This is a genomic window from Paracoccus beibuensis (assembly GCF_026162625.1).
Classification (GTDB): domain Bacteria; phylum Pseudomonadota; class Alphaproteobacteria; order Rhodobacterales; family Rhodobacteraceae; genus Paracoccus; species Paracoccus beibuensis.
Window position 1 is genome coordinate 1 of the sequence record NZ_JAOTBD010000006.1, and the last position, 56165, is coordinate 56165.

Consider the following 56165-nt stretch of genomic DNA (forward strand, 5'->3'; position numbering starts at 1 on the left):
GCTTGCGCTACCCGAGGGCTCCGCGCCCGGCGCGCTTGCCCTGAAACGATCCGCCGACTACCAATCTCAAACCGGCAGACTCTCGTTATGACCGAGGGACCAACGGGGGGCAGGTCACCTCAGCTAAGCAACGTGGGGCTCAGACGCCGCTTACGGTCTTCCTTCCGCAGTTGAGTTATCTCGACTACTCTCGCTCCTGTGAAGGCGCATAGCACGGGTAGCCAGCGCTTGGCGCGGATGACATGGTCGCTCTCCCGCTGCGCGGGGTTCGCAGCGTTAGCTGGAGTGTAGTTGGCAGAAGCGCGGAGCAAGGCTTTCGCCTCGTCCTCGGTGTATCCGCGTTCTCGCGTCCGAGTGGTCTTTCCAACAGGTTGATGCACAGTTGCAGCCACGTTCTCTGCCAGCCGATCATTTTCGAATGCCCATTTGAAGAGCGCGCGGATGCATGCCAGATACTTGTCGGCAATGGTCTTGGGCGACTTGCCCTCACGATGCAGGTGGTCGCGCCAGTCGAGTAGATTACGTTTCGTAACGCGGACTGCATTCGAGTGACCAAGGAAGCCTATCAGGTGGAGGACGATATTCTCCCAGCTCTTCCCCCCGTCGCTGTGCTTGCCCAAGGCTTGGCGGAACGAAATATAGTCTTCGAAGAGGCGCGTTATTGGAACCGCCACGACAGGTGCTTCGGCCGCGCCTCCCGCCGGAGGCTTGACAATGGGATCTGTTGCCATGCCTGAATAGTTGCCTTGGTCACGCTCTTGGGCGCGTGTCAGGGCTTCGACTTCGGCCCTCATCAGCTGTCGGGCGAGGACGGTGCGCTCAGCAGAACCGGGAAGCGCAGACAGCGCGTTGGCGTCAAGAAACGCGTCGATCTCATGTTCGACGAGGTGCGTTTCACCTCTGCTAAGACCCTTCTTGAGCTCAGCCAGCTTGGCTTCACGCGAGGTTCTGTCAAATTCCGCCGCTCCTGCTTTGACCAACAGATCAAGCATGACGGCCAGGCGCTCTATCCCATCTTCAGGAAGCCGTCCGTCTGGCAAAGAGGCTCTTAGGTCGGTGGTCGCTGCCTCGATATCCTTTTGGGTCGGCCAATTCTCCCGGGTTGTCTCATCGCGCTGTAGCATTTCCAAGTAGTGGTTCCACACAGCGTGACCGTAGTCTCGCGTCGTGAGGGGGGTGCTTAGACTCATGGCGTGGTGAGGGCTGATTTGCCGTTCCGCCGTGTCGAGCTTTTTGCGCAGTTCCGCCGCGGCGGCTGGTAGCGCCTTTAACAGGCTGCTGAAAAAGTCCGCCCTCACTACGCTCGGGCCAAAGATGATGGGTTTTCCGAGCGCTCTCGTCGAGCTGAGGAAAAGAGTTCGGGTCCGGCATCGATGAAGTCGACGAGAGATGCTCTTCTAAATTCTTTTTCAGCAGCCTGTTAAAGCGGCCCGCCGATCACCACCAAGAGGCTTCGTCAACTCGGTGCGACCGATTACTTCACGAAGATGCTCAGGCATAGCCACACGGGCGTAGAACCTGCCCCCTTTGCTCTTCAGATGACGCATTTCACCGGCCAAGCGCTTGCTCCATTCTGGCACCACTTCTGGCACAGAAACAGGAACCAGGCCCAACGAAGCAAGGCTATTCTTTAAGTTCAGTAGGATGAACTGGTGCTGTGAGAGAGGATTGAACTCTCGACCTCTCCCTTACCAAGGGAGTGCTCTACCACTGAGCTACCACAGCGCCGGTGGAGGGGCGTTTAGACCGTGAACGGGACCTGCGCAAGAGGGGCCGGACGATTTTTGCCTAAATCTTGCCTTGTGACGGCGCCGCGCGTGCGTTTGCTGGACGAGGTCGCGGCGCGACGCTAACAGATGTCCTTATGACCGACCGACCCAAGGACAAATCTCTATCCGGCAGCCGCGAGGAGCGCCTTCGCCAGGCGCTGCGCGCGAATCTGGCGCGGCGGAAGGCGCAGGCCCGGGCAAGGGCGGCGGGCGAGACCAATGACAAGACCATCCCGGACGCGGATGGCGAGACAGGCAAGGACAGCTGATGGACCAGATCATCGTCGAGGGGAACGGCCCGCTGAAGGGAGAGATCCCCATTGCCGGCGCGAAGAACGCCTGCCTGACGCTCATGCCGGCCACCCTGCTGACGGACCAGCCGCTGACGCTGACAAATGCGCCGCGGCTGTCCGACATCCGCACGATGACCGCGCTGCTGCAGTCGCTGGGGGCCGAGGTGGCTGGGCTTCAGGACGGGCAGGTGCTGGCGCTGTCCAGCCACGCGATGACCAGCCATCGGGCGGACTATGACATCGTGCGGAAGATGCGGGCCTCGATCCTGGTGCTGGGTCCGCTGCTGGCGCGTGACGGCGTGGCCGAGGTGTCGCTGCCGGGCGGCTGCGCCATTGGCGCACGGCCCGTCGACCTGCACCTGCGGGCGTTGGAAGCGATGGGGGCAAGCCTGGATCTGCGGGACGGTTATGTCCATGCAAAGGCGCCCTCGGGCGGCTTGCGGGGGGCCGAGTTCGAATTCCCCGTCGTCTCGGTCGGTGCGACCGAGAACGCGCTTATGGCGGCGACCCTAGCGCGGGGCACTACAGTCCTGAAGAACGCCGCCCGCGAGCCCGAGATCGTCGACCTGGCGCGCTGCCTGAGGGCGATGGGTGCGCAGATCGAGGGCGAGGGGACGGGCACGCTGACCATTGAGGGCATCCAGGCGCTGCATGGTGCAACGCATCCCGTGGTCACCGACCGGATCGAACTGGGCACCTACATGCTGGCGCCCGCGATGTGCGGCGGCGAAGTCGAGTGCCTTGGCGGGAAGATCGAACTGCTGGCCGCCTTCTGCGAAAAGCTGGACGAAGCCGGGATCAGCGTCGAGGAAACGCCGCGCGGCCTGAAGGTGTCCCGCAGGAACGGACGGGTGCGGGCCGTGAACGTCACGACCGCGCCGTTCCCCGGCTTCCCGACCGATCTTCAGGCGCAGTTCATGGCGCTGATGTGCATGGCCGAGGGAACCAGCGTGCTGGAGGAAACGATCTTCGAGAACCGCTTCATGCACGCGCCCGAGCTGACCCGGATGGGCGCCAGGATCGACGTGCAGGGCGGGCATGCCGCCGTGACGGGCGTCGAGAAGCTGCGCGGAGCGCCGGTCATGGCAACCGATCTCCGCGCGTCGGTCAGCCTGATCCTGGCCGGCATGGCCGCGGAAGGGACGACCACCGTCAGCCGCGTCTATCACTTGGATCGCGGCTATGAACATGTCGTGCGCAAGCTGCGCGCTGTCGGTGCGCATATCGAACGTGTGAAGGAGGACCAGGCATGACCGAGGATGCCAGCTTTGCCGATGCCGACCCCCGGCCCCTGTCCCTGAAGGCCGAGGACGAGGTCGACCTGCGCATCCTGTCGTCGCTGGTGCAGGACGCAGTGCTGACCGGTGCCGACATCAGCCACGATGTCAAGGCGCGGCGGCTGGCGTTGCTGCTCACCCGGTTCCGGTGGGAGGATGCAGATGCCGCCGAGGCCGAGGAACGCGAGTTCGAGCGCGTGCGTTCGATTTTGGTGATCGGCGACGTGATGCGCGTCGTCAGCGACGGCATTGCCCGGGACGGCGATACCGTGCTGGAGCTTCTTGCCATTCGCTGGCAGGCCGGAGAGGACGGAACGGGACGCCTCTCGCTGGACTTCGCGGGGGACGGGACGGTGCTGGTGGATGTGGAATGCATCAGCCTGGACCTGCGGGACGTGACGCGGCCGCATCGCGCCGTGTCCGGCAAGGCGCCGCACCATCCCGACTAGGTCGACGGGTAATCGAACAAAGAAGAAGCCGTTCCGCGCGACGGGCGGAACCGGGGCAGGGGAAGCGACATGCCGGTCTTTCTGAACACGAGCGACGGCGACTTCGAAGCCGGTTTCCTGCGGATGCTGTCCGCGAAGCGCGAGGATTCGTCGGACGTGAACGACGCGGTGATGGCGATTATCGCGGATGTCCGCAGCCGGGGCGACGACGCGATCTGCGAACTGACGTCGCGGTTCGACCGCCTGGACCTGACACCCGCGACGCTGCGATTCTCGCCAGAGGAGATCGCCGCCGAGGTGGCGAAGGTCAGCGCTGAGGACCGCGCGGCGCTGGCGCTGGCCGCCGAACGCATCCGCGCGTATCACGCCCGCCAGATGCCCGAGGACGCGAGCTGGACCGACCCCGAGGGCGCGACGCTCGGCTGGCGGTGGAGCGCGGTTTCGGCGGCGGGGCTTTACGTTCCGGGCGGGCAGGCGGCCTATCCGTCCAGCGTGCTGATGAACGCGATCCCGGCCCGCGTGGCCGGAGTCGAGCGGCTGGTGATCTGCGTGCCGACACCGGGTGGCGTGATCAATCCGCTGGTCCTGCTGGCGGCGCAGCTGTCCGGCGTCGACGAGATCTATCGCATCGGCGGTGCGCAGGCGGTGGCGGCAATGGCCTATGGCACGGCGACAATCGCGCCGGTCGACAAAATCACCGGACCCGGCAACGCCTATGTCGCGGCGGCCAAGCGGCAGGTGTTCGGCCGCGTCGGCATCGACATGATCGCCGGTCCGTCCGAGGTGCTGGTGATCGCGGACGCCGAGCAGAACCCGGAATGGCTGGCCTGGGACCTGCTGGCGCAGGCCGAACATGACGCTGATGCGCAGTCGATCCTGATCACCACCGAGCCGGGCCTGGCCCGCGCCGTCGCAGCCGAAATCGAGCGGATCATCCCGACGCTGGACCGGGCCGACATCGCGGGTGCCAGCTGGCGCGACTATGGCACCGTGATCGTCGTGTCCGACCTGGCGGAGGCTGCGCGGCTGTCCAACCGAATCGCGCCCGAGCATCTGGAGTTGTGCGTCGCCGACGCCGAGGCACTGGCCGCGACGTGCATCCACGCCGGTGCGATCTTTCTTGGCGCGCACACGCCCGAAGCGGTCGGAGACTATGTCAGCGGGCCAAATCACGTGCTGCCTACGGCGCGGTCGGCACGCTTTTCGTCGGGGCTGTCGGTGATGGACTTCCTCAAGCGAACCACGATTGCACGGCTGACGCCCCGCGCGCTGGCGGCCATCGGCCCCGCGGCCGAGCGCCTGGCGGCATCCGAGGGCTTGCAGGCGCACGGATCTTCGGTTCAGGCTCGGCTTGGGACCTTGAATGAAAGACCTCAGGAATGAGCCGCATCACCCGGATCGAGATCGACGACAGCGCCATTGCCCCCGCCACGCCCGAGATGGAGCAGGAGCGGCGCGTCGCGATCTTCGACCTGATCGAGGACAACAGCTTCGACATTCCGGGTCGCGAGGGCGAACCCGTCCCCGACGGCCCCTACGTGCTGGAGCTGTGTATCCGAGAGGGGCGGCTGGTCTTCGACGTGACGACCGAAGCCGCCGACAAGGTGGCCGAGTTCCACCTGTCGTTGGGCCCCTTCCGGCAGGTGGTCAAGGACTACTTCCAGATCTGCCAAAGCTATTTCGATGCGGTCAAGCGCCTGCCGCCCGCGCAGATCGAGGCGATCGACATGGCCCGCCGGGGCATCCACAACGAGGGCGCCCGGACCCTGCAGGAGCGGCTGGAGGGCAAGGCGAGGCTGGACATCGACACGGCGCGGCGATTGTTCACGCTGATCTGCGCGCTGATCCCGCAGGCGTGATGCGGATGACGCAGGACAGGTTCCCCTCATCGGTGCTGTTCTGCTGCGACCACAATGCCATCCGTTCTCCCATGGCCGAGGGGATGATGAAGAAGTTCTATGGCCGCGCGGCCTATGTCCAGTCCGCGGGTGTCAAGAACGACACCGAAGTCGACGGCTTTGCCATCGCCGTCTGCGACGAGATCGGCGTGCCCCTGGTCAACCACCGAAGCCGCAGCTTCGAGGAAATGCAGGACTGGGGCGACGACCTGGGCCAGTTCGACCTGATCGTCGCCCTGTCGCCCGCCAGCCAGCGCATGGCGCTGGAAATGACGCGGCACGCCCATCTGGAGATCGAGTACTGGCCGATCATGGACCCGACGGGGCTGGCCGAGGGGCGCGAGGCGCGGCTGGCCGCGTATCGCCAGACACGCGACCAGATCCGCGCGCGCATGTGCGACCGCTTTGGCCCTCCGCGCAAGGTCGAGGTCTAGCAGCGGACGTCGCGCGTCTGGCGCCAGTGGTTCGGCACGTCCCATATCGGGCGGGCAATCTCGGCCTCGACCTCGTCGCGGGTCAGGCCGATGTCGCGCAACTGCGCGTCCGACAGGCGCGACAGGTCGATGCGGGTGCGGCGGACGTCGAACATGGTCATCAGACGCTCTACCCAGTTGGGGCGGGGCAGGATGCCGTGACCGGTCACGACGCGAAGCAGGGCGGTTTTGGTCATCGTTCAGCTCCTTTGATGAAATCCATCATGAGGGAAGATGCTTTACGGTGGTATCATCTTCCTGATTGATGAATATACCCCGCCGGTGTATTTGTGAAACGAATGGTTTTGATGTCTTTCATCAACAGTGGTGGCGAATGCGCAATCTGGATATCGCGACGCTGAGGTCGCTTCAGGCGGTGGCGGAATACGGTGCCGTCACCCGCGCGGCCGAGGCGCTGAACATGACGCAAAGCGCGCTCTCGATGCAGATGAAGCGGCTGGAGGACCTCTTCGGCCGCCCGATGCTGCAGAAGGCGGGGCGCGGCGTGATCCTCAGCGACTTTGCGCAGGACCTGCTGGGCGAAAGCCGAAAGCTGGTGGCGCTGAACGACGCCATCCTGTCGCGCTTCACGGGCGCCCGCCCCGAGATGCGGCTGCGCGTCGGGCTGACCAGCGACTGGCTGTTCACAAAGGTCGCCCAAGCGGTGCGGGCGTTCCGGCTGGACCACACGGGGGTGGAACTGATCATCAACGATGGGCGCAGCAAGGATCTGCGCGCGCAGATGGCGCGGGGCGGCCATGACGTCATCCTGACAACGGAATTCGCCGCGCCGCCCGGTGCGATGCACCTGGCGAAGGTCGACTTGGCCTGGTTCGGGGCGACCGGAGGGCGGGCCTGGCAGGAACGCCCGCTGCCGATCGCGAATTCACCGCACTGCGCCTACTACCCGGTCGGGATGGCGGCGCTGGAGAAGGCGGGGATCGAGTGGATGCAGGTCGTCGGCGACGGCGGCAGCGACACCTGGCGGGTGCTGGCCGCGGCCGATCTTGGTGTGACGCTGCTGCCGCGCGGCATTCAGCAGCCGGGGCTGGAGGTCGTCGACCACGGCGGCGCCTTGCCGCCGCTGCCGCCGACCTGGCTGAATATCTATGTCGCCGACGGGCCCGCGCGGCAGGTCGCGTCGGATTTCGCAGGCTATCTTCGCCGCGTCGTCTGCGAAGTGGCGGCGGCCGCTTAACAGGCCGCTGAAACAGTCGGCTCTCGAGGCGGTTTGCAGAACATGATCCGTTGCCTGGAGGAAGACGGCGGGGGTCATCATGCGCGGAGCGGACGGAAAGAGCCGGTCGCTGTTCAGCTATGTCGATCTTGAGCGCCGCATTTCCGCGCGGCACCCGTTGCGGAAGATCCGGCAGGTCGTGAATGACGCGCCGGCCAGCCTGGATGCCGGGTTCGAAGGGCTTTGCACCGACTTCGGTCGCCCTCGATCGCGCCGGAGCGGCTGATCCGGGCCGGCCTGCTCCAGATCCTGTCTCCGGTTCGCTTCGAGCGGCAGCTGATGGAGCAGATGCAGTATAACCTGCTGTTCCGCTGGTCCGTGGGGCTTCATCGATGACCCCGTCTGGGGTGAAGGGCGTCAGCCCTGAACGGGCGAGGCCCGGGCCGAAGGCCGTGTCCACCAGGAACCGCGACCGGCTGCCGACGACCGGGATGTCGCGCAAGGTGATGGCGGCGAGCACCACCAGGTCGCGCCGTTCCTGCCGGACGATCATTTCCCGGTCGATGGCACGTTCAAGGCCTGGGCGTCGAAGGGCTTCAAGCTGAAGGCAGAGGGCACGCCGCCCACCGAGGGTGATACCCCTGCTGTGAACCCCCGACACGCCAACCGCCGAGACCAGCTCCGAGACTGCTCCGATCCCCGCCCCAACCATCGCAGCCGAAACGCCGAGGTCGACTTCAAGGGCGGGAAGCGCTCCGACGCAACCCATGCCTCCACGACCGACCCGGAGGCACGGCTTTACAGGAAACCGCCTGGCGCGGGCGCAATGCCCTGTTTCATGGGGCATGCGCTGGAGAACCGCCAGGGGCTGGTTGTCCAGGGTGACCTGACCCAGGCCGACGGTCATGCCGAACGGAAGGCCGCGCTTGATATGGCGCATCGTCACCCTCCTGGCTCAACCCGGAAGCTGACAAGGCCCATGATGCCGCCGGCGTCGTGGCCGATCTGCGCCGGGCCTGCGTCACCCCGCATGTCGCCCAGAAAGCGCGGCATCCGGCAGTCGACGGACGCACCACCCGACACCAAGGCTATGCCTTGTCCATCAGGCACCGGAAGCGGAGAGGAGCCCTTCGGCCGGGCCAAGACCGTCGGCGGCATGGCCCAGACCGTTTGCCGGGGTGTCGAGCGGCTGAGGTCCCGCTTCATCCTGACAATGGCGGCCAACAACCTGGCCCGGCGGCCTCGGTTGCTGGGGGTGCAATCACCGGACCGGGCACCAGGCACCCATGAGGCACCCATGCCCTCCAGTGCCGAAGGCCCCGACCATGATCCTCATCGATCGCCAAGACGGGAAACACGTCCCGTTCGGCGAATATGTGAGCGGCCTGTTAGACAACAACGCCCGCACCTTCGGTCGCGGGACCGGCGACGGCGCGAAAGGCGGCGAACAGTTCTCGGCCCAGCCCTTCACTGCTGTGGGATCCGTCGAATGGCACCGGCGCGCGGTTTTCAAACCCCGGCGCCAGGCATTCCAGCGTTCCCGCGGCCGCGTCCAGCCGAACGAGGTCGCCATCCTGGATGCGCGCCAGCGGCCCGCCCATTGCCGCCTCGGGCGAGACGTGGATCGCGGCGGGCACCTTGCCCGACGCCCCCGACATCCGTCCGTCCGTCACCAGCGCGACCTTGAGGCCGCGATCCTGCAGCACGGCCAGCGTCGGCGTCAGCGAATGCAGTTCCGGCATGCCATTGGCGCGCGGACCCTGGAAGCGGACGACGACCACTGTGTCCTCGGTGAACTCTCCGTTGCGAAACGCTGTCTTCACGGCCTCCTGGTCTTGGAAGACGCGGGCCTTCGCCTCGATCAGGTGACGCTCGGGCGCGACGGCGCTGATCTTGATCACGCCCCGGCCCAGGTTCCCCTGCAGCTGCTTCAGCCCGCCGGTTCTGGCAAAGGCGTCGCTTGCGGGGCGGAGGATCTTGTCGTTCAGGCTGGTGCGCGACCCGGCTTCCCACCGGATGCGGTCGCCGTCCAGCTTGGGTTCGCGCGAATAGCCGTCAAGTCCGCTGCCGTTGATGGTCTTGACGTCCGCGTGCAACAGCCCCGCTTCGAGCAGCTGGTCGATCATGTAGCCAAGACCGCCGGCGGCGTGGAAATGATTCACGTCGGCCAGCCCGTTCGGATAGACCCGCGCCATCAGCGGCACGTTCTCGGACAGGTCGTGGAAATCCTCGATGTCCAGCAGGACCCCGGCCGCCCGCGCCATGGCGGGCAGGTGCAGGACCAGGTTCGTGGACCCGCCCGTGGCCATCAGCCCGACGATGCCGTTGACGAAGGCGCGTTCGTCCAGAACCTCGCCCGCGGGAATGTACTCGTTGCCCAGGTTCGTGATCGCGGCGGCCCGCTGGACGGCCGCGACGGTCAGTGCGTCCCGCAGGGGCGTGTTCGGGTTCACGAAGCTGGACCCCGGCAGGTGCAGGCCCATGAACTCCATCAGCATTTGGTTGGTGTTGGCAGTGCCATAGAAGGTGCAGGTGCCGGGACCGTGATAGCTGGCCATCTCGGCCGCCATCAGCGCGTCGCGGTCGACCTCTCCAGTGGCGAACTGCTGGCGGACCTTCGATTTCTCATCATTGGGCAGGCCCGAGGGCATCGGCCCGGCCGGCACGAAAACCGCAGGAATATGCCCGAAGGTCGCCGCCGCGATGACCAGTCCCGGCACGATCTTGTCGCAAACGCCCAGGTACATCGCGGAATCGAAGCAATCATGCGACAGCCCCACGCCCGCCGCCAGCGCGATCACGTCGCGGGAAAACAGTGACAGCTCCATCCCGGCGCGGCCTTGGGTAACGCCGTCGCACATCGCCGGAACGCCGCCCGCGACCTGCACCGTGGCGCCCGCTGCGCGCCCGGCGGCGCGGATCACGTTCGGGAAGCGCTCATACGGCTGATGGGCCGACAGCATGTCATTGTAGGCCGTGATGATCCCGATATTGGGCTTGCGGGTCGTCGCCATGTCCTGCTTGTCGTCCATGGAAGCGTAGGCATGGGCCTGGTTCCCGCAGGACAGGTGCGCGCGCGCTGGACCCTCCTGCGCAGCGCGGGCGATCTTTCGCAGATAGGCGCTGCGGCTGTCGGCCGAGCGTTCGCGGATCCGGTCGGTCACGCGGTCGATCATGGCGTGAAGGGTCATGGCGGCCTCCTCTGGCTTTGGCCGGAATATATGCCGTTAGCGTTAACGGTTCAACCGGCTGTCATGTGTTGCGTGTTAATCTGGTGCTGCGGCTTGTGCGTAACGGGGCGTCATGTCAGATCGGCAACGAAAGGATACCTCATGACCGATCTGCCCGTCATCCGACTGCGTCCGAAGGCCAAGCCGCAGGCGATCCGCCACGGCTTCCCTTGGGTCTTTGCCGACGAGGCCGTGCTGGACCGCCGCACCCGCGCCCTGCCGCCCGGCGGGATGGCGCTTCTGGAGGATGCCGAGAGGCAGCCGCTGGGCGTGGTGACGGTGAACCCGAATTCCAAGATCATCGGGCGGATGATGGACCGCGATGCGGACGCCGTCGTGGACCGGGCCTGGATCGCGGAACGGCTGGCCCGCGCGCAAGAGATGCGCGCCCGCCTCTATGACGCGCCGTTCTATCGGATGGTGCATGCCGAAGCCGACGGCCTGCCGGGGCTGGTGATTGACCGCTTCGGCGATGCCGCCGTAATGCAGCCGAACGCGGCCTGGGCCGACAGCATGGCCGAAGATATCGCCAATGCGCTGGTTGAGGTCACAGGAGTTTCCTCGGTGATCCTGAACGGCCAAGGCCGCGCCCGCGGCCTAGAGGGCCTGTCCGAGCGGATGGAGGTCCTGCGCGGCGAAGCGCCCACGGCGCCGGTGCAGGTTGGCATGAACGGGGCCATCTATCTTGCCGATTTGATGGGCGGGCAGAAGACCGGGCTGTTCTTCGACCAGCGCCCGAACCATGCCTTTGCGCAGCGGCTGGTCAAGGGCGGCACGGTTCTGGACGTCTTCAGCCATGTCGGCGGCTTCGGGCTGGCCGCCCTTGCGGCAGGCGCGACGCAGGCGACCTGCATCGACGGCAGCGCCGCCGCGCTGAAGCTGGCGCAGGGCGGTGCCGAGGCCATGGGCGCCGCGGATCGGCTGGAAGTCGTCCAGTCTGATGCTTTCAAGGCGCTGGAGCAGCTGGCCGAACAGGGCCGCGGCTTCGACGTCGTCATTTGCGACCCGCCCGCCTTCGCGCCTGCCAAGCCGGCGCTGGAGGCCGGGCTGCGGGCCTATGAACGTGTGGCAAAGACCGCAGCGCCGCTGGTGGCGCCCGGTGGCTACCTGGTTCTGTGCAGTTGCAGCCATGCCGCCGATCTGACCGCGTTCCGCAATGTCAGCGCCCGCGGCATTGGCCGCGGCGGGCGGCGCGGCGTGCTGATCCACACTGGCCAGGCCGGGCCCGACCATCCGATGTTGCCGCAGCTGGCCGAGACGGGCTATCTGAAGGCGCTGTTCTTCCGGCTGGACTGATGCGGGCGGTCCTGGATGCCAATGTGCTGTTTCCGACGATCCTGCGAGAGATCCTGACCGATCTTGCGGCGGCCGGGCTTTACGAAGCCCGGTGGTCCGACCGGATCATCGAGGAGTGGCGCCGCGCCGCCGCCCGCTTGGGCCCCGAGCAGGAGGTCGTGGCGGGGGCAGAGATCACGATGCTGCGCCTGCGGTTTCCGCAGGCGCCTGTTCCCTGCGACGGGCAGGCGGTCATCGACCTGGACCTTCCGGATCCCGCTGACCGCCACGTGGTCGAAGCCGCACTGGCGGCAGGCGCCGGCCTGATCGTGACGGCGAACCTGCGCGACTTTCCCCAGCGGCTGATGGCCGGGCTGGGCCTGCGGGCGGTTCATCCCGACGCGTTCCTGGTCGACCTGTGGCAGCGGGACGCCGCGGCGATCGAACGTGCGTTGGGCGACGCGCAGCAAAAGGCTGCCGCGTCGGGCGGGGACATGTCGATGCAGCAGATGATGAAGCGATGCCGTCTTCCCCGGCTGGCCAAGGCGCTGAGAGGTTGAAGCACGTTGCTGTTATCGCTAACAAGAGGTATGGCGGACGCCAACCACAAGGAGGACAGCATGGTCTCGCGTGTCATTCCGGTCGATGATTTCGACCTCGTGATCTTCGGCGCGACGGGCGATCTGGCCCATCGCAAGATCCTGCCGGGCCTCTTCCGGCGGTTTGAGGCGGGGCAGATCCCGCCGACCAGCCGTATCATCGGCGCCGCCCGTACCGAACAGGGCGACGACGAGTTTCGCGAGGAAATCGCCCGCGCGATCTGCGAACATACCCGCGTCAGCAAGGAGAACCCGCGACTGGCAGAGTTCCTGGACCTGCTGGGTTACGTGTCCATCGACGCGCGGGGCGAGGGCGGCTGGCAGGCGCTAAAGGACCGGATGCGGCCGGGGGCGGTTCACGCCTTCTACTTCTCGGTCGCGCCTGCGCTGTTCGGGGAAATCGCCGAACGTCTCGCCGGTCACGGCATCGCCGACGACGACAGCCGCATCGTGGTGGAAAAGCCGTTCGGCCGCGACCGGGCCAGCGCACGCGCGCTGAACGCCACGCTGGCGCAGCATTTCGATGAGCACCAGATCTATCGGATAGACCACTATCTGGGCAAGGAAACCGTCCAGAACCTGATGGCGGTCCGTTTCGCGAACGTGCTGTTCGAGCCGCTGTGGAATGCGCAGTTCATCGACCACGTCCAGATCACCGTGGCGGAAACCGTGGGCGTGGCGGGGCGCGGCAGCTATTACGACAAGTCGGGCGCGATCCGGGACATGGTCCAGAACCACATGATGCAGCTGCTCTGCCTCATCGCGATGGAGCCGCCCTACCACTTCGATCCCGACGCCGTCCGGGACGAGAAGCTGAAGGTCATTCGCGCGCTTGAACCCGTGGCAACCTCGGACATCGTGCGCGGCCAGTACCAGGCCGACGGCACCGACAGCGGCTATCTGGAAGATGCCGAGAACCCCGATTCGCGCACCGAGAGCTATGTCGCGATGAAGGTCCGCATCTCGAACTGGCGCTGGCAGGGGACGCCCTTCTACCTGCGCACCGGCAAGAAGCTGCGGGCGCGCACAAGCGAAATCGCGATCACCTTCAAGGAACCGCCGCACTCCATCTTCGACGACAGTGGTGTGCCAAAGGCGAACGAGCTGGTGATCCGCCTTCAGCCGAACGAGGGCATGAACATGAAGGTCATGATCAAGGAGCCCGGTCCCGGCGGTATGCGCCTGGTTCAGGTGCCGCTGGACATGTCGTTCGCCGACGCCCTGGGGCCGGACGGCGCGGACATGCCCGATGCCTATGAACGGCTGATCATGGACGTGATCCGCGGCAACCAGACGCTGTTCATGCGCGGCGACGAGGTCGAGGCGGCCTGGGCCTGGACCGACCCGATCATCGAGGCGTGGGAGGACGGCAAACGTCGCCCGGAACCTTATGACCCCGGATCCTCGGGACCGGACGAGGCGTTGCGGCTGATGCATCGCGACAACCGTCGCTGGAGGGAAATCAGGGCATGACCATGGAGCTGAAGGAATATCCCGACCGGGAAATGCTGGCCCTGTCGCTGGCCGACCGCATCGCCTCGCAACTGGCGCAGCACCTGCGGGGCAATGACCGCGCAACGCTGTGCGTGCCGGGGGGCACCTCTCCCGCGCCCGTCTTCGAGACCCTGAGCGGGACCGACATCGACTGGGGTCGCGTGACGGTCGTGCTGGGCGACGAACGCTGGGTGGACGGCGATCACAAGCGGTCGAACAGCCGCCTGCTGCGGCGGCACCTGCTGAAGGAAAAGGCGGCGGCGGCCGGCTATATCGACCTCTACACCGGGGATGCCACGCCCGACCTGGCGGTGGACGGTTTGGCCGAGCGTCTGGCCCCGCACCTGCCGCTGACGGTGGTCCTGCTGGGCATGGGCAACGACATGCACACCGCCAGCCTGTTCCCCGGCGCCGATCACCTGCAAGCCGCGATGGCCCCTGACGCGCCCCCGATCATGGCGATCAGGGCTGCGGGCGCCGAGGAGCCGCGCATCACCTTGACCAGGCCGGTGCTCTGCGATGCGATCAACCTTCATGTCCTGATCACGGGCCCCGAGAAACGCGACGCGCTGGAGCGTGCGCAGAAGTTGGACCCGATGCAGGCGCCGATCCGCGCCTTTCTTGACGAAGCCACCGTTCACTGGGCCGAATAAGGGACCACGACCGCATGTCCGACATCTGGAACCGCCTGAAGTCGCATCGCACCCGGCAGGGTGAGACGCGCATCGAATCGCTTTTCGCCGCTGACACCGACCGGGTGGCGGGGTTCTCGACCCGCACCGACGGGCTGTTCTTCGACTGGTCGAAGACCATGATCGACGCCGAGGCGCGCGACCTGCTGCTGGACCTGGCCCGAACTGCCGGCGTCGAGGCGCGGCGCGACGCGATGTTTGCGGGCGAAAAGATCAATGAGACCGAGGGGCGGGCCGTCCTGCACACCGCGCTGCGCAACCTGTCGGGCAGCGTGACCGTCGACGGCCAGGACGTGATGCCCGAGGTTCGCCGCACCCATGACCGCATGGCCGCCTTTGCGCAGCAGGTCCGCGACGGAAGCTTCACGGGGCAGGGCGGCAAGATCACCGACGTGGTGAACATCGGCATCGGCGGGTCGGACCTGGGGCCCTACATGGCGGTGCTGGCGCTGGCGCCTTATCACGACGGGCCCCGGACGCATTTCGTCAGCAACGTCGACGGCGCCGACATCGCCGACACGCTGAAGGGCCTCGACCCGACGAAGACGCTGGTGATCGTGGCGTCGAAGACCTTCACCACCATCGAGACGATGACGAACGCCCGGACCGCCCGTGACTGGATGGCGAAGACGGTGACCGACCCGGCGGCACAGTTCGTGGCGCTGTCCTCGGCCGTCCAGAAGACCGGGGACTTCGGCATCGACGAATCACGCGTCTTCGGCTTCGAGGACTGGGTCGGCGGCCGCTACTCGGTCTGGGGACCGATCGGCATGTCGCTGATGCTGGCTGTCGGGCCCCAGCGGTTCGACGAGTTCGTGGCAGGCGGCGCGGCGATGGACGACCATTTCCGCAACGCCCCTCTGGAGGGCAACCTGCCGGTCCTGCTGGCGCTGGTCGGCATCTGGCATCACCAGGTCTGCGGCTATCCCACCCGCGCCGTGCTGCCCTATGACAACCGCCTGCTGCGTCTGCCCGCCTATCTGCAGCAACTCGAGATGGAATCGAACGGCAAGCGCGTGGCCATGGACGGCAGCGACCTGACCGTCGTCTCGGGTCCCGTGGTCTGGGGAGAGCCGGGGACGAACGGCCAGCACGCGTTCTATCAGCTGATCCACCAGGGCACGACGCCGGTTCCTTGCGAATTCATCCTGGCTGCCCGCGGGCACGAGCCGGAACTGGCGCATCACCACATCCTGCTGGCCGCGAACTGCCTGGCGCAGTCCGAGGCGCTGATGCGCGGACGCAGCCTTGATGAAGCGCGCGAGCTGATGGCGGCGAAGGAGCTCGACGGCGCCGAGCAGGAGCGTCAGGCGCGGCACCGCGTGTTCCCGGGCAACCGCCCCTCTACAACGCTGCTGCTGGAGCAGCTGACGCCTCATGCGCTTGGCCAGATCGTCGCGCTCTACGAGCATCGCGTCTTTGTCGAGGGTGTGATCCTCGGGATCAACAGCTTCGACCAGTGGGGGGTCGAGCTTGGCAAGGAACTGGCCCTGAAGGTCGAGCCGTTGCTGAAGGGCGAAGCGTCGCCGGGCCACGATGCCTCGACCGACTGCCTGGCGGCCGAAATCCGCAAGATGCGCGCCTGACGCAGGCGGGGCCGGTTCCCGTCCGGGCACCTCGCGATACCGCAGCGAAACAATGGGGCCGCGGCGCAGCTTGCCGCGGCTTTTCCTTGCTACGCCGAGCCTGTAGGGTCGCCGTCAACTTGGAAAGGGCTGATCATGGCGTTCTTCTCGAAACTGCGCGAGCGGCTGACAAGGTCATCGACGAAAATCGGGGCCGGGCTGGACGACATCGTCGGGGACGCCCCCGAAGCACCGCCCGCGCCAGCGGGCGAACTGCCGGCACCCGTCGCGACACCGCATCCGCAGCCGGTCCAGCCGGGCATCGTCGGGCGGCTGTTCGGACGCGGCGAGGCAAAGGCCGAAGAACCGCGCCGGGCCCTGGACGACGAGATGCTGGAAGAGCTGGAAGACATGCTTGTCCAGGCGGATCTCGGCGTTGACACGGCCCTGCGCGTCACGGCCAACATCGCGGAAGGCCGCATGGGGCGGCGCGTGTCCTCGACTGAACTGAAAGAGCTTCTGGCCACCGAGATTGCCCGCATCATGGCGCCGGTCGCGCGGCCCCTGCCGATCTATCCCAAGAAGCCGCAGGTGGTGCTGGTGGTCGGCGTCAACGGCGCCGGCAAGACGACCACCATCGGCAAGCTGGCCAGCCAGTTCCGCGCGGCGGGCAAGTCGGTGGTCATCGCGGCGGGTGACACGTTCCGGGCCGCAGCGGTCGAGCAGTTGCAGGTGTGGGGCCAGCGGGCAGGTGTGCCGGTGATGGTCGCGCCGCAGGGCAGCGACCCGGCCAGCCTCGCCTATGACGCGATGGTCCGGGCCGAGGCCGAGGGGGCCGATCTTTTGATGATCGACACCGCCGGCCGGCTGCAGAACCGGCAGGACCTCATGGAGGAACTGGCGAAGATCGTCAGGGTGATCCGCAAGAAGGACCCGGACGCGCCGCACAACACCCTGCTGGTCCTGGATGCCACGACGGGCCAGAACGCGCTGAACCAGGTCGAAACTTTCCGCAAGCTGGCGGACGTGTCGGGGCTGGTCATGACCAAGCTGGACGGGACCGCGCGCGGCGGCGTCCTGGTGGCGCTGGCCGATCGCTTCGGCCTGCCGATCCACGCGATCGGCGTGGGTGAGCAGATCGACGACCTGGACGCCTTCGAACCTGACGAGTTCGCGCGCGCGCTGGTCGGCCTCTAGCTTGCCACGGGCTCGGTTGCTGTGATCAGCGGCTTGCCGTTGCGTTGGTGCCGGGCGAGCATCTGCCGCACCTGGCGCCCGCCGGGTACGGGGCGCGCGAACGGCAGGGGACCGTCGGCCAGCCGGGGCAGCGCGGCCCGGATCTGCCGCCTCTGGATGTCCGAATAGGCCAGAAGGGCGACGGGGCCCGGATACAGGCTTTCGGTCCATGCGCCCTCGGCGTCGATGATATCGTGACCGTCAACGAGGATGTGCCAATAGCGGATAGCGGTGACGTCGCGCCGGACCAAGATCCCTGGTTGCCCGACCAGGTGACGGGCAGCGACCAGCGCCTCGGGGTTTCCGAACATCCGCGCTACGATGGGCGACCGGATCAGCACCCGGTGCTGGGGCGACACCATCATGTCGCGCCGCGGCTGCCCATCGCCTAGCGCCCCCGCGGCGATCAGCACAGGCCGATCCTGAGGTCTCAGGTCCAGATGCAGGGGGTCCGCAAGCCGGCTGCCGATCCAGAGGATGGGCCGCAACCCGTGATCCAGGGTCGCGACAAGGTCGCCAACCTGCAAACTTTCCACGGGCCGGAAATCTGTCGCCGTTCTGATCCGGGTCCCGTGTCCGAAACAGGCGGCGGCATAGGCTACGTTGTCGTCCGTGCTGCTCATCGAGCGGACCTTGCTGAAACTGTAGGACAGGTTCTGGTCGAACTTCGGATAGACCTGAACCCCGTCCACCAGGCGCGGCACGGGCAGCACCAGGACGGAATGGCGGTCACCCAGTTCCGCCCCCAACCCACCGGAGACGAAAGTGCGCGGAAAGACCATGACGAACTGGTCGACGACCGGTGTTCCGGCCGCGTCGAGCCTGGTCGGGCCGGACATCACGGAACCAATGAAGTTCGACAGCTGTGTGCCAGGAAGAAGGGTCGTTTCGGACAGCCCGTAGCCGAAGGTGGCGGGCGCGGCCAGCCGCTGATCCGTTTCCTCGGGCGAGTACCTGCCGCTTTCAAAGAAGCTGTCTTCGTCGCTGAGCGTGATCTCGGACCGCGTGGCCTGCGACATGTTCACGGGGGCCGTGCTGTTCGCCCACGGTGCGTAGTTGGAAGGCGACGAGGATCCCACCGGGATTACATTGCTGAACGTCAGTACGGTAATCTTGAACAGCATTCGGAACCCTTGCGGACGATCGTCCGGTGACCTTGTCTGAAGCTGGTTCAAACACTTAGGTCACACGGGTTAACCAAAGGTTAACGCGAGTCCGCCGAGGTTCCCCTTTCGCGATAGGGCGTGCTGCCGTATTGGGCACGGTAGCATTTGGAGAAATGCGATGGGCTGGAAAAGCCCGACGCCAGCGCGATCTCGATGATCGACAGCTCGGTCTGCATCAGCAGATTGCGGGCTCGGGCCAGGCGCGTCTCCATGTAGTACCGCTTGGGGCTGCGGTTCAGATAGCGGCGGAACAGCCGCTCCAGCTGGCGGGTCGACATCCCCGCATCGGTGGCCAGTTGCGCCGGGCTGATCGGCTCCTCGAGGTTCGCCTCGATCCGCGAAATGACGGCGGCAAGCCGTGGGTGGCGCACGCCGATCCGGGTGGGAATCGACAGGCGCTGGCGGTCCTGGTTGGTGCGGATCGCGGTGTGAAGCATCTGGTCGGCCACGTCGGCGGCCAGTGCGTCGCCTTGCGCCTCGGCGATCAGGTGCAGCATCAGGTCGATGCTCGACGTGCCGCCGGCGGCTGTCAGCCGGTTTCCGTCATGCACGAAGACCGACCGGAAAAGGTCGACCTGGGGGAAGGCTTCGGCAAAACCATCGTGGTTTTCCCAGTGGATCGTCGCCTTGCGCTGGTCCAGGAGTCCGGCCTCGGCCAGAACCCACGACCCCGTGCAGACGGCGCCCATTGCCGCACCTCCGCGCGCCTGGCGACGCAGCCAGGCCAGAACCGGGCGCGTCGCCTCGCGGGCGATCTCGGTGCCGCCGCAGACGATCACGACCTCGTCGCGGCCGGGCGGGGGCGCGTCGGTATCCAGCCCCGCGTCGACCAGCACCCGCGTGCCGTTCGAACAGACCGCGAGATCGCCATGAGGCCCGACAAGGCGCCAGTCGAACAGCGTCTGCCCAGATGCGCGGTTCGCCAGCCGCAGGGGTTCTATCGCCGCCGTGAACGGCAGCATCGTGAAGCGGTCTAGCAGCAGGAAGGTAAAGCGGCGCGGTTTCTCGGATGGCATCTGGCTATCTGGCTGTGCGGTTGCGTCCGGCACCCAAACAGGCTTTGGCGTCCCCGGCAAGCACAGGTTGCATGGCCGGTTGCGGCTAGGCCTTTCCCTGCTGGTCGTTCACGACTATATGTGCGCGACCATTTCCAAGGAGCGCAGGATATGACGCAGGAGAACCGCAAGACCGTCGCCACCCAGACCTGGGACAAGGCCGGCTGGCGCGCCTATCCGCGCGTCCAGATGCCCGAATATACTGATCCCGCGGCCTTGTCGGCGGTTGAATCGCAACTGCGCCGCTATCCCCCGCTGGTCTTCGCCGGAGAGGCGCGCCGTCTGAAGGCACAGCTGGCCGATGTCGCGGCGGGCCGAGGCTTCCTGCTGCAGGGTGGCGACTGCGCCGAGAGCTTCAGCGAATTCAGCGCCGACAACCTGCGTGACACGTTCAAGGTGCTGCTGCAGATGGCGGTCGTTCTGACCTGGGGCGCGCAGATGCCCGTCGTCAAGGTCGGTCGCATGGCGGGCCAGTTTGCCAAGCCGCGCAGTGCCCCCACCGAAGTCATCGGCGGCGTGGAACTGCCCAGCTATCGCGGCGACATCGTCAACGGCTTCGACTTCACCGCAGAGTCGCGCATCCCCGACCCGCAGCGGATGCTGGCGGCCTATACCCAGGCGGCCGCGTCGCTGAATCTGCTCCGCGCCTTTTCGACCGGCGGGTTTGCCGACATGCACCGTGTCCAGAGCTGGATCGCCGATTTCGTGGGCGGTCCCGAGGCGGCGAAGTATCGCGACATCGCCGGCCGCATCAGCGACGCGATGGCCTTCATGCAGGCGGCTGGCGTGACTTCGGACACGGCGCACCAGCTGTCCAAGGTCGATTTCTATACCAGCCACGAGGCGCTGCTTCTGGAATACGAAGAGGCGCTGGCGCGGACGGATTCGACGACGGGTATGCCAATCGCGGGGTCCGGCCACATGATCTGGATCGGCGACCGCACCCGACAGCCGGACGGCGCGCATGTGGAATTCTGCCGCGGCGTTCAGAACCCGATCGGGTTGAAATGCGGCCCGACCACGACGGCCGACGATCTCAAGGTGCTGATGTCCAGGCTGAACCCGGAGAACGAACCCGGTCGCCTGACCCTGATCGCGCGCTTCGGTGCGGGCAAGGTCGGCGACCACCTGCCGCGTCTGGTCAAGGCGGTGCAGGAGGAAGGCGCCAATGTCCTCTGGTCTTGCGACCCGATGCACGGCAACGTCATCAAGTCCTCGACCGGCTACAAGACGCGGGCCTTCGACTCGATCCTGCGCGAGGTGCGGGAGTTCTTTGGCGTCCACAAGGCCGAAGGCACGATCCCCGGCGGCGTGCATTTCGAAATGACCGGCCAGGACGTGACCGAATGCACCGGCGGCGTGCGCGCGGTCACCGACGAAGATCTGTCGGACCGTTACCACACCGCCTGCGATCCCCGCCTGAACGCCAGCCAATCGCTGGAACTGGCCTTCCTGGTGGCCGAGGAGCTTCGCGACCGGCGTGAAAGTGCCGCGCCCCAGCGGGCGGGGGCAGCGATCTGAACCCGTCACGGTCCGGGACAGCGCCTGGGCCGTTTCACTTCCAGCGGCGGTGGATCCAGAACCACTGGTCCATGTGGCGCCTGACCAGCATCTCCAGGTCGTCGTTCAGTGCCTGCATCATCGCCCGCGGCTCGTCCGGGGCGACCGGTGAGCCGACGTGGACGCGAAAGCTCAGCCCGTCCGGCTGACGGATGCCCGCGATCGGCAGCAGCAACGCATCGTATCGGCGCGCCAGTTCCGCAGGCGTCAGCACGGTCTTGGTCGGCAGGTCGAAGAACCGCAACTCGGCGCCGTCATGATCGTATTGATCGAACCCCAGCGCCAGCCAGCCTCCGCCCCGCAGAAAGCGCAGCATCGATGCAAGTCCTGAGCGGCCGCGCGGAAACAGCGGCTCTGCGATGGCGGTAATGGCGGGGACGTAGTGGCGGTTGAACGCCTCGTTGTTCATCGGACGATAAAGCGCGCCGACCGGCCAGCCGCGCCCCGACAGCGCGGCGCGCATCGCGTCGTAGTTGCCGAAATGCGCGCAGGCGAGGATCACCGGACGGCCGCTGTGAAGCGCCTCCTCCAGTGCGGCCAGCCCCGGCCCCTCCATAGGGTCGGCGGCACGGATACGGGACGTGAAGGCGTCGCCGGAATAAATCTCGGCCAGGCTGCGCCCCGCATTCGCGGGCACGGCGCGGACCAGCGCCTCGGTCTCGGCCGGCGACAGGTCGGGTCGCGCAAGCTGAAGGTTGTCGCGGATCCTCCGCCGCCATCCGGCCAGCGGCGCGACCACATGCGCGAACACCCATCCCATCGCCGGAACCCGGCGGTGGTAGGGCAGAAGCCGTGCAACGCTCATCACGCCCAGAAAGACGCCGTTGGCAAGTCGGTCGGTCAGCGTGGGTCGGTCGTCGCGCATGCATCCTCTTGTGCCGCGCGGGCCTCGCGCGACCAGACGTAAAGGCCCGCAGCGACGATAACTGTCGCACCGGCGATGGTCCACAGGTCGGGCAGCTGTCCAAAGAACAACCAGCCCCAGAGTCCGGCCCAGACCAGGCCGGTATAACCGAAGGGCGCCAGCGCCCCTGCCTCGGCCACGCTGAAGGCGCGGACCAGCAGGTACTGGCTGGTCGTGCCGAACGCCGCCAGCAGCGCGAAGATCCAAAGATCGCCCGGTGCGATGGGCTGCCAGACGAAGGGCACCACCAGGGTCGAGACGATGCTGCCGACCACGGCCGACCAGAGGACCGAGGTCGAGGCCGCATCGCTGCGCACGATGCGCGTCAGCAGAGCCCCCGCAGCGAAGGTGAAGGCCCCCGCCAGGGGCAGCAGCGCCGCCGGCTGGAAGACCCCGAAGCCGGGCCGGATGATCAACAGCGCCCCCAGAAGCGCCGCCGCGATGCCGGCAATGCGTCGCGGGCCGATGTTCTCGTGAAGGAAGACGGCCGCCCCCAGGGTGATCAATACCGGGTTCAGGTCCATGATCGCGGTCGCCTCGGCCAGCCCGATATACTGCAGGGACGTGAAGAACAGCCCCACCGACCCAAGCTGCATCGCCGCACGGCCCAGCTGTGCCACCGGGTGCCGCGTCCGCAGAAGCGGGAACATGGCCCCGCGGAAGATCAGGACGAAGATCAGAAGGTTCCCGATGAAGCGTGCCCAGATCACCTGCGCCGGATGATAGATCTGCGTCAGATGCTTCGCCGTCGCATCCATGAGCGTGAAGCCCAGGATCGCCGCCAGTAGCAGCGCGATGCCAAGCGCCTGTTCCGAACCCGGCCGCCGCAGCCCGTTCCGGTCATGGCGCATCAGCGCAAATCCGCGCGCGAGGGCGCGCATCAGGTTGTGACCCGGCGGCTGTTCGCGACAGGAAAAACCGAGTTCTTCGTCACCCGAATGCCGTCGATGGTGATATTGCGCGTCACAGAAAGACCTTGGCGCGTGCGACGACAGTCTCGCTCGTGACGCCGAAACTTTCGTAGGGTTCTGCGGCCCGAGGCGCCAAAGCCGTCCATGCCGATGAGGGCCGATGCCGCCTCCGACCCGCCTTCGCCCAGAAGCAGCCAATCCCAAGGCTGGCAATGGCGGCATCGATGGCGATGCGGACGGTTCCAGCGGGAAGGACCTCGGCCCGGCAATCGCGGTCCTGCTCGCGGAAAAGCACCATCGAGGGGACGGACACGACGCGCGTGGCGATACCTTCGGCCTCGAGCGTCTCACGGGCGGCGATGGTGATCTCGATTTCCGACCCGGTCGCCACCGGGATGACCCGGGGGCGTTCGCCGACCGCCTCACGCAGGATGTAGGCGCCCTTGGCGGTCAGGTTATCCGCGGTCTCGCGACGCAAGGTCGGAAGGTTCTGGCGCGACAGGGTCATCACCGTGGGCGTGCTGTCCTGCGACAACGCGATCTGCCAGGCCTCGGCGGTTTCGATCTGGTCACAGGGGCGCAGCATCAGCGTGTTCGGTGTCGCGCGACAGTTGGCCAGATGCTCGACCGGTTGATGCGTCGGGCCGTCCTTGCCCAGGCCGATGCTGTCATGGGTCATGACATAGACGACCGGCAGGCCCATCAGGGCCGACAGCCGCATCGCACCGCCGGCATAATCGGTGAAGGTCAGGAACGTGCCGCCATAGGGACGGAAGCCGCCATGCAGCCGGATGCCGTTCATCGCCGCCGCCATGCCGTGTTCGCGGATGCCATAGTGCAAATAGCGGCCCTTGCGATTGTCGGGACTGAAGACGCCCTGGCCGCCGGTCCTGGTGTTGTTCGACCCCGTCAGGTCGGCCGAGCCGCCGAAGGTCTCGGGCATCTCGGCATTAAGCACCTCCAGCACGTTCTCGCTTGCCTTGCGCGCGGCGAGCTTGGGCTGGGTTTCCAGCGTCTGTGCCCTGAACGCGGCGACGACGGCCTGAAGCCTTGGGTTTGGGTCGTTGCCGATGCGGCTGGCGAAGTCGTCGCGGTGGTCCGACGACAGCGCGTCCACGCGCTCGTTCCAGCCCGCCCGGGCCTGTGCGCCACGCTGGCCGATCGCGCGCCATTCTGTCTGGGTCTCGTCCAAGATCTCGAAGGGCGCCGCGCTCCAGCCATAGGCCAAGCGGGCTGCCGCGATCTCGTCGGCGCCAAGAGGCGAGCCATGGGCCTTGCTGCTGTCGGCCTTGTTGGGCGCGCCAAAGCCGATGATGGTCTTGCAGTCGACCAGCACGGAGCGACGGTCGTCCTGCTTGGTTTCGGTCAGGGCGCGGTTGCTATCTGCGGCGTCATGGCCGTCGCAGGACAGGACGCGCCAGCCGGCTGCGGCGAAGCGGGCGCGCTGGTCGGTGCGGTGGGATAGGCTGACCCGCCCGTCGATGGTGATGTCGTTGTTGTCCCGCAGGACGATCAGGCACCCCAGCTTCTGGTGGCCCGCCAATGCGATGGCTTCGTGGCTGATGCCTTCCATCAGGCAGCCGTCGCCGGCGATGACCCAGGTGCGGTGATCGGTGGCGACATCGGCCATGCCCATCGGCATGCCCGGGTGGCCAGAGTTCGCGGCCTCGACCGCGTCCATGGCCAGAGCGCGGATCGCGCTGGCCAGGTTCCAGTGGTCAGGGTCGGCCAGGCGGCGGGCGGCGATGTCCATGAAAGGAACCTTGCGGGAGAGATATCTTCTGCCGTGTTAGGTCCAGCCGCACGGCGTTGCAAGCCGCGGGGCCCCCGTCACGTCTGCGCCACGCGCGCCAGCGGCCGGATGCGCAGGCGGGTGATGCGGTTCTCGCGCCGCGTCACGACCTCGAAGCGATAGCCGTGAAAGCTGAAGACCTGCCCTTGTTCGGGGATCGACTGCGCCATGTGGATCACAAGCCCGGCCACCGTGTTCGCCTCGTCATCGGGCAGGTTCCAGTCCAGCTGGCGGTTCAGGTCGCGGATGGTCATGCCGCCTTCCACCAGGTAGTCGCCCTGGGCATTGGGTTTCAGTGTCTGGTCGGCCTCGGTGTCATGCTCATCGGCGATCTCGCCGACGATTTCCTCGATGATGTCTTCCAGCGTGATCAGGCCGCGCAGGCTGCCGTATTCGTCGACGACCAGCGCAAAGTGGGTCCGCCGTTTCAGGAACTCGCGCATCTGTTCGTCCAGTGCGCTGGTTTCGGGCACGAAATAGGGCGGCATCACCACGGCCAACACGTCGAAGCGACGGGCGGCAGCGGGATCGCCGGCGTCCCGCACGGCGCGGTTCACAGCGCGCAGCAGGTCCTTGGCATGGATCACGCCGACGATGTTCTCTCGTTCCGCGCGATAGACCGGCAGGCGGGTGTGCGGGCTGGCCAGCACCGTCTCGAGGATCTTTTCCGGCGGCAGTTCGGCGTCGATCATCTGGATCTCGCTGCGGTGACGCATGATCTCCTCGACGGTGCGGTTGCCCAGGTCCAGCGCGCCCAGAAGGCGGTCCCGGTCTTCCTTGTTGACGGCGCCGGCGGCATGACCGATCGACAGCGCGCCTTCGATCTCTTCCTCGATCGAGAACATGTGGCTGCCCGGATCGGTCTTCAGGCCGAAGATGGACAGGATGGCGCGAACGATCAGGCGCACGATGCTGACGATGGGCGACAGAACGATGGTCAGGAACCGGATCGGCCGCGCGACGCGGCTGGCGACGCTTTCGGGAGAGGAGATGGCGTAGGTCTTGGGCATCACCTCGGAAAAGATCAGCACTAGCACGGTCATGACCAGCGTTGCGATGGCTACGCCGCTTCCGCCGATCAGGCGCGTGAAGATCGCCGTCGCGAGGCTGGCTGACAGGATGTTGACGACGTTGTTGCCAAGAAGGATCGCACCGATCAGCCGTTCGCTGTCGCCCGTGATGTGCAACGCGGCCTTGGCCCCGGCGTCGCCACGATCGGCGCGGGACCGCAGCTTGGCCTTGCTGGCCGCCGTCAGCGCCGTTTCCGACCCCGAAAAGAAGGCCGACATCATCAGCAGCACGAGGATCGCCGCAGCGGTCAGCCACAGCGCGGCATCGAAGGTATTCGAGGGATCGTCCATGGGTCCTTGTTCAGTTCGAGGGTTCGGAGGGCGGCGTCGCCGATGAAACGCTCGCCAACGGGTGGTGGTTCAGGACAAGATCGCGCATGCGCTGGTCAAGGACATGCGTATAAATTTCAGTCGTGCCCAGGTCCGCATGGCCCAGCAGCATCTGGATGCTGCGCAGGTCGGCGCCGCCCTCCAGCAGGTGGGTCGCAAAGGCGTGGCGGATCACGTGCGGCGTGACGCAGGACGGGTCCAGCCCCGCTGCGACCGCCATCTGGTGCAGCAGGCGCGAAAAGCTCTGCCGTGGCAGGTGTCCGGTGGCGCCGGGCGCGGGGAACAGCCAGCGCCCGCCACGCCCGGCCAGCAGGCGATAGAGCGGGCTGCCCTGGGGCGCGGCGTCGCGCTGTTCCAGCCAGGCGCGCAGCGCCGCGCGCGCAGGCTCGCCTAGGGGCACCAGGCGGTCCTTGTCGCCCTTGCCGCGCACGACAAGAACCGTGGGATCGCCACGGCAACCCGCGACCGGCAGGGTCACAAGCTCACTGACGCGCATGCCCGTGGCATAGAGCATCTCGATGAGGCAGGTGTTGCGCGTGCGGTCCAGCGCGGTCCGGCCGATTGCGGGTGCGGCGGCCAGAAGCGCATCGACTTCGGGCCGTGTCAGGGTCTTCGGCAGGCGGTGGGCCCGCCCCGGGCCGGAAATGCGGATCGCGGGATCGTCGTCCCGCCAGCCTTCCTCCAGCGCGAAGCGGGTGAACTGGCGCACGGCCGACAGGCGACGGGCGCGGGTGGCGCGCGACAGACCCTGCGCGTCGCAGAAGGACAGGTAATCCTCGACCTGTTCGCGCGTCAGGCCCGCCAGCGCCAAACCGCGCCCCGACAGCCAGTCGGACAGGTCCCGCAGGTCGCGGCCATAGGCGAGAAGCGTGTTGCGTGCGGCCCCCGCCTCGGCCGCCTGCGCATCCAGAAAGGCCGAGATGGCGTGATGATCGTTCATGGATCGGCCGTCATCCGCGGCAAAAGCGTGATCTGCGTCTCGGCCCGGTCGGCATCGGCGTCAAGGCCAAGCGCCCGCAGCATGGCGATTCCGCGTCCGGCGCGTGCAAGATCGCCCTCCAGCGCGGCGTCGATGTCCGCCATCGCGGTCAGCAGCGCCTCTCCGTGCCGGGTGTCTGGCGCCTCGACGGGCGGCGCCGCAAGGTCGGCGGCGGGTTCGGGACGGGTCGCGCCCGGCAGTCCGACCCAGGCGCGCATCAGGGACGCGATCTCGGCCACCTGGGGGACGCCGCCTTCCGGCAGGTCGGCGGCGACCATGGCGGCCAGCAGGTCGGCCATGCCGGCCTTGCGGAACTCTTCAAAGGCGCGGGGCAGGGCCTGCTGCAGGTCGCCGTTGGCCAGCGCCGCCTCCAGCGTCTGCATGACGCTTGCCCGTTCCCAGACGCCACCCGATGCCGCGGGGCGCTGTTCTGCATAGATCCGGCGCAACTCGGCGGCGGGCAGGGCGCCCGACTCCGCCAGACGCTCGGCAGCCTCCAGCCGGGCCTTGAAGCCGCCGTTCAGCCGAAGATCGGATTGCGCGAAGGCGACCGGCAGGGGCGTGGTCGGCAGGGGCTGGCCCACGGCCTCGTGGATGCGGAACTCCAGCGGGGTCATCCGGTCGGCAGGTTCGATGACCTGGCCGCCGTCGACCAGGCCGTCGTCGAGGAAATGCGTCAGAAGGATCGCGCGGCGTTCGTCGACAAGACCAAGCGCCTCGGCGCCGTGCAGGCTGATCGCGGCGGCCGCCCAATCGCCCGACTGCGCAAGACAGAAGATGCGGGCGGCAAAGCTGGGGGCGATGCCGGGCGTGCCATTCATGATCGCGCAGGCGCGGCCTTCGTCACCCTCCAGCAACGCGACGTCGAACAGGCGGCGAAAGATCTCGGGCTCGCCGGGACCGGCGGCAGCCAGAAGGGCCTGCGCCTGGTCCAGCGCGCCCATGTCCAGCAGCCTGTCGGCGCGGGCCAGGAACAGCTGGCCGCGCTGGCCGGGTGTCTCGGCATCGGTCGGCGGCGCCAGCTGTGCTGTCAGGACGCGCTTCAGCAGGTCCTGCATCGCGTCCAGCCGTGCCGGCGTTGCCAGAACCATCTGCGACAGCGTCGCCGCGTCGCTGCCGACCCAGAGGTCGGGCGGAAGGCCGGCGCGGTTCGGGCTGGTCGTCCCGGTCCGGTCAGGGTCGCCGACATCCAGTCGCGTGACCTGCACCGGACCCACGGCGCCGCTTTGCGCCACGGGCTGCGGGCCGTGGCGGTTCAGCGCGTCAGGCGGCAGGTCGCCCGGCCGCCAGGCCGAGGCTTCCCGTTCTGGACCGCGGACGCTGCCCGACAGCCAGTCGCTGGCCGACAGGGGCTGCTGCGCCGCAGCATCCAGCGGCAGCGTCAGGCCGAAGGCCAGCGCCATGAGGGTGTGTCTATTCACCAGCAGTGCCGTCTGCCTGGTCTGCCATGTCCAGCGGCGTCCGAACCTCGGTCCGGTTGGGTGTCATGTCGCCAAGGTAGGCATAGCCCACCAGGCCGATCAGCCCCGCCAGAATCAGGATCACCAGCAGTTTCAACATCCGCATCGCTTTTGCCCTTGCTCGACCGTTCTTCGTTGTCTTCCGACCGGTCTTATGCCGGCTCGTGGCGAATATATATGGCATTTTCCGAAAGATCACGTCATTCAGTCATGCGATTGACAGGGGGCAGGATGACCAAGCGGCTGATGCGCCATATCGTGCTGATCGGGATGATGGGCGCCGGCAAGACGGCCATCGGAACCGACATCGCGCGCCGCCTGCAGGTCCCTTTCACCGATTCGGACGCCGAGATCGAGGCCGCCGCCGCGATGACGATCACCGAGATCTTCGCGCGCGATGGCGAGACGTTCTTTCGCGCCCGCGAGGCGCAGGTTCTGGCCCGGCTGCTGACCGGGACGCCCGGCGTCATATCGACCGGCGGCGGCGCTTGGATGCAAGCGGGCAACCGCACGCTGATCGCCGCCAACGGGATGTCCGTCTGGCTGAACTGCGACCCCGAGCTTTTGTGGAACCGCGTGCGGCAGCGCACGACGCGGCCCCTGCTGCAGACGGCAGATCCCAAGGGCACGCTGCTGCGACTGTTGGCCGAGCGCAGCCCCGTCTATGCCGAGGCTGAACTGGAGTTCGTCTCGCACGAGGGCGACAGCATCGAGCGTTCGGCGGCGCGGTTGATCGCCCAGCTGCGCGCAGCCGACCCCGGCCTGTTCAAGGAGACATCATGACCGAACCCGTCACCGTCCACGTTCCCCTGGGCAATCGCGCCTATGACGTCCGCATCGGCGCAGGTCTGCTGGCCCGCGCGGGGGTTGAGATCGCGTCCCTGCTGGCCCGGCCGCGCGTGGCCATCGTCACCGATGCGTCTGTCGCGCGGCTGCATCTTCGGCGCCTGCAGGATGCCTTGGCGACCGAGGGGATCGGCAGCGAGGCGCTGGTCCTGCCGGCGGGCGAGGCGACGAAGAACTGGGACAATCTGTCGGCATGCGTGGAATGGCTGCTGGAGCGGCAGGTCGAGCGGCGGGACGTGGTCGTGGCGCTTGGCGGCGGCGTCATCGGCGATCTTGTGGGCTTTGCCGCGGCGATCCTGCGCCGGGGAGTGCGTTTCGTGCAGGTGCCGACGACGCTTCTGGCGCAGGTCGACAGCAGCGTCGGCGGCAAGACGGGTATCAACAGCGTCAAGGGCAAGAACCTGATCGGCGCGTTTCACCAGCCGTCGCTGGTCCTGGCTGATATCGACGTCCTCGACACGCTGAGCGAGCGCGACTTCCTGGTCGGATATGGCGAGGTTGCGAAGTACGGCCTTCTGGGCGACGCGGACTTCTTCGCGTGGCTGGAAGATAACGCGCCGTCTCTGCGCGGCGACGCGGGGCTGCGGCAGCGTGCGGTCGCGCATTCCGTCGCGATGAAGGCCGGCATCGTGACACGCGACGAGACCGAGCAGGGAGAGCGTGCCTTGCTGAACCTGGGACATACGTTCGGCCATGCCCTGGAAGCTGCGACGGGTTATTCGGACCGGCTGCTGCACGGAGAGGGTGTCGCTGTCGGCTGTGCCCTGGCGTTCGATCTGTCGGCGCGGATGGGGTTGTGCCCGCAAGAGACGCCGAGCCGCGTCCTGGCGCATTTGCGCCAGATGGGGATGCCGGCTCGGCTGTCCGAGATCCCGGGCGATCTGCCGGACGACCAGGCGCTGATCCGGCTGATGGGGCAGGACAAGAAGGTCGTGGACGGCCGCCTGCGCTTCGTACTGGCGCGCGACATCGGCGACGCGTTCGTCAGCGATGCGGTCGACATCGCGCTGCTGGCCGAGGTCCTGCGCGACGCACGCTGAGCGGGCAGGGGAAGGAAGCGCCGCTCGGCCCCATCGAGGGGCCGAGCGGCGCTGGCTGTCGCCGGAGCCTTCGCGGCGGCATGTTCCGTTCGGAGGGTCCCCTCTCGAAGGAGGCGCTCCGGACCACGGTTGCTGTTCCTGTGGCGGCCTTGCAAAAATTGACCGTGGAATGTGTCTGCATGCCAGTTGATGCGCGTCGTTGAGCGCGAGGAGACGACTTTTGCCGACGATCACGTGACGCGCAGCGGGGCGGCCGATCGTTCTTTGGACTACAAGCCCGGAATCAGGCTTCTCATTCCGCGACGCAAGCTTCTCCAGCGGCTGGACGGACGTTCGGGGTCCAGGAGCTCATTTTCGTCGAAGAGCGAAGCCTCGACCACATTCAGGTCGGGGATCTCGAACGGCACAAGAGACCTCCCATTCGTGCGAAGCGCCTCGATGGTTGCGATCAGCGAGCCGTCGGCAGCGGCCAGGGCACCATCCAGCCTGTCTTGAGTGACGCCCAGATGTTCCGCCAGAAGATCGTTGCGCAGCTTCAGGATCTGCCGCTGGATGACGACGTCGTCGGGGCCCGCCTCGGCGCTGATGTCGCATTCGGTGTCGAAACCGAGTGAGCGGTTGTTGAGGTTTGAAGACCCGACCTTCAGCAACCTATCGTCGACGACCATGACCTTTGCGTGGACATAGATCGGCTGCCCTCCTGCCGTGACGGGCGTGTAGAGCCGGAAGCGGTCGTGGCGATCAGCCTGCCGGACCAGATTCAGCAACCTTGCGCGTGACGAGCCCATGACCTCCTCCTCCAGCCATCCTTCGGCAGAGACGGGGTTGATGACCACGATTTCAGGACTGTCAGGCCGACCAAGGCGCGCAGCGATGGCGTCCGCAATGCGGCGGGAGGCGAAATACTGGCTTTCGATATAGATCGTCCGCCTGGCGGCGGCGATGCCGGAAAGATACAGCGCCTCGATTTCGTGGAGGGCCTCGCGGTCGTCGTATTCGGGCGCGGTCCTTGATATGGCAAGGTCCACGTCGCACAGCAGCGGCTCAAGGTTGTCTGGCCAGAGGCTTTCCTGCGGCTGGGGCGGCTGCAGCGTCTCGCCGGTCGCCCGACGCCACCGTTCGCGCGCCAGTTCGCCCAAAGCCTGCGCGACCTCTCCTTCGACGGCGGTCGAGACATCGTGCCAAGGCCCATAGCGGCGCTTGGTGGTCGGGCGGACGCGCTGCGGATGATCGTCCAGATGCTCTCTGGTGTCCCAGCGGTCGGCGGTGATGTCGATCCCGCCGCAGAAGGCCAGTGTGTCGTCGATCACCACGATCTTCTGGTGATGCGCCGATCCGACCGGATGTGCAGCATCAAGCTTGAAGTGGATGCGGTCGTTCGTCATCCAGTCGAGGATGACCAGCGGCGTGGTTCCACGCCCTAGCGCGTTGATTGCGCCGAGGTTCCAGCGCAGCACGTGGATCTGCACCTCGGGCCGGTTCGCCGCGATCCAGTTGAGGAACTTGCCGAGGCGGTTGGGAACCTCGCCATCTTCGGCCGGGCGGTCCAGGGGGATCCGGGTGTCGAAGTCCCAGCCGATCAGCATGACGCTGTGTCGCGCCTTCTGCACGGCATCGTGGACGAGCGCGAAATAGTCGGCCGCGTCGATGACCACCGCCATCCGGCTGGCGCGTCTGATCTGCCAGCACGTGTCGCCCTGCCGAAGGATCGGATTGGCACTGTCTGTCATCACGTTCCTGCTGACGGCCGGTTCCATCGCGTGACGCAACCGCCGCGCCCATGTCGGACCCGGCAATCGCAGCCATGCTCCCGCGAGCTTGCAGCCCGCGGGGGCGATTGTCGCTTCTGCCCACTCACTGCGCGGGCTCTACCTCGACGGGCTCCTCGACCACGACGGGTTCGTCAGCTACGGCGGGTTCGTCGACGATCTCTGCTTCTTCGGTCGTTACGGTGTCCGTGGTTTCGACCTCGGTCGCTTCGTCAGCGAACCACCCGAAGATCCAGCCCAGGATCAGAAGCGCCAGGATGACGACAACGGCAATGCCGATCCATTTGCCTGCGCCGCCTTTGGTGGTGCCCGACGCATTGGTGACCTTGGGATCGCGATAATCCGACATTTCGGTTTCCTTCCTGTGGGTTGATGAGCGTCAGCCGCGGCGCTGGTCCAGCCGCGCGTTGCGGACATAGGAGCGGGTGAAGGGATCGAGATGATCCTGGTCACGCCGCCCGATCCATTCGTCGTTCGTCGCGCGCATCCCGGGATCGCTGTAGGGATCAAGCCCCGCATCGCGGAACTCGTCGTGTCGCCGGTCGAGGTCGTAAGCCTCGTCCTCCGGACGGCGCATGATCTCTTGCACGCGCGCGACCTGCGTGTCGTCGACTTCGGCCGAGACTACATAGTCGCCCCGCCGGACGCTCTGCTGATAGGTTCGCAGGTCGTCCTCCGGCAGGTGCAGGTCATACAGCCTGTCGGTATGGGTGGTGTCCGTGCGCTGGCCCTCAACCCCGACGGGGTCGTCCATGTCGGGGACGACATGGATGTCACCGGTCGAGACGCCGAGGCTGACCAACTCTTGCCTGACGAGATCAGCAGTCGCGAATGTGCGATAGATCGCAGTTACGTTCCTGTGCATCTGGCTCCTCCGAATGTTTTTCGCATTAGCACAAGCACAAAGGCCGAAACGGGTTCCATCGTGGTAGAGCATGGCGTCAATGAGCGGAAATGGCGACGCGCCCCGAACTGCACGATCAGTCGGCATGTTCCGCTGTAGAATCGGTCCAGTTGCAGTGGAAGCTGCTGGCGGAGTAGTCGTCGGGACTGGATGATCGAATTGGCCGAGGCACTGGCGCTAGAACGGCAGGATCGTGACGGTCATTCGCATGCGCAGGGGACCTGCATCAATCAGGCAGAACGCCTCGTCACGAGTTGAAGAGGCTAAGGTCAGACAGCAAGGCTTGGGTCTTGAACAGCGGGCGGCCTCATGCACCCGGCTGTCGAACGGCGATTTCAGGGTGGCACCGCCGGCACGACGCTTCCATCAAGGATGCCCCTCAAGTTGCACCGGCCTGCAGTTTGCATCAAAATCCTTACGGGTCTCTCCATCAGCGCAAGATCTCGGAGTTTCAAGATGCGCTGCTTCATGTCCTTCCCAAACTACTCGCTTCACGAGACCTGGAGAGGCAGCCGCCGGAACATGTCTGTGAAGCCTCTCGCTGAAGCGCGCGCCCACCGAAGGGCGGCTCATACCCGCTTGAGCGGTGAGCCGCCGCAGCTGCGAGTGCTGCCACGAGGCCGCCACCTCAAGCAATCGATGCGCTATGAAGCACGCACCCTTGCACGCGCGCCGGGTTCTGCTCGTCGAGCGTCATTGTCCAAGAGTGAAATCAAGTCGCACCGTGGTCGCTGTGGCCATCTTCAACCCTCGATGCTTCCGAAGTCGGCGATCTGCCGTCCCGCCTCACGGATGCGGGACAGAAGGTTCAGGCGGTTGCGGCGGACGATCTGCTTGTCGGTATTCACCTGGACCGCCTCGAAGAACGCATCGATCGGAGAGCGGAGTGCAGCAATGGCCGTCATGGCGGCGGGATAGTCCTCGGCGGCCATGGCGGCCATGATCTGCGGCTCGGCCTTGTCAAGCGCGGCAAAGAGGGCGCGTTCCTCGTCCGTCTCGGCGAACTTGGCGTCCGCGCCGAAGCTGTATTCCACGCCATCCTTCTCCTCGGCCTGCGCGAGGATGTTCCCGGCGCGCTTGAGGCCCTGGGTCAGGTTCTTGCCGTCTTCAGTCGCCAGCATGTCGTTCAGCGCAGTGGCGCGGGCGACCACACGAACGAGGTCGTCGTTCCCCTCCTGCGCCAGCACCGCGTCGATGATGTCGTGGCGGATGCCCTGCTCGCGGAGGTAGACCTTGAGGCGCTCGTGGAGGAAGGAGAGGAGGTCGAAGCTGAGCAGAGACAGTCGAGCATCCCCTTCAACGATCCGTTTGTCACCCAACTGCGGGTTGGCATCCATATCTTCGAACCAAATTTGCGCAGCATCGGTGACACGCGCATCCATAAGAGCCTGCGCAAATTCCACGAGCGTTGTGTTGTATGTCACGGACTCATCGTCTGGGTGGATATGGCATACACCGACCCAGTTCTTTGCGTCCTGCGACTTACCTTCAGGCAAGAAGTAAATCTGGTTAGCGTGACTTGGTTCGAACCAAACGCCCGCTGCCGCACGGGCGATCAAGGTGTTCAGGTGAACTTGGGTATCATTCGTTAGGATCAACCGGATCACCCCCAATGCCGCCCGCCGCAGCGCGAAGGGGTCCTTCGACCCCGTCGGCTTCTCATCGATCGCCCAGAAACCCGTGAGCGCGTCGATCTTGTCGGCCAGCGCCACGGCGACCGAGACTGGGGCGGTCGGCACGGCGTCCGAGGGGCCAAGGGGCGAGTAGTGGTCGCGGGCGGCGTCGGCCACGGCGTCGGACTCTCCGGCTTCCAGCGCGTAGTAGCGGCCCATCGTGCCTTGCAATTCGGGAAACTCGCCGACCATGGCGGACCGGAGGTCCAGCTTGGCCAGGCGCGCGGCGCGTTCGGCCTGTTCGGGGTCGGCGCCGACCAGGGGAGCGATCTCGCGGGCAAGGGCCGCGATGCGCTGAATGCGGTCGTGCTGGCTGCCCAGCTTGCTCTGGAAGGTAACCGACTTCAGGCCCTCGGCCCAAGTCTCCATGCCGGATTTTGCCTCGCGCAGATCGTTGTCCCAGAAGAAGGCGGCGTCGGACAGGCGGGCGGCCAAGACGCGCTGGTTGCCGGCAAGAATGGTGGCACCGTCGTCGGAAGTCTCGATATTGGCGACTGTCACGAAACCCTCGATCCGGCCGGTCTTGGGGTTCCGGGCCGAAAAGAACTTCTGGTGCTCCTTCATCGAGGTCTGCAGGACCTCGGGGGGCAGGGACAGGAACCGGTCCTCGATCACGCCCATCAGGGGGACGGGCCATTCAACGAGGCCGGCGACCTCGGACAAGAGGGCGTCGTCAGGGACGATCTGCCAGCCGCGGGCGAAGGCCAGGTTCTCGGCCTGCGACCGGATCTCGGATGCGCGTTCCTCGGCGTCCAGCATCACGCGGGCGCGGCGCAGCTTGGCGGCATAGTCGTCGAAGCCGGTGACGGTGAAGGCGTCGGGCGCCATGAAACGGTGGCCGCGGGTCGTGTTGCCTGCCGCAATGCCCTCGATGGTCAGCGGCACGACCTCTGCGCCCGCCTCATCGGACAGGATGCACAGGATGGAATGCAGCGGGCGCACCCACCGCAGGCTGCCCGCACCCCAGCGCATGGATTTCGGCCAGGGGAAATTGCGGATCGCAGATTCCAGCACGTCGGCCACGATCTCGGCGGCCGGGCGGCCGGGCTTGGTCAATGTGGCGAACCAGACCTGGCCCTTCTTGTCATCGCGTGCCTCGAGCTGGTCGCGGGTCAGGCCGGTCGAGCGCAAAAACCCATCCAGCGCCTTTTCCGGCGCGTCCGTGCGCGGACCCTTGCGCTCCTCGCGTGTGGTGGGGCTGTGGGCGGTCAGCCCCTCGACTGTCAGCGCCAGGCGGCGCGGTGTGCTGAAGGCGCCGGCCGAGGCATACGTCAGCCCGGCCTCGACCAGGCCGTCAGTCACCAAGCGCTTCAGGTCCTCGCGCGCGCGGGCCTGCATCCGGGCGGGAATTTCCTCGGAAAAGAGTTCGATCAGCAGGTCGGGCATCAGTCCATCACTCCGCGTTCCGGGGTCTTGTCGTTGTATTGGTGCCAGCCATAGACGCGGCCGTCCGGATAGACGGCCAGCACACGGTCCACGTCCGGGTGGATCTCGGCCTGCGACAGCACGGCGCGTGCGGCACCGCTTTCCAGATCGGCGCCGATCTGCGCCGCGTCGAAGCAGTCGAACCACCGCGGCCCGATCAGCGGCGTTGCGCCGTCGAAGGGCAGGGCGTCGGCGGGCACCTCGGCCTGCGCGCAGGCGCGCCACCGCAGGGGCGAGCTGTCGGCGTCAATGCCCTGAAAATCGGTCAGCGCCAGCGCCTGTTCCCCGGCAGGGGTTGTCACGTCGATCGCCGCTTCCGCCGGGTCGATGCTGTCGTAATACCCGTATTCCTGCGCATACCACATACCGCCGCCGGCACCGACGGCGGCCAGCAGCAGGGCAGCGGCCGCGACCTTGCCCCAGTTCATGCGGCGGCCCCGGCGGCGTCGGTGGTCAGGAACAGATCGGCGCAGCCCTTGGCCAGCGCCCGCACCCGGCCGATATAAGCCTGCCGTTCGGTAACCGAGATCACGCCACGCGCGTCCAGCAGGTTGAAGATGTGGCTGGCCTTGATCGCCTGGTCATAGGCCGGATGCGCCATGGGGATGGTGCGGCCAGCGCTGTCGGTGCGTTCCGCGGCCAGGATGCGGGCGCATTCGGCCTCGGCGTCCTTGAAGTGCTGGAACAGCATCTCGGTGTCGGCCTGGTCGAAGTTCCAGCGCGAATATTCCCGCTCGGTCTGGCGGAAGACGTCGCCATAGCTCAGCGCGATGGGGCTGTCCGGATCGTTGAAGGGCATGTCCATGACATGTTCAACGCCCAGGACATACATCGCCAGACGCTCCAACCCATAGGTCAGCTCGCCCGAGACCGGGCGGCAGTCGTGCCCGCCGACCTGCTGGAAATATGTGAACTGGCTGACCTCCATCCCGTCGCACCAGACCTCCCACCCCAGGCCCCAGGCGCCGAGGGTCGGGGATTCCCAGTCGTCTTCGACGAAGCGGACGTCATGGACCATCGGGTCCAAGCCGATGGCGCGCAGGCTGCCTAGATACAGTTCCTGCAGGTCGGGGGGCGAGGGTTTGATGATGACCTGGTACTGGTAGTAATGCTGCAGGCGGTTCGGGTTCTCACCGTACCGGCCGTCGGTCGGGCGGCGCGAGGGCTGAACATAGGACGCGGCCCAGGGGCGGCTGCCAAGCGCCCGCAGCGTGGTGGCCGGGTGGAAGGTGCCGGCGCCCACCTCCATGTCGTAGGGTTGCAGGACGGCACAGCCCTTGTCGGCCCAATAGGTCTGCAGGCGCAGGATGATCTCCTGGAAGCTGCGGGGGCGGTTGGGGCTGGTCATCGTGCCATCCTTTTGCATAGATCGGGCGAGGCGTCGGCGTCTTCTAGGCGCGTGGCGGAACAGGGTCAATAAAGGCCCGACGGCGGGGACGTTCCGCGCCCGGCAGTGAAGGAGGTCCCGATGCGGCGTTTGGCGGTAATGGTTCTGGCGGCGCTTCCCGCTGCGGCTTGGGCGCAGGATGCCGTGATCCGCATCGAGGCCAAGCGCGACCGCGGCGCGGCCGAGGCGGCAGCGGCCGGTTGGGCGCAGCGGCTGGAGGACGTGGTGCTGCTGCCGCTGCCTGGCGGCTGGACCGGAATTGCCATCGGGCCGCTGGAACGGGCCGAGGCCGAGGATCGCCTGGCGCAGCTGCGGGCGTCGGGGGCGGTGCCGGCGGACAGCTTCGTCAGCATGCCGGCTCAAGGCGCGACCCTGATCCCCGCCGTGCCGGACGACGCGGCGCAGCCCACCGCCGGATCGCCGCAGCAGCCCGCGGCATCGCAGGCCCCTCTCGCGCCGAAAGCTTACCTGCGGCTGGAGGCCTTTTCCGACCGGGCCGAGGCCGACGCGGCCCTGACGCGCCTGCGCCGCGAATTTCCCGCCGCCGGCATGTGGCAGCTGCCTGACGGCTGGTATGCGCTGACCCTGGGCCCGGTGATTCCGGCGGCCGGGCAGGCCTGGCTGCCGGTCCTGGCGGATGCCGACCTGATCCCCGATGATGCCATGCTGACCACGGATGCCGATCTCGGCCGCGTCGTCGAGCGTGGCCAAGCGCCGCGCCTGCCTGCGCCGGACGCGCCGCAGCCCCTTCCTCCGCTGGAGGAGGTGCAGCGCGCCCTGCGGTGGGCCGGCCACTATGACGGAGAGATCGACGGCACCGACGGCCCCATGACCCGGGCGGCCATCCGGGCCGAGATCACGGGTGCGCGCGCCTCGACCGACCCCGGCACTGCCGTGGGCAAACTGATCCAGCGCCGCGCGGCCTGGCGCGACGAGATGGGGCTGGAGACGCTGGAGGATGCGGCGACCGGCCTCTCTGTGACCGCTCCCATGGAGGCGCTGGATTTCGACCGCGCCGAACGGGCGCTGTCGATCTATGGCCCGCAGGACGGGTCGGGGGCCGCGCTGATCCTTTTCAGCCAGCCGGGCGGCCAGCAGGAGCTGCTGGACCTGACGGGGCTGGTGACGGCACTCGGCTGGGTGCCGCGCCCCGAACGACGGGTCGAACGCGGCCACGTCACCATGTCCGGCGAGAACGAGAACCATATCGGCGCGGCCGAGGGCTGGGTCCGCGACGGTCGGGCCGAAGGCTTCGTGCTGATCTGGCCGGCCTCGGACCCCGAGGCGCAGGCCCGCATCCTTGCCGAACTGAGCGACAGCCTGACTCGCCATGCACCGGGCCGGAACGAAGGCGCCGCGGCGGAACCGGCTATGCCCTGAACATCCAGGTGGCAGGATGGCGGTTCATCTGACGCCAGACCTGCCCTGCCTGCCAACTTCCGGCAGGCAGGGCAGGTCTGGCGATGACGAAGGTCGCGGTGATTGAGCAATATGAGGAGCGACGCAGCGGTGCCATTGCATTATTGGCAACATCCCCGAGCGTTCTGCTGCATGTCATTGCCGCGAATTCCAGGTGGGAAGATTACCTGCGCCGCGAGTTCTGCCAACAGGCGCGTCCGATGGTCGTGACATGTCAGGCAGGATGAGCGGCCTGACCCCTGGCGGGCGCGACGCCTCCACCCCCAGATCCGGCAGGCGATCCGCGCGCAATGCCCTGCTCAGGCCCGCCAGAAGCGCGGCAGCAGAAGAACAAGCACCGAAACCAGCTCCAGCCGGCCAAGGTACATGCCCAGGATCATCAGCCATTTGGCAGCGTCCGGGAAGGCCTCGACCGATCCGTTCGCGCTGACCTCGGGACCCCAGGCCGGACCGATGTTGGCGATGGCGGTCCAGGCGGCCGTCAGCGCCGTGCGCGGATGCAGGCCGGTCAGCGCGAGGCCCACGATCAGGAGGCCAAAAGTCAGCATGAACAGCGTGAAGAAGGCCATCACCGAATCGATGATGTCCTTGTCCAGCGGCTGCCCCTCGTAGCGCAGCGGATAGAGGCGGTGCGGCGAATGCATGCGGCGGATCTGCGCGCGAACGGCCTCGAACAGCACCAGGTAGCGGAAGATCTTGACCGAGCAGACCGTCGACCCGGTGCAGCCGCCGATCAGCCCCGCGACGATCAGCAGCGCCAGCGGCAGGTGCCCCCAGGCCGTCACGTCTGTCGATGCGAAGCCGGTCCCCGAAAAGGTCGAGATGGTGTTGAACACGGTCTCGCGCACCATCTCTCCGAACGGCGCCTCTTCCTGCAGATAGATGAGCCGATAGATGATGATGATCGCGCAGGCATAGAAGATCCAGCGCAGATAGGTCCGCACCTGCCGGTCCTGCCACAGCGGGACCGCGTTTCCCCGCATCGCCTGCACCAGCCGGATGAACGGCACCGATGCCGTGATCATGAAGACTGACGCGGCCCACTCCGGCCCCCCCAGATAGGCGCCGAAGCTGGCGTCGTAGTTCGAGAACCCACCTGTCGAACAGGTGGTCAGCGCATGGACCACGGCGTCAAAGCCGGTCATCCCCAACACCATGAAGGTGATGGCGCAGGCCGCGGTCATCAAAAGATAGATGGTCGTCATCTCTGATGCGATCTGGCCCGCGCGGGGCAGCACCTTGCCAAGCGTGTCGAACCCCTCCGACCGGAAGAACTGCATGCCACCGACCTTCATGACCGGCAGGAACACCATTGCGACGACGACAATCCCCAGGCCGCCCATCCATTGCAGCAGGGCTCGCCACAGGTGCGTGCCCTTCGGAAGTTCGTCCAGCGACGGGAAGGCCGTGGTCCCGGTGGTGGTGAACCCCGATATCGCCTCGAAATAGGCGTCGACCGGGCTTGCCCCGGGTTGGCCCAGGATGAAGGGCAGGGCACCGAACAGCGGCAGCACCGCCCACAGGCCCGAGGTCAGCAGGAACGCCTGCTGGATCTTCAGCGACTGATACGTTCCTCGTGTGGCGAAAACGACCAGAAGACCTGTGACGCTGGTGATCGTGGCGCATTCCAGGAAGACCATCCAGTGCGGATCGTCGTGCCACAGGTCGACCAGCATCGGCAGCAGCATCGCCGCACCCAGTGTGACGATGATCTTGCCAATCGGGTGGGCCACGGGACGCAGGTCGATCATTCCGCCTGCTTGCCGTGCCCCCCCAACGCCGTCAAGCTGCCGCGTGAGGTAGCCGGCGCCCCTTGAATGGCCCGTCGGGCCGCGTTACGTTGAGAGCAACTTGTCATCGGAGGGCGTGTGTCATGGCGCCCAAGCGTCCTGCGGGTGCGGACGCGTTCCCGAGATCTACGGTCGAGCCGTCGGGCACCCGACACCCCGAGGAAGGGCCGCTTTATGCTGCCCTCGACCTTGGGACAAATTCGTGCCGGATGCTGATTGCCCGTCCGACGGGCAGTCAGTTCCAGGTCATCGACAGCTTCTCCAAGCCGGTTCAGCTTGGGCAGGGGCTCGAAGCTTCGGGACGTCTGTCCCGCAGCTCGATGGCGCGCACCGTGCATGCGCTGCAGGTCTGCAGGCGCAAGCTGGACCAGCACCGGGTGCGCAACATGCGCCTGGTGGCGACCGAGGCGTGCCGCCGCGCCAGGAACAGCCGCGACTTCCTGCGCACCATTCGCCGGGAAACTGGTCTGCCGATCGAGATCATCGGTGCCGAGGAGGAGGCCCGCCTGGCCGTCATCAGCTGCGCACCGCTGGTCAGCCACAAGACGGAAACGCTGATGGTCGTCGATATCGGCGGCGGCTCGACCGAGCTGGTCTGGATCGACCTCGAGGACGTGGAGCCGAAAGAGCGGCCGCGGGCCATCATGCGCCTCTCGGACGGGTTCGGAAACCCGCAGCCGGGCGGGGCGCGGGTGGTCGACTGGATCAGTGTGCCGCTTGGCGTGGCGACGCTGCGCGACCAGTTTGCCGATGTCGAGGACGACCAGGGCCGCTTTGCCCTGATGTCCTGGTTCTTCGAGGAGGCGCTGGCCAGCTTTACGCCCTATGCCGACGGATCGCCCGATGAGGGGTTCCAGATCATCGGCACCTCGGGGACGGTGACGACGGTGGCCGCCAGCTTCCTGGGCCTGCGCCGCTATGACCGTACCAAGGTTGACGGGCTGGAGATGACCAGCGACCAGATCGACCGGGTGATCCACTCCTATCTGCAGCTTGGCCCGGACGGGCGCCGCGCCGACCCCCGCATCGGCCGGGAACGCCACGCGCTGATCATGTCGGGCGCCGCGATCCTGCAGACGCTGATGCGGGTCTGGCCGACCAGCAAGCTGTCGGTCGCGGATCGCGGCCTGCGCGAGGGGTTGCTTTATGCGCAGATGGTGCGCGATGGGGTTCTGACGCCGGACGGACTGAACGGAGTGGCATGATGACGAAGATACCGACCAGCCGGACGGGCAAGACCAGCGGCCGCGGGACGCGCGACCTGAAGGTGCGGGTGAAGACCGCGAAGGGGCGCAAGATGTCGTCCAAGCTGTGGCTGGAACGACAGCTGAACGACCCCTACGTGGCCCGCGCCAAGCGCGAAGGTTATCGCGGGCGTGCGGCCTACAAGATCATCGAGCTGGACGACAAGTACCGTTTCCTCGTGCCGGGCGCGCGGGTCGTCGACCTGGGCTGCGCGCCGGGGGGCTGGTGCCAAGTGGCCGTGGCCCGCGTGAACGCGCTGGGCGAGAAGTCGGGCAAGAAGGTCGGCCGCATCCTGGGCCTCGACCTGCAAGAGGTCGACGCCATCGCCGGGGCCGAGATCCACGTCCTTGACTTCCTGTCCGAGGGCGCCGACGACAAGGTCAAGGAGTGGCTGGGCGGGCCCGCCGACGTCGTGATGTCGGACATGGCGGCGGCCTCGTCGGGTCACAAGGGCACCGACCACATCCGCATCGTGGCCCTGGTCGAGGCGGCCGCGCAGCTGGCCTTCGACGTGCTGGAGCCGGGCGGCACCTTCGTCGCCAAGGTCCTGGCCGGCGGTGCCGAGACCGAGATGCAGGCGATGCTGAAGCGCCACTTCACCAAGGTCGCGAACGTCAAGCCGCCGGCCAGCCGCAGCGATTCATCCGAGAAGTTCGTCGTCGCCACCGGCTTCCGAGGCCGGGACGCGCTGCAGGAGCAGGCGGAATAGGCTGCCTCATGGTCCGGGGCGTTTGCATCTGCGCCGACAGCTGCCCGGGAACCTGTAGATGACCGGTGTGGCCGCCGAGCCAGGTTCGGGTTACGACCGCCTGGGCGACCCCGCCTATTCCGCCGCCGATCCGTCCCGCACCTGGCTTCGATAGGTGTCTGGCGTCCTGCCCGTGGCTGCGACGAAAGCGCGGGTAAAATGTGTCTGGCTGGCATAGCCCAGGTCGACGGCAAGACGCGTCGTCGGGCGGTCCGTGTGGCGCAGCAGCTCTGCCGCGCGCTCCAGCCTCAGGTCGTTCAGAAGGTCGATGGCACGCTGGCCTCTGGTCTCGCCGCACGCGCGGTCGAGGTGTGTCAGCGTCGTCCCCAGATCCTGAGCCATATCGGCCAAGGTGCGACCGGCCCCAAGCTCACCCGCGGCCAACGACAGGAAGCGGTCGACCAGCGGCCGGTCGAGGGCCGATGCAGGCTTGCCGGTGCGGTGGTCCTGTTCGGGGTCCAGCCGCGACAGGCGCAGCGACAGCAGGTTCAGCTGGCAGCAAAATGCCTTGCCGGCCGACCCGCGGGCGGCCTCGTCGGCAAGCTCTCGCAGGTTGACCAGCATCGCGTCGCCGGCTTGGCCGATGCTGCCCGCGATCATCGTCGGCGGCATCGGCGGATCGACATCGGTCGTCAGTTCGGGAGAGATCATCAGCACATGCCCCTCGGCGCCGGCTTCGGCGCGGGCTGCGAAGGCCGTGCCGGCCGGGATATAGCGCACGTCGCCCGGTCCCAACAGGACCGATCGGCGCGGGAACTGCAACAGCATCCGCCCCTCGGTCACCCAGATCAGCGTGTGTTCGGGCCGCGTCCTCGGCTGCGCATGGGGGCCGGCGCCGCTCCAGCCGAAGGCGGGCAAAGGCACAAGGCGAAGGCCGACCCGGCGTGGCGCCATACGGCGAGAGGCCGGGGCGACGCGCACCGTCAGCGCGTCCGGTACCAGGATACGCCCATGCGGAGCGTCGGTCGTGGCCCAGGGCCGGGGTGCGCTGCCCGCATCGGGGACGCTGGCCGCGGTCACCCCCGCGGCCCGGTCCCCCGGCGATCCCGCCCGTGCCGGCGGCCGGAGGCGCGTCGGCGAAAACGGGAATCCTCCCTGCCAGCCAGTGCGATCCCAAAGCGACATCTGCTGCGTCCGATCTGCAAAGCCCGTAGGCGAATTGTTGCCTATCCGCAGCAGAACACAACAACGGCCCGCTTGGTTTCAATTCTCGGGCAGCGGATGTACCCCATCGTTGCTGGCGTGCCACACTTGCCAGTCCCGCATCCGTCCGCGAAACCAGATCCGCTGCGACTTGGCGTATTGCCGGGAAGAGATGATCGCCCGCTCGGTCGCGTCCCGCAGCGTCAGGTGGCCCCGCAGGTGCGCGACCAGTTCTGGCGCGCCGATGGCCTTGGCCCATTGCGCCTGCGGGTCCCAGACTGGCAGCATCGCCCGAACCTCATCGAGCGCGCCTTCTTCAAGCATCCCGTGGAACCGGGCGGCGATGCGACCAGCCAGCCAGTCGCGGTCGCTGGTTACCAGCACCCGCTGGCAGTCATCGGCGGCGATCAGCGGTGGCGGCGTGTCGGCCTGCCAGTCGACGATGCCGCGACCCGTCGCCTGCAGCACCTCCCATGCGCGCTGGACGCGAGCGGGGTTCTGCAGGTCGATCCCCGCCCGTGTCGTCTCGTCCAGCTCCTGCACCAGTTCGGCCAGCCCACCCGGCCGCGCCAGCCGCGCATCGGCCGTCGCACGCACGTCCTGCGGCGTCGGCGGGATCTGCGCCAGCCCCCGCGTCAGCGCCGTGAGGTAAAGGCCCGTCCCCCCGACGACGATCAGCCGCCGGTCCATCAGGCCCTGCACCTCGCGCAGCCAATCGCCCACGGAATAGGCGCGTCCCGGCGCGACGTGACCATAGAGGGCGTGCGGGACGGCGGCCTCATCCGCGGGGGACGGCCGCGCGGTCAGCACCCGCCAGCAGGACCAGACCTGCAGCGCGTCGGCATTCACGATCAGCCCGCCCTGCGCGCGCGCGACCGCCAATGCCAGCGCCGACTTGCCGCTGGCCGTCGGTCCGGCGATCAGCAGGTGGCGCGCGGCGTCGATCTGTGTCACGTCAGGGTCACGCATGGGCATCCGACAGTTGAACCTGCGGGTCTTTTGCGACATTTACCGCCCCGATGAAAGCGACCGGCGACAGGAGCCCCCCATGACCACCGTGACCCCGAAGCAATATGGCCGCGTGATGCTGAAGATCTCGGGCGAGGCGCTGATGGGCGACCAGGGCTATGGCCTGCATCCGCCCACCGTCGCCCGCATCGCCGACGAGGTCGAGGCCGTTCAGGCCATGGGGGTCGAGGTCTGCATGGTGATCGGCGGCGGCAACATCTTCCGCGGCCTGCAGGGCAGCGCCCAAGGGATGGAGCGGACGACCGCCGACTACATGGGCATGCTGGCGACCGTCATGAACGCGCTGGCGATGCAATCTTCGCTGGAAGCGAAGGGGCTGCATTGCCGCGTGATCAGCGCCATCCGCATGGATGAGGTCTGCGAACCCTATATCCGCCGCCGCGCCATCCGTCACTTGGAAAAGAAGCGGATCGTGATCTTCGCCGCCGGCACCGGCAACCCGTATTTCACGACCGACACCGCCGCAACGCTGCGCGCATCCGAAATGAACTGCGAGGCGATCTTCAAGGGCACCAAGGTCGACGGCGTCTATGACAAGGACCCCGTCAAGTTCCCCGACGCCAAGCGTTATGGCGATGTCAGCTATGACGAGGTGCTGCAAAAGCACCTGGGTGTGATGGACGCGTCGGCGATCGCGCTGGCCCGCGACAACAAGCTGCCGATCATCGTCTTCTCGCTGGACCAGGTGGGCGGCTTCCGCACGATCCTGGAAGGTCGCGGAACCTATACCCGCGTCCACAACTGATGCCATTTTCCGCAGGTCCGGCGGCGGCGCGGCGGCGGTCGGCCGCCGGTCCGGAAGGTTGTGCCGGCAGGTGTCGCGGCCTTGGGCAAAGGCTTTGCCAACCTGCGACATTGTGGTTACAAGCATCCAAAATCCAAAGCAGAGGCAGTGCGACATGGCTGAGGACATCGAAATCGACATCGACGATCTGGAGCGGCGCATGAAGGGCGCCATGGAGAGCCTGCGCGGCGAATTCGCCAGCCTGCGCACCGGGCGCGCTTCGGCCTCGATGGTCGAGCCTGTGCAGGTCGAGGCCTATGGCCAGATGACCCCGATCAACCAGCTGGGCACCGTGAACGTCCCCGAACCCCGGATGGTCACCATCAACATCTGGGACAAGGCGATGGTCGGCAAGGTCGAGAAGGCGATCCGCGAAAGCGGCCTGGGGATTAACCCGCAGTTGAACGGCACGATCATCATGCTGCCCATCCCCGAACTGAACGAGGAGCGTCGCCGCGAGCTGACCAAGGTCGCCGCGCAGTATGCCGAAAGCGCCCGCGTCTCGATCCGGAACGTGCGCCGCGACGGCATGGACCAGGTCAAGAAGGGCAAGACGGCCGGCATGCCCGAGGACGACCAGAAGCTCTACGAGACCGAGATCCAGGCCCTGACCGACCGCATGATCGCGCTCGTCGACGAGGCGCTGACGGCCAAGCAGGCCGAAATCATGCAGGTCTGAACCATCATGGAGCTGGCGCAGGACGTATCCGGCGAGGTGGCGGGGGGCGCGGGCGCCCGACCGCGCCATGTCGCCATCATCATGGACGGAAACGGCCGATGGGCCACCGAACGCGGCTGGCCGCGCCTGGTCGGCCACCGCCGCGGCGCCGAGCGCGTCAAGCAGATCGTCCGTGCCTGCCCCGACCTGGGCGTCGACTGGCTGACGATTTATGCCTTCTCGACCGAGAACTGGAAGCGCTCGACCGAGGAAGTCCTTGGCCTGATGAAGATCTTCCGCCGCTATATCCAGCACGAGGCGCGGGGTATGGCGGCCGAAGGCGTCCGGCTGCGCTTCATCGGCGGGCGCGAGCGGCTGGACCGCAAGCTGCAGGACCTGATGACCTCGATCGAGGCGCGGACGGCGGCCAACACCCGGCTGAACCTGACCGTCGCAATCAACTATGGCGGACGGGACGAATTGCTGCGCGCATCGAACCGGCTGGCCGGCAGGATCGCCCGCAAAGAGATCGCCGAGGCGACGCAGGCCGATCTGGCCGCCTGCCTGGACACCGCCGGCCATCCCGACCCCGACCTGGTGATCCGCACATCCGGCGAGACGCGGACCTCGAACTTCCTGCCCTGGCAGGCCGCCTATGCGGAATACGAATTCACGCAGACGTTGTGGCCGGACTTCACGCCCGACCATCTGTCCGTCATCCTTGATCGCTTTGGCCAGCGCGAGCGGCGCTTCGGAGGCGCATGACGGGCGCGATCGGCAGCGGGGCCCGGCCGCCGTCCGGCAAATGGGCCGACCTGTCGCGTCGCCTCGCCTCGACCCTGGTGCTGCTGGCCATCGGCGTTCTTCTGGCCGTGGCCCAAGGAATCTGGCTGAGGCTCGGCATGGCCGTCATCTCGGCCATCACCTTCTGGGAACTGGCGGCGATGACCGGCTGGAAGCATCCGGCACGCCACGTCACCCTGTTCGGGCGCAGCCGCCCCATCGCGCTGGCATCCATTGCTGGCGTCTCGCAGGCGCTTGCGCTGACCGAGTTTCACCAGTTGGCTTGGATGGCGCTTCTGCTGCCGATCCTGCTGGGGCTTCCCGGTGCCGCCCGGCGCGACCGCGGCACCTATGCGATCTTCGGAACGGCCATCCTGCTGGTCGCCTACGGCCTCGTCGGGTTCCGTGAGCTTTATGGGCTGAGCTTCGTTCTGTGGCTGATGGGGGTCATCATCATTTCGGACACGGCGGGCTATTTTTTTGGCCGCACCTTGGGCGGGCCTAAATTCTGGCCGCAGCTCAGCCCGAAAAAGACCTGGTCCGGCACGATCGCGGGCTGGATCGCGACATGCCTCTTCGGTGCAATGCTGTGGCTGACCGATCACGGGGACGCGGCGCTGGTCTGGGTGTCGCCGCTGGTCTGCTTCGCCGGGCAGATGGGCGACATCGCCGAAAGCTGGCTGAAGCGACGGGCCGGGGTCAAGGACAGCTCGAACCTGATCCCGGGGCACGGCGGCTTCATGGACCGATTTGACGCAGTGACGGGCGCGGTTCTGGCGACCATGGTGATCGGTATCCTGACGCAACTGCCCGTGGTGGATTGACGGATGAGACGCATCTCGATCTTCGGGGCGACCGGTTCGGTCGGCACGAACGGCGTCGACCTGATCCGCCGCGGCGGCGGGGCGGACAGCTATGACGTCGTGGCGCTGACCGGCGGTCGCAACATCGCCCGGCTTGCAAAGATGGCCCGAGAGCTTTGCGCCGAGGTCGCGGTGACCGCGCATGACGATCTGCTTGACGACCTGCGCTCCGCCTTGAGGGGAAGCGGTGTCGAGGCGATGGCGGGCGAGGCGGCCCTGCTCGAGGCGGCTGCGCGTCCGGCCGACTGGATCCTGTCGGCCATCGTCGGCGCCGCGGGGCTTGCACCGGGGCTGACGGCCTTGGCTCAAGGCGGAACGCTGGCACTGGCGAACAAGGAATCGCTGGTCTGCGCCGGGGCGCTTCTGCGCCGGACGGGCAAGGTGGCGGGGGCCACTATTCTTCCGGTCGACAGTGAACATTCCGCCATTTTTCAGGCGCTTGGATTGGATAACCTGGAATCCGTCAAGCATGTGACCATCACTGCGTCCGGTGGCGCCTTCCGCGACTGGCCGTTGGAGCGGCTGGCGGCTGCAACGGTGGCCGAGGCGTCGACGCACCCGAACTGGGCGATGGGCCAAAGGATCACCATCGACAGCGCGTCCATGTTCAACAAGGCCATGGAAGTGATAGAGGCGAAAGAATTTTTCGGCCTCGATGCCGACCGGATCAAGGTGTTGGTGCATCCGGAATCGATCATCCATGCGATGGTGACGCACCACGACGGTGGCAGCATCGCGCATCTGGGTGCCCCCGACATGCGCCACGCCATCGGGTATGCGCTGCACTGGCCCCAGCGTCGCGCCTTGCCGGTGGCCGCGCTGGATCTGGCCGCGCTTGGTACGCTGACCTTCCGCGCCCCCGATGAGTTGCGGTGGCCCGCGCTGCGGCTGTCCCGAGAGGTCATGGCGGCGGGCGGCGCGGCCGGCGCGGTCTTCAACGCTGCCAAGGAACAGGCGCTGGACGACTTCATTGCCGGCCGCATCCGTTTCACCCAGATGGCGCCGCGGGTCGAGGCGGTGCTGGAGACGTTGTCCGCGGAACCGGGCTTTGCCCAAGACCCGGACGACCTGCCGACCGTCCTTCACTGGGACGGCCTCGCCCGACGAAAGGCTGCCGCATGACCGAGATCTTCGCCCAGACCGGAAGCACGCTCTGGACGCTGGCGTCCTTTGTCGTGGCGCTGGCAGTGATCGTAACCGTACACGAATACGGCCACTATATCGTCGGGCGCTGGTCCGGCATCCGGGCCGAGATCTTCTCGATCGGCTTCGGCCCGCGCCTCGCGGCGCGGCGTGACCGTCGCGGAACGCTGTGGCAGGTCGCGGCGCTGCCGCTTGGCGGTTATGTGCGCTTTCTGGGCGACGACAATGCCGCCAGCGCGGGTCCGGGCCTTGCGGTCGATCCGGCCCTACGGCGGCAGACGCTGCAGGGCGCGCCCCTCTGGGCGCGGTTCGCGACACTGCTGGCCGGGCCGGTCTTCAACTTTATCCTGTCGATCCTGGTCTTCGGCGGCTTTGCCATCTTCCAGGGCCTACCCGCGGACGAGGTTCGCATCGGGGCCGTGACGAACGCGCCGCCCGCGATCGAGAACCAGTTGCAGCCGGGCGACCGCATCCTGGCCGTCGGCGACGTGCCGGTCGAGACGTGGTCGGAACTGGGGGCGGCCATTGACGTCCTTCCCGTCGCGCGGCAGCAGTCCTGGCAGGTCGAACGCGATGGCGGGGTCGTGACGGTGACCGGTCCCGACCCGATGCCCGCGCGCATCAGCGGCGTAGCCCCCCGCAGTGCGGCAGCCGATGCGGGCATCCGTGCCGGCGACGTGGTCCTGGCCATCGACGGGCAGCCGGTGACCCGCTTTACGCAGATGCGCGATGCGGTCGAGGCGGCCGAGGGCGAGCCCTTGCAGCTGCGCCTTTGGCGCGAGGGTGCGGGCGAGATCAAGGTCAAGCTGCGCCCCAAGCTGTCGGACCTCCCCGTGGAAGGCGGCTTCGAGCAGCGCTGGCTGATCGGCGTGACCGGAGGCGAAAGCTTCTTCACGCCCCAGACCCGCAGCGTGGGCCCGCTGGAGGCGCTGTTGCTTGGTGCCTCGCAGACCTGGGGGATCATCGTGTCATCTCTGACCGGGCTCTGGGCGATGATTTCTGGGCAGATCGGGACCTGCAACCTGGGCGGCGCGATCAGCATCGCGGAAAGCACCGGGCAGGCGGCCAGTGCCGGCGGCGCGAACTTCCTGTGGTGGATCGCGGTCCTCTCTGCCGCCATCGGTTTTCTCAACCTGCTGCCGATCCCGGTGCTGGATGGCGGGCACCTGGTGTTCTATGCCTACGAGGCGGTTCGCGGCCGTCCGCCGTCGGACAAGGCGCTGAGCGTGCTGACCGCGATCGGCATGGCGGCGGTGCTGTCACTGATGCTCTTTGGCCTGAGCAACGATCTTTTCTGCCCCTGACGGCGATGCGGTTTTGACAGGCCGGGCCTGTTGAGGCTAGAGGAAGAGGCAAAACAAGAGGCCCGACACGGGCAGCAGGCAAGAGGGGCTGCGATGACACGGAAACTGGGCAAGGGCGCGGTGGCGCTGATGACGGCCTTGGCGATCACGGTGCCCGCGGGCCTGCTGCCCGGGCCGGCCGCAGCCCTGATCTTCAACGACATCCGCATCGAGGGCAATACGCAGGTCGAGGCGGGGACTATTCTTTCTGCGCTGAACCTGCCGCGCGGCCAGGACGTCAGCGCCGGTGAGGTCAACGACGCCTTGCAGCGGCTGCAGGGCACCGGCCTCTTCGAGACGGTCGAACTGGTCCCGCAAGGCGGGCAGCTGGTGGTGCGCGTCAGCGAGTATCCGATCGTCAACCAGATCAGCTTCGAAGGCAACCGCCGCCTGAACGACGACCGCCTGGCCGAGATCGTCCAGAGCCGGGCGCGCCGCGTCTATCAGCCCAGCCAGGCGATCCAGGACGCGCAGACCATCGCGCAGGTCTATGCCGCCGAAGGCCGCCTGTCGGCCCGCGTGGATCCAAGGATCATCCGCCGCAGCGGCAATCGCGTCGACCTGGTGTTCGAGATCCGCGAAGGCGCCGTGACCGAGATCGAGCGGATCAGCTTCACCGGCAACCGGGCATTTTCCGACCGCCGGTTGCGCGACGTGCTGCAGACCAAGCAGGCGGGCATCCTGCGCACCTTCATCCGCCGCGACACCTTCGCGCCCGAGCGTATCCCGCTGGACGAGCAGCTGCTGACCGACTTCTACCGGTCGCGCGGCTATGCCGACTTCCGCGTGCAGGCCGTCGCCCCCGAGATCGCGCGCGAGCGCGACGCGTTCTTCATCACGTTCAACATTCAGGAAGGTCCCCGCTATCGGTTCGGCCGCGTCGATACCGTGTCCGAGATCCCGGGCGTGGACGCATCGCTCTTTGCCGACCAGAACCGCGTGCGGCGGGGTTCGGTCTATAACCCCTCGGACGTCGACACCACCATCCGCCGGATGGAAACCGTCGCGATCCAGCAGGGCCTGGACTTCGTCAGCATCGAGCCGCGGATCACGCGCAACCCGTCGAGCCAGACGCTGGACCTGACCTTCGCCCTGACCCGCGGCGAACGCATCTTCGTGGAACGCATCGACATCGAGGGGAACACGACCACGCTGGACCAGGTGATCCGTCGCCAGTTCAACACCGTCGAGGGCGACCCCTTCAACCCACGCGAGATCCGCAACTCGGCAGAGCGCATCCGCGCACTGGGGTATTTCGGCGATGCGCAGGTTGAAACGCGGCAGGGCAGCGCGCCCGACCAGGTCATCGTCGGCGTCGCAGTCGAGGAGCAGCCCACCGGATCGCTGTCCTTCGGCGCGTCCTACGGTGTCAACTCGGGCGTCGGCCTGAACGCGTCCTTGACCGAGCGGAACTTCCTCGGGCGCGGCCAGACGCTTGGCCTGCAGATCTCGACCGCGAGCGGCGACCGCGCGGCCGGCATCAATTTCGTCGAGCCGTATTTCCTGGGGCGCGACCTGCGTTTCGGGTTCGCGGCCAACTACAACGAGACCGACGACCTGAACTCGGATTACGACACCCGGTTCATCCGCATCCAGCCGTCGATCGAGTTTCCAGTGTCTGCAAACGGCCGGATCGAACTGCGCTACCGTATCTCGGAAGAGAAACTCGACAACGTCACCGAGGACAGCTCTCAGTTGCTTCAGGACGAGGCAGGCGCGCGCATCACCTCGGCCATCGGCTATACCTACAACTGGGATTCGCGGCGCACGGGCCTTGACCCGCTGACCGCCTATCGGTTCCGTTTCTCGCAGGATTTCGCAGGCGCGGGCGGCGACACCAAGACCGTGACGACCACGGCGCTGGCGGGCGTCGAAAGCACGGCCTGGCGCGAGAACATCACCCTGCGCGGCGAGGTCGAGGCCGGGGCGATCTATACCTACGGAGATTATTCGACCTGGATCCTGGACCGCTTCCGTACCGGCAACCGCATTCGCGGGTTCGAACCGAACGGCTATGGCCCCCGCGACCTCGAGGCCGAGAACCAGGACGCCATCGGCGGCAATTACTACTGGGCGGCGCGCGCCGAGGCGCAGTTCCCCATCGGCCTGCCCGAGGAATACGGCATCCAGGGCGGTCTCTTCGCCGATGTCGGATCTCTCTGGGGGCTGGACCAGCGCAGCTACGAGGCCGCGGACGGCAGCATGGTGACCATTGACGACGACATGTATGTCCGCGCCGCCGTCGGGGCGTCGATCTTCTGGACCACCCCCATCGGGCCGCTGCGCTTCAACTTCTCGAAGACCGTCCGCAAGGAGGACTATGATGAGGAGCAGAACTTCGATCTGACCATCCAGACGACGTTCTGATGAGAAGGAAGGGCCTCGTCCTGCCGGTCATGATGGTGGCGGCGGCGCTGGCCCTGCCGGCCGCTGCCCAGGATGCGGTGCCCATCGGTCCTGCCGCCCCGCAGGTCGACCAGCCACGGCCCGAGGTCGATCTGCCGAACAGCATCATCGCTGCACCGGACGAGGCTGGACCCCTGCCAATTGCACCGGTGCTGACGCTGGATCAGGATGCGCTTTACCTGTCGTCGTCATGGGGGCTGCGCGCGCAGGCCCGGCTGGAGGCCGAGGGAGAGGTCATCGCGGCCGAAAACGAGCGTCTGACGGAACTGCTGTCGACCGAGGAGGCCGCACTGACCGCACAGCGCGCGACGCTGCCTGCCGCCGAATTCCGTCGCCTGGCCGAGGATTTCGACCGTCGCGCGACCCAGATCCGGCGCGAACGCGCGCAGGCTGTCCAGGCGTTGAATGCCTGGGCCGATGCCGACCGGGAAGCCTTCTTCCGCGCGGCCCTGCCGGTCATGGGCGAGGTGATGCAGGAACGCGGGGCGATTGCCGTGCTGGACCGCCGAACGGTCTTCGTGTCGCTGGACGCCATCGACATCACGGGCGAACTGATCACCGCGCTGAACGCCAGCATCGGCGATGGGGACGGCGCCGTGCCGGTGCCGCAGGACCAGCCGGCGTCGCCGTCAGGGCAGACGGGCGATCCGGTCGCTGATCAGGCCGAATAGCCCGTCACGGTCCACGTCCTTCAGAAACAGCGCGTTGGCCGCCCGGCCGCTGACGCGCCACCAATCCGCAACCGTCATGCCGGTGGTCCAGCGGCCCTCGGTTTCGACCTCGATGTTGATCTGTCGGCCTTGAAACAGGTCGGGCTCCAGCAGCCAGGCGATGGTGCAGGGATCGTGCAGCGGCGCGCCGAGGCTGCCGTACTTGGCGGTGTCGAACCGCTCGAAGAAGTCGGTCCAGCCGGCGACCGCGGGGCCGCAGCGGTTGGGCAGGTCGCGCATCTGGTCGACCCAGGCGCGGCTGGTCAGCGCCTTGTGCGTCACGTCCAGCGGCACGACGACAAGCGGTGCGCCGGCCGCAAAGACCTCGGCGGCGGCTTCGGGATCGACATAGATGTTGAACTCCGCCGCTGGGGTGATGTTGCCGACCTCGAAGTAGGCGCCGCCCATCAGGACGATCCGCTGAACCTTCGGAATGATGTCGGGGGCCCGGCGGAAGGCCGTCGCGATGTTCGTCAGCGGGCCGATGGGCACAAGCGTGACGGTTCCCGCAGGCTCGCGGCGCAGGGTGTCGATGATGAAGTCGACGCCGTCCTGCGGCTGCAGGGGCACGGTCGGGTCGGGAAGGTCGGTGCCGTCCAGGCCGGTCTTGCCGTGGACATGCTCTGCCGTGACCAGGTCGCGCGCCAGCGGCCGGTCGCAGCCGGCGAAGACGGGTACGGACTGTCCCGAAAGCTCCACGATCTTGCGGGCGTTGGCTTCGGTCAGCGGCAGGGGCACGTTTCCGGCCACTGCCACGATGCCCAGAACCTCGATCTCGGGCGAGGCCAGCGCCAGCAGGATTGCCACCGCGTCGTCCTGACCCGGGTCGGTGTCGATGATGATCTTCTGCGGCATGCCTCGGGTTCCTTCGTTGGCGGGCAAAGCTTTGCGCCAAGCCGGAAAAAGGCGCAAGCCTTGCCTGCGCCTTCCCCAGCGTCATCTTCCGGACGACCTCAGCCGTCGAAGTTAACCTGCTCGATCAGGTTCAGCGCCTGCGGGCGCAGGTCCGAGACTTCGGCCAGCGTCAGGTCGTCGGGCGTGAACTCGCCCCAGCTGGCGACCAGTTCGGACGCTTCTACGCCTTCCTTGACGGGAAACTCGTTGTTCGTCTCGGCATAGATCTGCTGCGCCTCGTCGCTGACCAGGAACTCCATCAGCTGCAGCGCCGCGTCGCGGTTCGGGGCCGAGGTGGTCATGCCCATGCCCGACACGTTGACGTGGGTGCCGCCGCCTTCGAAGGTCGGGAAGACGATGCGGACCGAATCCGCCCACTGCTTCTGTTCCTCGTCCTTCAGCATCGCGCCCATGTAATAGGTGTTGCCCAGGCTGATGTCGCATTCACCGGCCCAGATCGATTTGACCTGGTCGCGGTCGCCTCCTTCGGGGCGCTTGGCGAGGTTCGACTTCAGCCCTTCCAGCCAGGCCAGCGTCTCTTCCTCGCCGTGATGGGCCAGGTAGGCGGCGGTCAGCGCGACATTGTAGTCGTTGGTGAAGCTGCGGGTGCAGATGCGGCCCTTCCACTTCGGATCGGCCAGATCCTCGTAGGTGGTCACCTCGCCATCCGCCACGCGTTCCTTGCTGGCATAGACGATGCGGGCGCGCGTCGTCAGGCCGAACCACTGATTCTCGTCGTCGCGCAGTTCGGCCGGAATGACGTCCAGTGCCTCGTCCTCGACCGGCTGCAGGACGCCGGCCTCCTTCAGCTCGCCCAGGCGGGCGACGTCCACGGTCAGGACCAGGTCGGCGGGCGAACGGTCGCCCTCGGCCTGCAACCGCTCAACCATGCCCTTGTCGACAAAGGCGATGTTGACGGTGATGCCGGTCTCGGCGGTGAAGGCGTCGATCAGCGGCTGGATCAGTTCAGGCTGACGGTGGGAATAGACGTTCACTTCTTGCGCCAGGGCGGGCAGAGCGGTCGCCCCCAAAAGCGAAGCAAGGATCAGATGTCGCATGAAGAACTCCTCCGGTGTCGGCGCGAGTGTTGGCTTTCCCGACCGTAACTGTCAAGCATCGTCGGCAATGCGACGGATTGACCGCGGTCGGGACCCGCGCTAGGGCGCAGGCATGGCACGCGCACCCCTTCTGCAACTTTCCGACATCTCGCTGACCTATGGCGGCGATCCCGTATTCGACGGCCTTGCGCTGACCGTCCAGCCCGGCGACCGCGTTGCCCTTGTCGGCCGTAACGGGTCGGGCAAGTCGACGCTGATGAAGGTCATGGCGGGCCTGGTCGAACCTGACCGCGGCGAGGTCGTCATCTCGGCCGGCGTCTCGACCGGCTATATGGAGCAGGACCCCGACCTTTCGGGCTTCGAGACGCTTGGGGAATTCGCCCGTGACGGGTTGGAGCCGGGTGAGGACTATCGCGTCGACATGGCGGCAGAGGGGCTGAAGTTCGACCCG

General features: G+C 66.9%; 52 protein-coding genes, 1 tRNA gene and 2 pseudogenes (1 of these 55 running past the window's edge). 30 read left to right on the forward strand and 25 right to left on the reverse strand.

What is annotated here, in order from left to right; translation table 11 throughout:
- Window positions 1–119 precede the first annotated feature (119 nt).
- The 3 genes from OC159_RS05875 to OC159_RS05880 form a co-directional block, all read right to left on the reverse strand.
- Window positions 120–1298, reverse strand: a complete 1179-nt coding sequence (locus OC159_RS05875) for a tyrosine-type recombinase/integrase (RefSeq protein ID WP_265500228.1) — start codon at window positions 1296–1298, stop codon at window positions 120–122.
- Window positions 1299–1409: 111 nt separating this feature from the next.
- The gene (locus OC159_RS20090; RefSeq protein ID WP_407674064.1) at window positions 1410–1547 is read right to left on the reverse strand and encodes a DUF6538 domain-containing protein; all 138 of its coding nucleotides are present in this window, start codon (window positions 1545–1547) and stop codon (window positions 1410–1412) included.
- Window positions 1548–1650: 103 nt separating this feature from the next.
- Window positions 1651–1725, reverse strand: a tRNA-Thr gene (locus OC159_RS05880).
- A 139-nt stretch (window positions 1726–1864) separates the two neighbouring features.
- Between OC159_RS05880 and OC159_RS05885 the strand changes: the two genes are divergently transcribed.
- The 6 genes from OC159_RS05885 (at window position 1865) to OC159_RS05910 (ending at window position 6120) form a co-directional block, all read left to right on the forward strand.
- Window positions 1865–2038 (forward strand): hypothetical protein, encoded by a 174-nt coding sequence (locus tag OC159_RS05885; RefSeq protein ID WP_265500229.1) that lies wholly within the window; start codon window positions 1865–1867, stop codon window positions 2036–2038.
- The gene (murA, locus tag OC159_RS05890) at window positions 2038–3315 is read left to right on the forward strand and encodes a UDP-N-acetylglucosamine 1-carboxyvinyltransferase (RefSeq protein ID WP_265500230.1); all 1278 of its coding nucleotides are present in this window, start codon (window positions 2038–2040) and stop codon (window positions 3313–3315) included. The genes OC159_RS05885 and murA overlap by 1 nt, the downstream gene beginning before the upstream one ends.
- On the forward strand, window positions 3312–3788 hold the full coding sequence (locus OC159_RS05895) for a DUF2948 family protein (RefSeq protein ID WP_265500231.1): 477 nt from the start codon (window positions 3312–3314) through the stop codon (window positions 3786–3788). Before murA ends, OC159_RS05895 begins: the two co-directional genes overlap by 4 nt.
- 69 nt (window positions 3789–3857) lie before the next feature.
- Window positions 3858–5171, forward strand: coding sequence for a histidinol dehydrogenase (gene hisD, locus OC159_RS05900; protein ID WP_265500232.1), 1314 nt, complete (start codon window positions 3858–3860; stop codon window positions 5169–5171).
- Window positions 5168–5647 (forward strand): UPF0262 family protein, encoded by a 480-nt coding sequence (locus OC159_RS05905; RefSeq protein WP_265500233.1) that lies wholly within the window; start codon window positions 5168–5170, stop codon window positions 5645–5647. Before hisD ends, OC159_RS05905 begins: the two co-directional genes overlap by 4 nt.
- Window positions 5648–5652: 5 nt before the next feature.
- Window positions 5653–6120, forward strand: a complete 468-nt coding sequence (locus OC159_RS05910; RefSeq protein ID WP_265500234.1) for an arsenate-mycothiol transferase ArsC — start codon at window positions 5653–5655, stop codon at window positions 6118–6120.
- Here OC159_RS05910 and OC159_RS05915 read toward each other — a convergent pair.
- A complete protein-coding gene (locus tag OC159_RS05915; protein WP_265500235.1) occupies window positions 6117–6356 on the reverse strand; it encodes a DUF1127 domain-containing protein in 240 nt (79 codons plus the stop codon). The genes OC159_RS05910 and OC159_RS05915 overlap by 4 nt on opposite strands.
- 137 nt (window positions 6357–6493) lie before the next feature.
- Here OC159_RS05915 and OC159_RS05920 point away from each other — a divergent pair, with 137 nt between their 5' ends.
- Entirely contained in the window at window positions 6494–7357 is an 864-nt protein-coding gene (locus OC159_RS05920) for a LysR family transcriptional regulator (RefSeq protein ID WP_265500236.1), read from the forward strand.
- A gap of 79 nt (window positions 7358–7436) precedes the next feature.
- Window positions 7437–8594, forward strand: a pseudogene (locus OC159_RS05925) (transposase); the annotation flags it as partial.
- Window positions 8595–8724: 130 nt separating this feature from the next.
- Here OC159_RS05925 and edd read toward each other — a convergent pair.
- Window positions 8725–10527 carry a phosphogluconate dehydratase gene (gene edd, locus OC159_RS05930; protein WP_265500237.1) on the reverse strand — a complete coding sequence of 601 codons (1803 nt, stop codon included), beginning with the start codon at window positions 10525–10527 and terminating at the stop codon, window positions 8725–8727.
- A gap of 141 nt (window positions 10528–10668) precedes the next feature.
- On the opposite strand from edd, the gene OC159_RS05935 reads away from it, so the two are divergent.
- The 6 genes from OC159_RS05935 (at window position 10669) to ftsY (ending at window position 17388) form a co-directional block, all read left to right on the forward strand.
- Window positions 10669–11862: an RSP_2647 family RNA methyltransferase gene (locus tag OC159_RS05935; protein ID WP_265500238.1), complete on the forward strand. Its 1194-nt coding sequence runs from the start codon at window positions 10669–10671 to the stop codon at window positions 11860–11862.
- Window positions 11862–12401: an RSP_2648 family PIN domain-containing protein gene (locus OC159_RS05940; RefSeq protein WP_265500239.1), complete on the forward strand. Its 540-nt coding sequence runs from the start codon at window positions 11862–11864 to the stop codon at window positions 12399–12401. The genes OC159_RS05935 and OC159_RS05940 overlap by 1 nt, the downstream gene beginning before the upstream one ends.
- 60 nt (window positions 12402–12461) lie before the next feature.
- Window positions 12462–13913 (forward strand): glucose-6-phosphate dehydrogenase, encoded by a 1452-nt coding sequence (zwf, locus tag OC159_RS05945; RefSeq protein WP_265500240.1) that lies wholly within the window; start codon window positions 12462–12464, stop codon window positions 13911–13913.
- 2 nt (window positions 13914–13915) lie between these two features.
- Complete coding sequence (gene pgl / locus OC159_RS05950; RefSeq protein WP_265500371.1) at window positions 13916–14587, forward strand: 6-phosphogluconolactonase; 672 nt, start codon at window positions 13916–13918, stop codon at window positions 14585–14587.
- 14 nt (window positions 14588–14601) lie between these two features.
- Window positions 14602–16212: a glucose-6-phosphate isomerase gene (pgi, locus tag OC159_RS05955; RefSeq protein ID WP_265500241.1), complete on the forward strand. Its 1611-nt coding sequence runs from the start codon at window positions 14602–14604 to the stop codon at window positions 16210–16212.
- 135 nt (window positions 16213–16347) lie between these two features.
- Window positions 16348–17388, forward strand: coding sequence for a signal recognition particle-docking protein FtsY (gene ftsY / locus OC159_RS05960; RefSeq protein ID WP_265500242.1), 1041 nt, complete (start codon window positions 16348–16350; stop codon window positions 17386–17388).
- Here the strand turns inward: ftsY and OC159_RS05965 are convergent.
- Entirely contained in the window at window positions 17385–18551 is a 1167-nt protein-coding gene (locus OC159_RS05965) for a Hint domain-containing protein (RefSeq protein WP_265500243.1), read from the reverse strand. The genes ftsY and OC159_RS05965 overlap by 4 nt on opposite strands.
- A gap of 80 nt (window positions 18552–18631) precedes the next feature.
- Entirely contained in the window at window positions 18632–19609 is a 978-nt protein-coding gene (locus OC159_RS05970; protein ID WP_265500244.1) for a GlxA family transcriptional regulator, read from the reverse strand.
- Window positions 19610–19759: 150 nt separating this feature from the next.
- Between OC159_RS05970 and OC159_RS05975 the strand changes: the two genes are divergently transcribed.
- The gene (locus OC159_RS05975) at window positions 19760–21169 is read left to right on the forward strand and encodes a class II 3-deoxy-7-phosphoheptulonate synthase (RefSeq protein ID WP_265500245.1); all 1410 of its coding nucleotides are present in this window, start codon (window positions 19760–19762) and stop codon (window positions 21167–21169) included.
- A gap of 34 nt (window positions 21170–21203) precedes the next feature.
- Here the strand turns inward: OC159_RS05975 and OC159_RS05980 are convergent, their stop codons facing one another.
- The 7 genes and pseudogenes from OC159_RS05980 to OC159_RS06010 form a co-directional block, all read right to left on the reverse strand.
- Window positions 21204–22073: a lysophospholipid acyltransferase family protein gene (locus tag OC159_RS05980; RefSeq protein ID WP_265500246.1), complete on the reverse strand. Its 870-nt coding sequence runs from the start codon at window positions 22071–22073 to the stop codon at window positions 21204–21206.
- On the reverse strand, window positions 22049–22993 hold the full coding sequence (locus tag OC159_RS05985) for a DMT family transporter (RefSeq protein ID WP_265500247.1): 945 nt from the start codon (window positions 22991–22993) through the stop codon (window positions 22049–22051). The genes OC159_RS05980 and OC159_RS05985 overlap by 25 nt, the downstream gene beginning before the upstream one ends.
- Window positions 22994–23075: 82 nt before the next feature.
- A pseudogene (locus OC159_RS05990) lies at window positions 23076–24776 on the reverse strand (transketolase family protein).
- Window positions 24777–24853: 77 nt separating this feature from the next.
- A complete protein-coding gene (locus OC159_RS05995; RefSeq protein WP_265500248.1) occupies window positions 24854–26176 on the reverse strand; it encodes an HlyC/CorC family transporter in 1323 nt (440 codons plus the stop codon).
- 10 nt (window positions 26177–26186) lie between these two features.
- Complete coding sequence (locus OC159_RS06000; RefSeq protein ID WP_265500249.1) at window positions 26187–27155, reverse strand: site-specific tyrosine recombinase XerD; 969 nt, start codon at window positions 27153–27155, stop codon at window positions 26187–26189.
- Window positions 27152–28615 carry a hypothetical protein gene (locus OC159_RS06005; RefSeq protein ID WP_265500250.1) on the reverse strand — a complete coding sequence of 488 codons (1464 nt, stop codon included), beginning with the start codon at window positions 28613–28615 and terminating at the stop codon, window positions 27152–27154. Before OC159_RS06005 ends, OC159_RS06000 begins: the two co-directional genes overlap by 4 nt.
- Entirely contained in the window at window positions 28608–28760 is a 153-nt protein-coding gene (locus OC159_RS06010) for a hypothetical protein (protein ID WP_265500251.1), read from the reverse strand. The genes OC159_RS06005 and OC159_RS06010 overlap by 8 nt, the downstream gene beginning before the upstream one ends.
- Window positions 28761–28864: 104 nt before the next feature.
- Here OC159_RS06010 and OC159_RS06015 point away from each other — a divergent pair, with 104 nt between their 5' ends.
- A complete protein-coding gene (locus OC159_RS06015) occupies window positions 28865–29437 on the forward strand; it encodes a shikimate kinase (RefSeq protein WP_265500252.1) in 573 nt (190 codons plus the stop codon).
- The gene (gene aroB / locus OC159_RS06020) at window positions 29434–30540 is read left to right on the forward strand and encodes a 3-dehydroquinate synthase (RefSeq protein WP_265500253.1); all 1107 of its coding nucleotides are present in this window, start codon (window positions 29434–29436) and stop codon (window positions 30538–30540) included. Before OC159_RS06015 ends, aroB begins: the two co-directional genes overlap by 4 nt.
- Window positions 30541–30809: 269 nt before the next feature.
- Here aroB and OC159_RS06025 read toward each other — a convergent pair whose 3' ends face one another.
- From OC159_RS06025 to OC159_RS06050, 6 genes are all read right to left on the reverse strand, one after another.
- Window positions 30810–32270: a phospholipase D-like domain-containing protein gene (locus OC159_RS06025; protein ID WP_265500254.1), complete on the reverse strand. Its 1461-nt coding sequence runs from the start codon at window positions 32268–32270 to the stop codon at window positions 30810–30812.
- Window positions 32271–32394: 124 nt separating this feature from the next.
- The gene (locus OC159_RS06030) at window positions 32395–32658 is read right to left on the reverse strand and encodes a hypothetical protein (protein ID WP_265500255.1); all 264 of its coding nucleotides are present in this window, start codon (window positions 32656–32658) and stop codon (window positions 32395–32397) included.
- Window positions 32659–32688: 30 nt separating this feature from the next.
- Window positions 32689–33174 carry a hypothetical protein gene (locus tag OC159_RS06035; protein ID WP_265500256.1) on the reverse strand — a complete coding sequence of 162 codons (486 nt, stop codon included), beginning with the start codon at window positions 33172–33174 and terminating at the stop codon, window positions 32689–32691.
- A gap of 782 nt (window positions 33175–33956) precedes the next feature.
- Window positions 33957–36272, reverse strand: a complete 2316-nt coding sequence (gene glyS / locus OC159_RS06040; RefSeq protein ID WP_265500257.1) for a glycine--tRNA ligase subunit beta — start codon at window positions 36270–36272, stop codon at window positions 33957–33959.
- A complete protein-coding gene (locus tag OC159_RS06045) occupies window positions 36272–36739 on the reverse strand; it encodes a DUF6446 family protein (protein ID WP_265500258.1) in 468 nt (155 codons plus the stop codon). The genes glyS and OC159_RS06045 overlap by 1 nt, the downstream gene beginning before the upstream one ends.
- Window positions 36736–37659: a glycine--tRNA ligase subunit alpha gene (locus OC159_RS06050; RefSeq protein ID WP_265500259.1), complete on the reverse strand. Its 924-nt coding sequence runs from the start codon at window positions 37657–37659 to the stop codon at window positions 36736–36738. Before OC159_RS06050 ends, OC159_RS06045 begins: the two co-directional genes overlap by 4 nt.
- 120 nt (window positions 37660–37779) lie before the next feature.
- Between OC159_RS06050 and OC159_RS06055 the strand changes: the two genes are divergently transcribed.
- The gene (locus OC159_RS06055; RefSeq protein WP_265500260.1) at window positions 37780–39078 is read left to right on the forward strand and encodes a peptidoglycan-binding protein; all 1299 of its coding nucleotides are present in this window, start codon (window positions 37780–37782) and stop codon (window positions 39076–39078) included.
- Window positions 39079–39161: 83 nt separating this feature from the next.
- The gene (locus tag OC159_RS06060) at window positions 39162–39344 is read left to right on the forward strand and encodes a hypothetical protein (RefSeq protein ID WP_265500261.1); all 183 of its coding nucleotides are present in this window, start codon (window positions 39162–39164) and stop codon (window positions 39342–39344) included.
- Between the two features lie 72 nt (window positions 39345–39416).
- Here OC159_RS06060 and OC159_RS06065 read toward each other — a convergent pair whose 3' ends face one another.
- Window positions 39417–40868 (reverse strand): TrkH family potassium uptake protein, encoded by a 1452-nt coding sequence (locus OC159_RS06065; protein ID WP_265500262.1) that lies wholly within the window; start codon window positions 40866–40868, stop codon window positions 39417–39419.
- A 122-nt stretch (window positions 40869–40990) separates the two neighbouring features.
- Between OC159_RS06065 and OC159_RS06070 the strand changes: the two genes are divergently transcribed.
- Together OC159_RS06070 and OC159_RS06075 are read left to right on the forward strand one after the other, a co-directional pair.
- Window positions 40991–42112 carry a Ppx/GppA phosphatase family protein gene (locus OC159_RS06070; RefSeq protein WP_265500263.1) on the forward strand — a complete coding sequence of 374 codons (1122 nt, stop codon included), beginning with the start codon at window positions 40991–40993 and terminating at the stop codon, window positions 42110–42112.
- On the forward strand, window positions 42112–42861 hold the full coding sequence (locus tag OC159_RS06075) for an RlmE family RNA methyltransferase (RefSeq protein WP_265500264.1): 750 nt from the start codon (window positions 42112–42114) through the stop codon (window positions 42859–42861). The genes OC159_RS06070 and OC159_RS06075 overlap by 1 nt, the downstream gene beginning before the upstream one ends.
- Window positions 42862–42975: 114 nt before the next feature.
- Here OC159_RS06075 and OC159_RS06080 read toward each other — a convergent pair whose 3' ends face one another.
- Both OC159_RS06080 and miaA read right to left on the reverse strand, forming a co-directional pair.
- A complete protein-coding gene (locus tag OC159_RS06080; protein WP_265500265.1) occupies window positions 42976–44025 on the reverse strand; it encodes an AraC family transcriptional regulator in 1050 nt (349 codons plus the stop codon).
- Window positions 44026–44103: 78 nt separating this feature from the next.
- A complete protein-coding gene (gene miaA, locus OC159_RS06085) occupies window positions 44104–45018 on the reverse strand; it encodes a tRNA (adenosine(37)-N6)-dimethylallyltransferase MiaA (protein WP_265500266.1) in 915 nt (304 codons plus the stop codon).
- A 73-nt stretch (window positions 45019–45091) separates the two neighbouring features.
- On the opposite strand from miaA, the gene pyrH reads away from it, so the two are divergent.
- The 8 genes from pyrH (at window position 45092) to OC159_RS06125 (ending at window position 53723) form a co-directional block, all read left to right on the forward strand.
- The gene (pyrH, locus tag OC159_RS06090) at window positions 45092–45817 is read left to right on the forward strand and encodes a UMP kinase (protein WP_265500267.1); all 726 of its coding nucleotides are present in this window, start codon (window positions 45092–45094) and stop codon (window positions 45815–45817) included.
- Window positions 45818–45971: 154 nt separating this feature from the next.
- Window positions 45972–46535 carry a ribosome recycling factor gene (gene frr / locus OC159_RS06095; protein ID WP_265500268.1) on the forward strand — a complete coding sequence of 188 codons (564 nt, stop codon included), beginning with the start codon at window positions 45972–45974 and terminating at the stop codon, window positions 46533–46535.
- Between the two features lie 6 nt (window positions 46536–46541).
- Window positions 46542–47279 carry a polyprenyl diphosphate synthase gene (gene uppS, locus OC159_RS06100; protein ID WP_265500269.1) on the forward strand — a complete coding sequence of 246 codons (738 nt, stop codon included), beginning with the start codon at window positions 46542–46544 and terminating at the stop codon, window positions 47277–47279.
- Complete coding sequence (locus OC159_RS06105; RefSeq protein WP_265500270.1) at window positions 47276–48121, forward strand: phosphatidate cytidylyltransferase; 846 nt, start codon at window positions 47276–47278, stop codon at window positions 48119–48121. Before uppS ends, OC159_RS06105 begins: the two co-directional genes overlap by 4 nt.
- A 3-nt stretch (window positions 48122–48124) precedes the next feature.
- Window positions 48125–49282: a 1-deoxy-D-xylulose-5-phosphate reductoisomerase gene (dxr, locus tag OC159_RS06110; protein ID WP_265500271.1), complete on the forward strand. Its 1158-nt coding sequence runs from the start codon at window positions 48125–48127 to the stop codon at window positions 49280–49282.
- Window positions 49279–50607 carry an RIP metalloprotease RseP gene (rseP, locus tag OC159_RS06115; RefSeq protein WP_265500272.1) on the forward strand — a complete coding sequence of 443 codons (1329 nt, stop codon included), beginning with the start codon at window positions 49279–49281 and terminating at the stop codon, window positions 50605–50607. Before dxr ends, rseP begins: the two co-directional genes overlap by 4 nt.
- 93 nt (window positions 50608–50700) lie before the next feature.
- Window positions 50701–53013: an outer membrane protein assembly factor BamA gene (bamA, locus tag OC159_RS06120; RefSeq protein ID WP_265500273.1), complete on the forward strand. Its 2313-nt coding sequence runs from the start codon at window positions 50701–50703 to the stop codon at window positions 53011–53013.
- On the forward strand, window positions 53013–53723 hold the full coding sequence (locus OC159_RS06125; protein WP_265500274.1) for an OmpH family outer membrane protein: 711 nt from the start codon (window positions 53013–53015) through the stop codon (window positions 53721–53723). Before bamA ends, OC159_RS06125 begins: the two co-directional genes overlap by 1 nt.
- Here the strand turns inward: OC159_RS06125 and OC159_RS06130 are convergent.
- A complete protein-coding gene (locus OC159_RS06130; RefSeq protein ID WP_265500275.1) occupies window positions 53682–54617 on the reverse strand; it encodes a nucleoside hydrolase in 936 nt (311 codons plus the stop codon). The genes OC159_RS06125 and OC159_RS06130 overlap by 42 nt on opposite strands.
- A 98-nt stretch (window positions 54618–54715) precedes the next feature.
- Window positions 54716–55714, reverse strand: coding sequence for a Fe(3+) ABC transporter substrate-binding protein (locus tag OC159_RS06135; protein WP_265500276.1), 999 nt, complete (start codon window positions 55712–55714; stop codon window positions 54716–54718).
- A gap of 112 nt (window positions 55715–55826) precedes the next feature.
- On the opposite strand from OC159_RS06135, the gene OC159_RS06140 reads away from it, so the two are divergent.
- A protein-coding gene (locus OC159_RS06140) for an ABC-F family ATP-binding cassette domain-containing protein (protein WP_265500277.1) crosses the window boundary here: on the forward strand, window positions 55827–56165 show its 5' end (the start). The gene runs 1473 nt beyond the window's last position; only the first 339 of its 1812 coding nucleotides appear in the window; the start codon lies at window positions 55827–55829; its stop codon lies off the right edge, out of view.

Excerpts from the sequence above, each read along its gene's own strand:
- OC159_RS05965 (WP_265500243.1), bottom strand. The coding sequence starts at position 18,551 with ATGCTGTTCAAGATTACCGTACTGACGTTCAGCAATGTAATCCCGGTG.
- rseP (WP_265500272.1), top strand. The coding sequence starts at position 49,279 with ATGACCGAGATCTTCGCCCAGACCGGAAGCACGCTCTGGACGCTGGCG.
- OC159_RS06105 (WP_265500270.1), top strand. The coding sequence starts at position 47,276 with ATGACGGGCGCGATCGGCAGCGGGGCCCGGCCGCCGTCCGGCAAATGG.
- OC159_RS06135 (WP_265500276.1), bottom strand. The coding sequence starts at position 55,714 with ATGCGACATCTGATCCTTGCTTCGCTTTTGGGGGCGACCGCTCTGCCC.
- pgl (WP_265500371.1), top strand. The coding sequence starts at position 13,916 with ATGGAGCTGAAGGAATATCCCGACCGGGAAATGCTGGCCCTGTCGCTG.
- pgi (WP_265500241.1), top strand. The coding sequence starts at position 14,602 with ATGTCCGACATCTGGAACCGCCTGAAGTCGCATCGCACCCGGCAGGGT.
- OC159_RS05920 (WP_265500236.1), top strand. The coding sequence starts at position 6,494 with ATGCGCAATCTGGATATCGCGACGCTGAGGTCGCTTCAGGCGGTGGCG.
- bamA (WP_265500273.1), top strand. The coding sequence starts at position 50,701 with ATGACACGGAAACTGGGCAAGGGCGCGGTGGCGCTGATGACGGCCTTG.
- OC159_RS05940 (WP_265500239.1), top strand. The coding sequence starts at position 11,862 with ATGCGGGCGGTCCTGGATGCCAATGTGCTGTTTCCGACGATCCTGCGA.
- OC159_RS05915 (WP_265500235.1), bottom strand. The coding sequence starts at position 6,356 with ATGACCAAAACCGCCCTGCTTCGCGTCGTGACCGGTCACGGCATCCTG.
- hisD (WP_265500232.1), top strand. The coding sequence starts at position 3,858 with ATGCCGGTCTTTCTGAACACGAGCGACGGCGACTTCGAAGCCGGTTTC.
- frr (WP_265500268.1), top strand. The coding sequence starts at position 45,972 with ATGGCTGAGGACATCGAAATCGACATCGACGATCTGGAGCGGCGCATG.
- OC159_RS06080 (WP_265500265.1), bottom strand. The coding sequence starts at position 44,025 with ATGTCGCTTTGGGATCGCACTGGCTGGCAGGGAGGATTCCCGTTTTCG.
- OC159_RS06125 (WP_265500274.1), top strand. The coding sequence starts at position 53,013 with ATGAGAAGGAAGGGCCTCGTCCTGCCGGTCATGATGGTGGCGGCGGCG.
- pyrH (WP_265500267.1), top strand. The coding sequence starts at position 45,092 with ATGACCACCGTGACCCCGAAGCAATATGGCCGCGTGATGCTGAAGATC.
- murA (WP_265500230.1), top strand. The coding sequence starts at position 2,038 with ATGGACCAGATCATCGTCGAGGGGAACGGCCCGCTGAAGGGAGAGATC.
- edd (WP_265500237.1), bottom strand. The coding sequence starts at position 10,527 with ATGACCCTTCACGCCATGATCGACCGCGTGACCGACCGGATCCGCGAA.
- OC159_RS05885 (WP_265500229.1), top strand. The coding sequence starts at position 1,865 with ATGACCGACCGACCCAAGGACAAATCTCTATCCGGCAGCCGCGAGGAG.
- OC159_RS06000 (WP_265500249.1), bottom strand. The coding sequence starts at position 27,155 with ATGAACGATCATCACGCCATCTCGGCCTTTCTGGATGCGCAGGCGGCC.
- OC159_RS06055 (WP_265500260.1), top strand. The coding sequence starts at position 37,780 with ATGCGGCGTTTGGCGGTAATGGTTCTGGCGGCGCTTCCCGCTGCGGCT.
- OC159_RS06065 (WP_265500262.1), bottom strand. The coding sequence starts at position 40,868 with ATGATCGACCTGCGTCCCGTGGCCCACCCGATTGGCAAGATCATCGTC.
- OC159_RS06050 (WP_265500259.1), bottom strand. The coding sequence starts at position 37,659 with ATGACCAGCCCCAACCGCCCCCGCAGCTTCCAGGAGATCATCCTGCGC.
- OC159_RS06075 (WP_265500264.1), top strand. The coding sequence starts at position 42,112 with ATGACGAAGATACCGACCAGCCGGACGGGCAAGACCAGCGGCCGCGGG.
- OC159_RS05910 (WP_265500234.1), top strand. The coding sequence starts at position 5,653 with ATGACGCAGGACAGGTTCCCCTCATCGGTGCTGTTCTGCTGCGACCAC.
- OC159_RS06025 (WP_265500254.1), bottom strand. The coding sequence starts at position 32,270 with ATGACAGACAGTGCCAATCCGATCCTTCGGCAGGGCGACACGTGCTGG.
- OC159_RS06130 (WP_265500275.1), bottom strand. The coding sequence starts at position 54,617 with ATGCCGCAGAAGATCATCATCGACACCGACCCGGGTCAGGACGACGCG.
- ftsY (WP_265500242.1), top strand. The coding sequence starts at position 16,348 with ATGGCGTTCTTCTCGAAACTGCGCGAGCGGCTGACAAGGTCATCGACG.
- OC159_RS05935 (WP_265500238.1), top strand. The coding sequence starts at position 10,669 with ATGACCGATCTGCCCGTCATCCGACTGCGTCCGAAGGCCAAGCCGCAG.
- OC159_RS05980 (WP_265500246.1), bottom strand. The coding sequence starts at position 22,073 with ATGCGCGACGACCGACCCACGCTGACCGACCGACTTGCCAACGGCGTC.
- OC159_RS05985 (WP_265500247.1), bottom strand. The coding sequence starts at position 22,993 with ATGCGCGCCCTCGCGCGCGGATTTGCGCTGATGCGCCATGACCGGAAC.
- OC159_RS06030 (WP_265500255.1), bottom strand. The coding sequence starts at position 32,658 with ATGTCGGATTATCGCGATCCCAAGGTCACCAATGCGTCGGGCACCACC.
- OC159_RS06010 (WP_265500251.1), bottom strand. The coding sequence starts at position 28,760 with ATGCGGATGTTGAAACTGCTGGTGATCCTGATTCTGGCGGGGCTGATC.
- dxr (WP_265500271.1), top strand. The coding sequence starts at position 48,125 with ATGAGACGCATCTCGATCTTCGGGGCGACCGGTTCGGTCGGCACGAAC.
- OC159_RS06070 (WP_265500263.1), top strand. The coding sequence starts at position 40,991 with ATGGCGCCCAAGCGTCCTGCGGGTGCGGACGCGTTCCCGAGATCTACG.
- OC159_RS06060 (WP_265500261.1), top strand. The coding sequence starts at position 39,162 with ATGACGAAGGTCGCGGTGATTGAGCAATATGAGGAGCGACGCAGCGGT.
- OC159_RS06035 (WP_265500256.1), bottom strand. The coding sequence starts at position 33,174 with ATGCACAGGAACGTAACTGCGATCTATCGCACATTCGCGACTGCTGAT.
- uppS (WP_265500269.1), top strand. The coding sequence starts at position 46,542 with ATGGAGCTGGCGCAGGACGTATCCGGCGAGGTGGCGGGGGGCGCGGGC.
- OC159_RS05975 (WP_265500245.1), top strand. The coding sequence starts at position 19,760 with ATGACGCAGGAGAACCGCAAGACCGTCGCCACCCAGACCTGGGACAAG.
- miaA (WP_265500266.1), bottom strand. The coding sequence starts at position 45,018 with ATGCCCATGCGTGACCCTGACGTGACACAGATCGACGCCGCGCGCCAC.
- glyS (WP_265500257.1), bottom strand. The coding sequence starts at position 36,272 with ATGCCCGACCTGCTGATCGAACTCTTTTCCGAGGAAATTCCCGCCCGG.
- OC159_RS05895 (WP_265500231.1), top strand. The coding sequence starts at position 3,312 with ATGACCGAGGATGCCAGCTTTGCCGATGCCGACCCCCGGCCCCTGTCC.
- OC159_RS06015 (WP_265500252.1), top strand. The coding sequence starts at position 28,865 with ATGCGATTGACAGGGGGCAGGATGACCAAGCGGCTGATGCGCCATATC.
- OC159_RS06045 (WP_265500258.1), bottom strand. The coding sequence starts at position 36,739 with ATGAACTGGGGCAAGGTCGCGGCCGCTGCCCTGCTGCTGGCCGCCGTC.
- aroB (WP_265500253.1), top strand. The coding sequence starts at position 29,434 with ATGACCGAACCCGTCACCGTCCACGTTCCCCTGGGCAATCGCGCCTAT.
- OC159_RS05905 (WP_265500233.1), top strand. The coding sequence starts at position 5,168 with ATGAGCCGCATCACCCGGATCGAGATCGACGACAGCGCCATTGCCCCC.
- OC159_RS05970 (WP_265500244.1), bottom strand. The coding sequence starts at position 19,609 with ATGCCATCCGAGAAACCGCGCCGCTTTACCTTCCTGCTGCTAGACCGC.
- OC159_RS20090 (WP_407674064.1), bottom strand. The coding sequence starts at position 1,547 with ATGCGTCATCTGAAGAGCAAAGGGGGCAGGTTCTACGCCCGTGTGGCT.
- zwf (WP_265500240.1), top strand. The coding sequence starts at position 12,462 with ATGGTCTCGCGTGTCATTCCGGTCGATGATTTCGACCTCGTGATCTTC.
- OC159_RS05995 (WP_265500248.1), bottom strand. The coding sequence starts at position 26,176 with ATGGACGATCCCTCGAATACCTTCGATGCCGCGCTGTGGCTGACCGCT.